Origin of the sequence: Acinetobacter sp. LMB-5 (assembly GCF_001541635.1) — a bacterium.
Lineage (GTDB): Bacteria > Pseudomonadota > Gammaproteobacteria > Pseudomonadales > Moraxellaceae > Acinetobacter > Acinetobacter pittii.
The window spans coordinates 288358-345730 of record NZ_LRDR01000004.1 but is presented as its reverse complement, the minus strand read 5'-3'; the positions used below and the strand labels follow the sequence as shown (position 1 = coordinate 345730).

General features: G+C 38.9%; 61 protein-coding genes and 2 pseudogenes (2 of these 63 running past the window's edge). 28 read left to right on the top strand and 35 right to left on the bottom strand.

The window, feature by feature from the left end; genetic code table 11:
• The 6 genes from AW165_RS06875 to AW165_RS06850 all read left to right on the top strand — a co-directional run.
• Positions 1-1779, top strand: partial view of an ATP-binding protein gene (locus AW165_RS06875; protein ID WP_060465328.1) — the 3' portion only. Its footprint begins 1029 nt before the window's first position; only the last 1779 of its 2808 coding nucleotides appear in the window; the start codon falls outside the window, past its left edge; the stop codon is at positions 1777-1779.
• Between the two features lie 93 nt (positions 1780-1872).
• Positions 1873-2661, top strand: a complete 789-nt coding sequence (locus AW165_RS06870) for a crotonase/enoyl-CoA hydratase family protein (RefSeq protein WP_060465327.1) — start codon at positions 1873-1875, stop codon at positions 2659-2661.
• Positions 2662-2673: 12 nt separating this feature from the next.
• Complete coding sequence (locus tag AW165_RS06865; protein ID WP_060465326.1) at positions 2674-3543, top strand: NAD(P)-dependent oxidoreductase; 870 nt, start codon at positions 2674-2676, stop codon at positions 3541-3543.
• Positions 3544-3556: 13 nt separating this feature from the next.
• On the top strand, positions 3557-4351 hold the full coding sequence (locus AW165_RS06860) for a hydroxypyruvate isomerase family protein (protein WP_017402740.1): 795 nt from the start codon (positions 3557-3559) through the stop codon (positions 4349-4351).
• Between the two features lie 81 nt (positions 4352-4432).
• Entirely contained in the window at positions 4433-4834 is a 402-nt protein-coding gene (gene rsfS, locus AW165_RS06855) for a ribosome silencing factor (protein ID WP_001047580.1), read from the top strand.
• Positions 4835-5040: 206 nt separating this feature from the next.
• Positions 5041-5862 (top strand): SDR family NAD(P)-dependent oxidoreductase, encoded by an 822-nt coding sequence (locus tag AW165_RS06850; RefSeq protein WP_060465325.1) that lies wholly within the window; start codon positions 5041-5043, stop codon positions 5860-5862.
• A gap of 55 nt (positions 5863-5917) precedes the next feature.
• Here AW165_RS06850 and AW165_RS06845 read toward each other — a convergent pair whose 3' ends face one another.
• The 3 genes from AW165_RS06845 to AW165_RS06835 are packed head-to-tail and all read right to left on the bottom strand — an operon-like array spanning position 5918 to position 8838.
• Positions 5918-7372 carry an NAD(P)(+) transhydrogenase (Re/Si-specific) subunit beta gene (locus AW165_RS06845; protein ID WP_057075682.1) on the bottom strand — a complete coding sequence of 485 codons (1455 nt, stop codon included), beginning with the start codon at positions 7370-7372 and terminating at the stop codon, positions 5918-5920.
• Positions 7373-7384: 12 nt separating this feature from the next.
• Positions 7385-7699 carry a proton-translocating transhydrogenase family protein gene (locus AW165_RS06840; RefSeq protein ID WP_000230434.1) on the bottom strand — a complete coding sequence of 105 codons (315 nt, stop codon included), beginning with the start codon at positions 7697-7699 and terminating at the stop codon, positions 7385-7387.
• A gap of 11 nt (positions 7700-7710) precedes the next feature.
• Positions 7711-8838 (bottom strand): Re/Si-specific NAD(P)(+) transhydrogenase subunit alpha, encoded by a 1128-nt coding sequence (locus AW165_RS06835; RefSeq protein ID WP_060465324.1) that lies wholly within the window; start codon positions 8836-8838, stop codon positions 7711-7713.
• A 238-nt stretch (positions 8839-9076) separates the two neighbouring features.
• On the opposite strand from AW165_RS06835, the gene AW165_RS06830 reads away from it, so the two are divergent.
• From AW165_RS06830 to AW165_RS06805, 6 genes are all read left to right on the top strand, one after another.
• Complete coding sequence (locus AW165_RS06830) at positions 9077-10003, top strand: DMT family transporter (protein ID WP_060465323.1); 927 nt, start codon at positions 9077-9079, stop codon at positions 10001-10003.
• 68 nt (positions 10004-10071) lie between these two features.
• Positions 10072-10482 carry a RidA family protein gene (locus AW165_RS06825; RefSeq protein WP_046812611.1) on the top strand — a complete coding sequence of 137 codons (411 nt, stop codon included), beginning with the start codon at positions 10072-10074 and terminating at the stop codon, positions 10480-10482.
• A gap of 15 nt (positions 10483-10497) precedes the next feature.
• Positions 10498-11688 carry an MFS transporter gene (locus AW165_RS06820; protein WP_017387602.1) on the top strand — a complete coding sequence of 397 codons (1191 nt, stop codon included), beginning with the start codon at positions 10498-10500 and terminating at the stop codon, positions 11686-11688.
• A gap of 142 nt (positions 11689-11830) precedes the next feature.
• A complete protein-coding gene (gene dusA, locus AW165_RS06815) occupies positions 11831-12835 on the top strand; it encodes a tRNA dihydrouridine(20/20a) synthase DusA (RefSeq protein WP_060465322.1) in 1005 nt (334 codons plus the stop codon).
• Positions 12836-13170: 335 nt separating this feature from the next.
• Positions 13171-13680: a hypothetical protein gene (locus AW165_RS06810; RefSeq protein WP_014208378.1), complete on the top strand. Its 510-nt coding sequence runs from the start codon at positions 13171-13173 to the stop codon at positions 13678-13680.
• 178 nt (positions 13681-13858) lie between these two features.
• Entirely contained in the window at positions 13859-14254 is a 396-nt protein-coding gene (locus AW165_RS06805; RefSeq protein ID WP_080591746.1) for a hypothetical protein, read from the top strand.
• Between the two features lie 10 nt (positions 14255-14264).
• On the opposite strand, the gene AW165_RS06800 is transcribed toward AW165_RS06805, so the two are convergent.
• Positions 14265-15164: a LysR family transcriptional regulator gene (locus AW165_RS06800; protein ID WP_081410562.1), complete on the bottom strand. Its 900-nt coding sequence runs from the start codon at positions 15162-15164 to the stop codon at positions 14265-14267.
• A gap of 96 nt (positions 15165-15260) precedes the next feature.
• Here AW165_RS06800 and AW165_RS19095 point away from each other — a divergent pair, with 96 nt between their 5' ends.
• Positions 15261-15383 carry a hypothetical protein gene (locus tag AW165_RS19095; protein WP_002117232.1) on the top strand — a complete coding sequence of 41 codons (123 nt, stop codon included), beginning with the start codon at positions 15261-15263 and terminating at the stop codon, positions 15381-15383.
• A gap of 64 nt (positions 15384-15447) precedes the next feature.
• Here AW165_RS19095 and AW165_RS06795 read toward each other — a convergent pair whose 3' ends face one another.
• From AW165_RS06795 to AW165_RS06765, 7 genes and pseudogenes are all read right to left on the bottom strand, one after another.
• Positions 15448-16209 (bottom strand): ThiF family adenylyltransferase, encoded by a 762-nt coding sequence (locus AW165_RS06795; RefSeq protein WP_014208375.1) that lies wholly within the window; start codon positions 16207-16209, stop codon positions 15448-15450.
• Positions 16210-16541: 332 nt separating this feature from the next.
• On the bottom strand, positions 16542-19298 hold the full coding sequence (gene acnA, locus AW165_RS06790) for an aconitate hydratase AcnA (RefSeq protein ID WP_039764300.1): 2757 nt from the start codon (positions 19296-19298) through the stop codon (positions 16542-16544).
• Between the two features lie 124 nt (positions 19299-19422).
• Complete coding sequence (locus tag AW165_RS06785) at positions 19423-20235, bottom strand: TatD family hydrolase (RefSeq protein WP_060465320.1); 813 nt, start codon at positions 20233-20235, stop codon at positions 19423-19425.
• Positions 20235-21176 (bottom strand): RsiV family protein, encoded by a 942-nt coding sequence (locus AW165_RS06780; RefSeq protein ID WP_081410561.1) that lies wholly within the window; start codon positions 21174-21176, stop codon positions 20235-20237. Before AW165_RS06780 ends, AW165_RS06785 begins: the two co-directional genes overlap by 1 nt.
• A gap of 90 nt (positions 21177-21266) precedes the next feature.
• Positions 21267-22109, bottom strand: a complete 843-nt coding sequence (locus AW165_RS06775) for a hypothetical protein (RefSeq protein WP_032035288.1) — start codon at positions 22107-22109, stop codon at positions 21267-21269.
• A 69-nt stretch (positions 22110-22178) separates the two neighbouring features.
• Positions 22179-23768: a peptide chain release factor 3 gene (locus AW165_RS06770; protein ID WP_060465318.1), complete on the bottom strand. Its 1590-nt coding sequence runs from the start codon at positions 23766-23768 to the stop codon at positions 22179-22181.
• A gap of 156 nt (positions 23769-23924) precedes the next feature.
• Positions 23925-24146: pseudogene (locus AW165_RS06765) on the bottom strand (hypothetical protein); the annotation flags it as partial.
• 311 nt (positions 24147-24457) lie between these two features.
• On the opposite strand from AW165_RS06765, the gene AW165_RS20080 reads away from it, so the two are divergent.
• Positions 24458-24667 carry a hypothetical protein gene (locus AW165_RS20080; RefSeq protein ID WP_228138734.1) on the top strand — a complete coding sequence of 70 codons (210 nt, stop codon included), beginning with the start codon at positions 24458-24460 and terminating at the stop codon, positions 24665-24667.
• Between the two features lie 63 nt (positions 24668-24730).
• On the opposite strand, the gene AW165_RS06755 is transcribed toward AW165_RS20080, so the two are convergent.
• Together AW165_RS06755 and AW165_RS06750 are read right to left on the bottom strand one after the other, a co-directional pair.
• Positions 24731-25078 (bottom strand): DUF2513 domain-containing protein, encoded by a 348-nt coding sequence (locus tag AW165_RS06755; RefSeq protein ID WP_060465315.1) that lies wholly within the window; start codon positions 25076-25078, stop codon positions 24731-24733.
• A gap of 439 nt (positions 25079-25517) precedes the next feature.
• Complete coding sequence (locus AW165_RS06750) at positions 25518-26015, bottom strand: winged helix-turn-helix transcriptional regulator (protein WP_171254240.1); 498 nt, start codon at positions 26013-26015, stop codon at positions 25518-25520.
• A gap of 228 nt (positions 26016-26243) precedes the next feature.
• Here AW165_RS06750 and AW165_RS06745 point away from each other — a divergent pair, with 228 nt between their 5' ends.
• The 6 genes from AW165_RS06745 (at position 26244) to AW165_RS06720 (ending at position 31094) form a co-directional block, all read left to right on the top strand.
• Positions 26244-27227 (top strand): MBL fold metallo-hydrolase, encoded by a 984-nt coding sequence (locus AW165_RS06745; protein WP_060465313.1) that lies wholly within the window; start codon positions 26244-26246, stop codon positions 27225-27227.
• 8 nt (positions 27228-27235) lie between these two features.
• Complete coding sequence (locus AW165_RS06740; protein WP_060465312.1) at positions 27236-28129, top strand: alpha/beta hydrolase; 894 nt, start codon at positions 27236-27238, stop codon at positions 28127-28129.
• A gap of 60 nt (positions 28130-28189) precedes the next feature.
• Entirely contained in the window at positions 28190-28600 is a 411-nt protein-coding gene (locus tag AW165_RS06735; protein ID WP_060465311.1) for a hypothetical protein, read from the top strand.
• A 269-nt stretch (positions 28601-28869) separates the two neighbouring features.
• On the top strand, positions 28870-29490 hold the full coding sequence (locus tag AW165_RS06730) for a flavin reductase family protein (protein ID WP_060465352.1): 621 nt from the start codon (positions 28870-28872) through the stop codon (positions 29488-29490).
• A 149-nt stretch (positions 29491-29639) separates the two neighbouring features.
• Positions 29640-30536: an alpha/beta hydrolase gene (locus AW165_RS06725; RefSeq protein WP_060465310.1), complete on the top strand. Its 897-nt coding sequence runs from the start codon at positions 29640-29642 to the stop codon at positions 30534-30536.
• A gap of 135 nt (positions 30537-30671) precedes the next feature.
• Positions 30672-31094 (top strand): tautomerase family protein, encoded by a 423-nt coding sequence (locus AW165_RS06720; protein ID WP_060465309.1) that lies wholly within the window; start codon positions 30672-30674, stop codon positions 31092-31094.
• A 566-nt stretch (positions 31095-31660) separates the two neighbouring features.
• Here the strand turns inward: AW165_RS06720 and AW165_RS06715 are convergent.
• The 11 genes from AW165_RS06715 to AW165_RS06670 all read right to left on the bottom strand — a co-directional run bounded on the left by AW165_RS06715 (position 31661) and on the right by AW165_RS06670 (position 38677).
• The gene (locus AW165_RS06715) at positions 31661-32557 is read right to left on the bottom strand and encodes a hypothetical protein (protein WP_060465308.1); all 897 of its coding nucleotides are present in this window, start codon (positions 32555-32557) and stop codon (positions 31661-31663) included.
• Positions 32558-32675: 118 nt separating this feature from the next.
• On the bottom strand, positions 32676-33740 hold the full coding sequence (locus AW165_RS06710; protein ID WP_060465307.1) for a YqaJ viral recombinase family protein: 1065 nt from the start codon (positions 33738-33740) through the stop codon (positions 32676-32678).
• Positions 33741-33815: 75 nt separating this feature from the next.
• The gene (locus tag AW165_RS06705; RefSeq protein ID WP_060465306.1) at positions 33816-34067 is read right to left on the bottom strand and encodes a hypothetical protein; all 252 of its coding nucleotides are present in this window, start codon (positions 34065-34067) and stop codon (positions 33816-33818) included.
• A 124-nt stretch (positions 34068-34191) separates the two neighbouring features.
• Entirely contained in the window at positions 34192-35241 is a 1050-nt protein-coding gene (locus tag AW165_RS06700; protein WP_060465305.1) for a DUF932 domain-containing protein, read from the bottom strand.
• A 53-nt stretch (positions 35242-35294) separates the two neighbouring features.
• Complete coding sequence (locus tag AW165_RS06695) at positions 35295-35588, bottom strand: hypothetical protein (RefSeq protein ID WP_031963084.1); 294 nt, start codon at positions 35586-35588, stop codon at positions 35295-35297.
• Between the two features lie 81 nt (positions 35589-35669).
• Positions 35670-36083 (bottom strand): hypothetical protein, encoded by a 414-nt coding sequence (locus AW165_RS06690; RefSeq protein WP_060465304.1) that lies wholly within the window; start codon positions 36081-36083, stop codon positions 35670-35672.
• Between the two features lie 26 nt (positions 36084-36109).
• Positions 36110-36727, bottom strand: coding sequence for a hypothetical protein (locus AW165_RS06685; protein WP_410250286.1), 618 nt, complete (start codon positions 36725-36727; stop codon positions 36110-36112).
• A gap of 92 nt (positions 36728-36819) precedes the next feature.
• Positions 36820-37068: a hypothetical protein gene (locus AW165_RS06680; RefSeq protein WP_060465302.1), complete on the bottom strand. Its 249-nt coding sequence runs from the start codon at positions 37066-37068 to the stop codon at positions 36820-36822.
• 3 nt (positions 37069-37071) lie between these two features.
• A complete protein-coding gene (locus tag AW165_RS06675; RefSeq protein ID WP_060465351.1) occupies positions 37072-38148 on the bottom strand; it encodes a J domain-containing protein in 1077 nt (358 codons plus the stop codon).
• A gap of 14 nt (positions 38149-38162) precedes the next feature.
• Complete coding sequence (locus AW165_RS19740) at positions 38163-38312, bottom strand: hypothetical protein (RefSeq protein ID WP_002017940.1); 150 nt, start codon at positions 38310-38312, stop codon at positions 38163-38165.
• Positions 38313-38416: 104 nt separating this feature from the next.
• Entirely contained in the window at positions 38417-38677 is a 261-nt protein-coding gene (locus AW165_RS06670) for a hypothetical protein (protein ID WP_060465301.1), read from the bottom strand.
• Between the two features lie 551 nt (positions 38678-39228).
• On the opposite strand from AW165_RS06670, the gene AW165_RS06665 reads away from it, so the two are divergent.
• From AW165_RS06665 to AW165_RS06655, 3 genes are all read left to right on the top strand, one after another.
• Positions 39229-39438, top strand: a complete 210-nt coding sequence (locus AW165_RS06665) for a hypothetical protein (RefSeq protein WP_060465300.1) — start codon at positions 39229-39231, stop codon at positions 39436-39438.
• Positions 39439-40325: 887 nt separating this feature from the next.
• On the top strand, positions 40326-41528 hold the full coding sequence (locus AW165_RS06660) for a YagK/YfjJ domain-containing protein (protein WP_228138733.1): 1203 nt from the start codon (positions 40326-40328) through the stop codon (positions 41526-41528).
• Positions 41529-41721: 193 nt separating this feature from the next.
• The gene (locus tag AW165_RS06655; protein ID WP_060465298.1) at positions 41722-42213 is read left to right on the top strand and encodes a YfbU family protein; all 492 of its coding nucleotides are present in this window, start codon (positions 41722-41724) and stop codon (positions 42211-42213) included.
• A 48-nt stretch (positions 42214-42261) separates the two neighbouring features.
• On the opposite strand, the gene AW165_RS06650 is transcribed toward AW165_RS06655, so the two are convergent.
• From AW165_RS06650 to AW165_RS06625, 6 genes are all read right to left on the bottom strand, one after another.
• A complete protein-coding gene (locus AW165_RS06650; RefSeq protein WP_060465297.1) occupies positions 42262-42834 on the bottom strand; it encodes a Panacea domain-containing protein in 573 nt (190 codons plus the stop codon).
• 96 nt (positions 42835-42930) lie between these two features.
• The gene (locus AW165_RS06645) at positions 42931-43563 is read right to left on the bottom strand and encodes a hypothetical protein (protein ID WP_060465296.1); all 633 of its coding nucleotides are present in this window, start codon (positions 43561-43563) and stop codon (positions 42931-42933) included.
• A complete protein-coding gene (locus tag AW165_RS06640; protein ID WP_060465295.1) occupies positions 43563-43892 on the bottom strand; it encodes an STAS-like domain-containing protein in 330 nt (109 codons plus the stop codon). Before AW165_RS06640 ends, AW165_RS06645 begins: the two co-directional genes overlap by 1 nt.
• A complete protein-coding gene (locus AW165_RS06635) occupies positions 43885-44931 on the bottom strand; it encodes a hypothetical protein (protein ID WP_060465294.1) in 1047 nt (348 codons plus the stop codon). The genes AW165_RS06640 and AW165_RS06635 overlap by 8 nt, the downstream gene beginning before the upstream one ends.
• A 276-nt stretch (positions 44932-45207) precedes the next feature.
• Positions 45208-45663, bottom strand: coding sequence for a hypothetical protein (locus tag AW165_RS06630; RefSeq protein WP_060465293.1), 456 nt, complete (start codon positions 45661-45663; stop codon positions 45208-45210).
• A 146-nt stretch (positions 45664-45809) separates the two neighbouring features.
• Positions 45810-46274 carry a hypothetical protein gene (locus AW165_RS06625; protein ID WP_060465292.1) on the bottom strand — a complete coding sequence of 155 codons (465 nt, stop codon included), beginning with the start codon at positions 46272-46274 and terminating at the stop codon, positions 45810-45812.
• A 385-nt stretch (positions 46275-46659) separates the two neighbouring features.
• Between AW165_RS06625 and AW165_RS06620 the strand changes: the two genes are divergently transcribed.
• From AW165_RS06620 to AW165_RS06605, 4 genes are all read left to right on the top strand, one after another.
• Positions 46660-47751 carry a hypothetical protein gene (locus AW165_RS06620; protein ID WP_060465291.1) on the top strand — a complete coding sequence of 364 codons (1092 nt, stop codon included), beginning with the start codon at positions 46660-46662 and terminating at the stop codon, positions 47749-47751.
• Between the two features lie 529 nt (positions 47752-48280).
• Positions 48281-49432: a hypothetical protein gene (locus tag AW165_RS06615; RefSeq protein ID WP_060465290.1), complete on the top strand. Its 1152-nt coding sequence runs from the start codon at positions 48281-48283 to the stop codon at positions 49430-49432.
• A gap of 1 nt (position 49433) precedes the next feature.
• Entirely contained in the window at positions 49434-50417 is a 984-nt protein-coding gene (locus tag AW165_RS20075) for a hypothetical protein (protein WP_060465289.1), read from the top strand.
• Positions 50418-50447: 30 nt separating this feature from the next.
• Entirely contained in the window at positions 50448-50666 is a 219-nt protein-coding gene (locus AW165_RS06605) for a hypothetical protein (RefSeq protein ID WP_060465288.1), read from the top strand.
• On the opposite strand, the gene AW165_RS06600 is transcribed toward AW165_RS06605, so the two are convergent.
• From AW165_RS06600 to AW165_RS06595, 3 genes and pseudogenes are all read right to left on the bottom strand, one after another.
• A complete protein-coding gene (locus AW165_RS06600) occupies positions 50659-51861 on the bottom strand; it encodes a tyrosine-type recombinase/integrase (protein ID WP_060465287.1) in 1203 nt (400 codons plus the stop codon). The genes AW165_RS06605 and AW165_RS06600 overlap by 8 nt on opposite strands.
• Positions 51862-52075: 214 nt before the next feature.
• A pseudogene (locus AW165_RS20280) lies at positions 52076-52150 on the bottom strand (hypothetical protein); the annotation flags it as partial.
• Between the two features lie 222 nt (positions 52151-52372).
• Positions 52373-53236: a hypothetical protein gene (locus AW165_RS06595; RefSeq protein WP_060465350.1), complete on the bottom strand. Its 864-nt coding sequence runs from the start codon at positions 53234-53236 to the stop codon at positions 52373-52375.
• Between the two features lie 328 nt (positions 53237-53564).
• On the opposite strand from AW165_RS06595, the gene AW165_RS06590 reads away from it, so the two are divergent.
• Positions 53565-54137, top strand: a complete 573-nt coding sequence (locus AW165_RS06590) for a TetR/AcrR family transcriptional regulator (RefSeq protein ID WP_060465286.1) — start codon at positions 53565-53567, stop codon at positions 54135-54137.
• 413 nt (positions 54138-54550) lie between these two features.
• Here the strand turns inward: AW165_RS06590 and AW165_RS06585 are convergent, their stop codons facing one another.
• Positions 54551-56605 carry an EAL domain-containing protein gene (locus AW165_RS06585; protein ID WP_060465285.1) on the bottom strand — a complete coding sequence of 685 codons (2055 nt, stop codon included), beginning with the start codon at positions 56603-56605 and terminating at the stop codon, positions 54551-54553.
• A 321-nt stretch (positions 56606-56926) separates the two neighbouring features.
• A protein-coding gene (gene ilvC / locus AW165_RS06580; RefSeq protein WP_004698717.1) for a ketol-acid reductoisomerase crosses the window boundary here: on the bottom strand, positions 56927-57373 show its final stretch. 570 nt of this gene lie beyond the right edge of the window; 447 of the gene's 1017 nt are visible here — the last part of the coding sequence; its start codon lies beyond the right edge, outside the window — the gene reads right to left on this strand; the stop codon is at positions 56927-56929.

Here is a 57373-nt window from a genome sequence, read left to right as displayed (position 1 = left end):
AATGATGTATTAGATTTCTCAAAAATTGATGCTGGTAAATTAGAGCTCGAAACAGCGCCGTTTGATTTAGAAGAAGCCGTCTTTGACGTCATGGATATGCTGTCTCCACTGGCTGCCCAAAAGCATATCGCTATGGCTTTTTACTATGCCGACAATATTCCACAACAAGTGATTGGTGATGCTTTACGCTTCAAACAAATTCTGACTAACTTGATTTCGAATGCGATTAAGTTCACTCCAGATGGCGAAATTATTGTTCGTGTTCGTATGGAACATGATGATATCGGACAATGCCTACTTCATTTTAGTGTTCAAGACAGTGGTATTGGTTTAAGCGGTACAGATCGTAAAAAATTATTTGAATCATTCTCGCAAGGTGATGCATCCGTTACACGTCAATTTGGCGGTACAGGTTTAGGTCTTGCGATCTCTAAACAGCTCGTTCATCTCATGCATGGCCAAATTGGCTTTGAGGACAATCAGGAACGTGCTCCAACAGAAAAAGGTTCAACCTTCTGGTTTACCGCACAATTTGTAGTAGATGAAGATTACGAGATTGAACACCCGCACTTTGAACATTTACAAGTGGTGTCTTATCTTGCCCACCCCGCTACAGCAAGTGTTTTACGTTATTACCTTGAGAACTATCATGTTCCTCACATCGAGACGCAATCGATTCTGGACTTGTTTAGCCGCTTAAAGCATCTTGATCAGAAAGATAATACATGGCTCATTGTTGACCATAGTGGTGATACTGAAGCGTTATTAAAAGAAATTCGTAGTCGTTATCAAGGTAATTTGGCAGTTTATGGCTATCAAATGACGCTTGAGCCAAACATGCTCACTGAATATCGTGCTCGTCCTCTCTATCAACCACTCAGCCGAAGCGGACTCATTCAATTATTAAATGATCAGCCTATTTTTGAAGAGGAACAACAAGACTTTAATGGTCAGGGTTTACACATTCTGGCAGTGGATGACCATTTACCTAACTTAATTGTTTTAGAAGCTCTACTGGGTGAACTTAACGTTAGAACAACTAAAGCAATCAGTGGTCAAGAAGCGCTTAATCTGATTCAAGAGCGAATCGATCAGAAACTCAAACCATTTGATTTAGTGTTTATGGATATTCAAATGCCTGTTATGTCAGGTATTGATACCACGCGTGCTATTCGTTCATTAGAGTCGACTTTAGATGGTGAAATGCAACTTCCAATTATTGCATTAACAGCCCATGCCCTTGCCGATGAAAAACAAAAACTTCTCAAAGTCGGCATGAATGACTACGTCACTAAGCCAATTCAAATGGAACAAATTATTCAGATTTTAACGCAATGGACTAAAAACAACTTTACAGCAAAAGCTCCAGATAAAGACCATCATGTCGTTGCAGAAGCATTAGACCCAGAAATTCTAAACTGGCAACAAAGCTTGCAGCTTGCAGCAAACAAAGAAGATCTTGCTCAAGATTTACTTAAAATGTTAGTTGATAGTTTCCCAACTGAGCTAGACGAAATGCAGCAGCTCATCGAGCTTGAAGACTTCCCTCAACTTGAGCATGTTTTACATCGTCTTTATGGTGCTACCCGCTATGTAGGTACTCCAAAACTGCAACAAGTGACAGGTGATTTTGAGCAATTTATTTCAACACTACGCAAAGAACGCCGTATAGCAGATGAAAGCTTTATTGAAGAAGTTATGAGACGCTTTGATGAGTTAGGACTTGTAGTGAAAGAAGTAGAAAGTGCTGCTCATCAAATCTTGGTGATTCCTGACTAGCATATCTACCAAATGGTATGACTGAGCTGTCATGTTTCCAAATTACAGCCATGTTATGCTCCGCTTATCGATAAAAAAATAAGCGGGAATTTCATGGCACTTTTACGTATTGAAAAGAATAATGGCATTGCAACAGTTTATCTAAACCGTCCTGATAAACGTAACGCCATGAGTTTTGCCCTTCTCAAAGAACTCGTTTCAACAGCAAAAGCCATTAAAAAAGATAGAGATATCCGCTGTGTGATTTTGACAGGTGAAGCACAAGTTTTTAGTGCCGGAATTGATTTATCTGATCTGAATAATCCAAAAAATTCTGCCTTTGCCATTTGGGAGCTAGTGAAACCCGGACAAAGCTTATTCCAAAAAGCATTTCTTATTTGGCAAAATTTACCTGTACCTGTAATTGCGGCACTTGAAGGATATTGTTTTGGTGCCGGAATGCAACTTGCCTTAGCAGCTGATATTCGAATTTCTCATCCAGACACAAAAATGTCGATTATGGAAAGCCGTTGGGGCTTGGTTCCGGATATGGGACTTACTCGTTCATTGAAAGGCTTAATTGGCGTTGATCTTGCAAAAGAACTTACCTTAACGGCTCGTGTTTTTGATGCGAATTATGCAAAAGAAATTGGTCTTGTAACTCATTTAAGTGACTCTCCGCTAGAAAAAGCAAATGAAATTGCCACTGAAATGTTACAACGCTCACCCGATGCTCTCACTGCTGCAAAACGTGTACTTGATGCAATGGAACACCAACCTGAAAAGTCATTGCGTCTAGAAAAAATCTGGCAACTTAAATTATTACTTGGTAAAAATAGCAAACTTGCTCGTAAAAAAGACAAACATCCGGAAGTTAATTTTTTACCACGCCAATATAAATAAAGAGCTTAGATTATGAATTTTGATCGCAACACCTCTATTGCTTTTTTAGGTATAGGGCTTATGGGGAGCCGCATGGCAACCCGCCTTATTCAAGCTGGCTTTCAAGTTGCGGTTTGGAATCGAACCCCTTCTGCATGTGAAGAACTGATTGATATCGGCGCACAGCCTCTAGATCTTATAAATATTGGCGAATATCCTGTTATTTTAATCTGTCTAGCAGATGACAAAGCCGTAGAGGCAGTATTTGAACAAATTCAGCCGAACTTAAAAGCTAAACAGGTAATTGTTGATTTCTCGAGCTTATCTGTTGCTGCAACAAAAACGCTTGCTCAAACTGCTGCCACACATGACGTTATTTGGATTGATTCACCTGTATCAGGTGGAACAGCTGGAGCAGAACAAGGCACGCTTGTTATTTTTGCAGGTGGTGATGCTCAAACCATTACAGAATTAACGCCTGTTTATAATGTTTTATCTCAACGTGTAACACGGATGGGAGATACAGGAACTGGCCAAGCCACCAAAATCTGCAATCAACTCATTGTTGCAGCCAACAGTGCTCTTATTGCAGAAGCTGTTGCTCTTGCAGATCGAGCAGGTGTAGATACCACTTTGCTCGCTCCAGCTTTAGCGGGTGGATTTGCAGATTCAAAACCTTTTCAAATTCTCACCCCACGTATGGCAACTCATACCTTTGAACCTGTTCAGTGGAAAGTTCAAACATTATCAAAGGATCTTAACAACGCAGTAACATTGGCTAACAATGTTAATTTAGATATCCCAGTTGCACAAAAAGCTCTATTACAGCTACAAACTCACCAAAAAAATGGCTTTGCCGAGAAAGATTTAGCTACTATGATTCAATTAATAGAGCAAAAATAAACGGAGTTTGAGTATGGGTCGTCTTGCAGTCAATTTATCCATGATTTTTACAGAAGTTCCTTTAATTGAACGCTTTGCTCTGGCCCATGCTCAGGGCTTTGAATATGTCGAAATTCAATTTCCTTATGAATTGTCTATTGCAGATATTCAAACTCAACTCGAACACTACAACCTCAGCCTTTGTTTAATTAATGTGCCTGCAGGTGATCTTATGCAAGGCGGAAACGGTTTAGCAGGCATTCCCGGCCAAGAAACAGCTTTCCATGAGGCATTAGAATTGGCTATTAGCTATGCCACAGCTTTAAACGTTCCTCGTGTTAATATTTTGGCGGGTAAGCAACCACTAGATGCTGACTTACTTCCTTGTTTAAAAACACTAGCAGCCAATTTAAAACTTGCCTGCAACTTACTCAGTGAACATGATATAGAACCCGTTTTTGAAATGATTAATGGCACGGATATGCCTCGCTTTTTGGTGCAGAACATTGCGCAGGGCCAAGAAATGCTAGAAGCAGTCAATCACCCTGCCCTCAAAATGCAATATGACTGCTATCACATGGCCATGATGGGTGAAGATGTACTTGAGGGTTTGCAAGAGAATATTAACTTAATTGGACATATTCAATTTGCAGACTGTCCAGGCCGCCATGAGCCTGATACAGCTCAAATTCCTTATGAACAAATTTTTTCTTGGTTAAAGCAAAGTTCATATCAGAACTATATTGCAGCGGAATATAAACCTGAAAATGGTTCAAATCAGTCGTTTACATGGAAGAAAAAATACTTTTCTGATGATGTAAATATATAAACTGTTACGACTTCTGTTTGAAATTTAGTGCGAAAACCACTATATTAGATAGTGAGTAATTGTCAGGAAAATATACCCTATATGAATTTAGAACCATCGCCCAGCGTGTCTAATTCTCACGATTTCGCAATGAACACCTCAAATAAAGACGTACAAGCTTGTCTCAAAGTCGTCCACGACGCTTTAGTTGATGTAAAAGCAAAAGATATTCTCCAGTTAGATGTTAGCTCAATTAGCAATGTCGCTGATGCTATTGTAATTGCAAGTGGTACTTCTACTCGCCATGTCAAAGCACTTGCTGACAATGTTGCAGAAGAAGCTCGAAAAGCCGGTTTCCGCCCGATTGGCGTTGAAGGTGAACGAGATGCAGAATGGATCTTAATTGATCTCGGCTTTGTTGTAGTACACGTAATGCTACCAACAGCTCGTAAATTCTATGATTTAGAAAGCTTATGGCGTACCGCTCCAGAGTCGGTTGCTTAAAATTTTGCTTTTAAAAAAAGCGGCTCTTTTGAGCCGCTTTTTTTATTTATCCACATCTATTTTAATCACTTTCAAATACCATACCCTATCCCCAAAACACCAATCATCACATATATCTAAATTTGACATGACAAATTGTCAAATTTGCAGCACTATACAAATTCTTGAAGTCCCCACCAATAAATAGCATAACCGGAGTACAGAAAGTGAAGATATTAATTACTGGTGCCAATACAGGCATAGGTTTCGCCACAGCAGAACAACTCGTTAAACAAGGGCAACATGTGATTTTGGCATGTCGAAATCCTCAAAAAGCGCAAGAGGCACAAAACAAACTACGCTCACTTAACCAAGGACAAGTCGATGTCGTTTCTCTCGACTTAAATAGTCTTGAATTAATTAGAAAAGCTGCCGATGAAATTGCAGATAAATATAGCAATCTTGACGTACTCATTAATAACGCTGGTTTATTTGCCAAAACCAAACATTTGACCAGTGAAGGCTTTGAGCAACAATTTGGGGTTAATTATTTAGGCCATTTTTTATTAACTCAAAAACTACTCCCAGTTTTACAACAATCTCCTAAAGCGCGCATTATCCATCTTGCATCTATTGCCCACTGGGTGGGCTCAATTAAACCCAACAAGTTTCGTGCAGAAGGTTTTTACAATCCCCTGTTCTATTATGGGCAATCGAAGCTTGCAAATTTATTATTTAGTAATGCATTAGCAGAACAGCTAGCTGGAAGTTCAATTACCAATAATGCATTACATCCCGGCGGTGTTGCTTCTGATATTTATCGAGACCTACCAAAACCTGTCTATGCGGCGATGAAATTAGGACTAGTACCAACTTCAGTTCCAGCAAACCTCATTACAGAAATGGCAACTTCTGAAGCATGGCAACACCGTAATGGCGAATATGTCAGTGCACATATGCCAGACTGGAAATCATCACATGCTAAAAATCAGCAACTGGCACGTGACTTATATCAACAATCTATGGTTCTTGTAGAAAAATTTCTTTAAAAAATCAGCCCAAATAAAAAACCACCCGAAGGTGGTTTTTTTATTTCAAAGCAAATTAGTGGCCTGTACCGTTAATTGCTTTCGTCATATCTTCAACAACTTTCTTGGCATCACCAAAGATCATCATTGTTTTTTCATTATAGAACAAGTCGTTGTCTAGACCAGCATAACCAGTTGCCATAGAACGCTTAATCACCATGATTGTACGCGCTTTATGAGCTTCAAGAATCGGCATACCATAAATTGGTGAGCTTGGGTCATCTTTTGCAGCTGGGTTTACAACGTCGTTTGCACCAATTACAAGTACTACGTCAGTTGCAGGGAAGTCTGAGTTGATCTCATCCATTTCCAAAATATCTTCATATGCTACGTCTGCTTCAGCAAGTAGTACGTTCATATGACCAGGCATACGACCTGCAACCGGATGGATTGCAAAGCGAACTGTTACACCTTGCTCTTTCAAAAGTTCACACAACTCTTTTACCGCATTTTGAGCACGACCTTGCGCCATACCATAACCCGGTACAATCACAACGCTATCCGCATTTGACATTAAGAAGCCAGCATCATCAGCAGAACCTGAACGGTAGTTACGTTGAACTTGTTCACCTTTATCTGCGGATGCAACTGCTGCGCCACCCATTGCTCCACCGAACAATACATTGATGATCGAACGGTTCATTGCTTTACACATGATGTACGACAGAATCGCACCAGATGAACCTACAAGCGAACCCGCAACGATCAACATGTTGTTTTCAAGAGTAAAACCAATACCTGCCGCCGCCCAACCAGAGAATGAGTTAAGAAGCGATACCACTACAGGCATATCACCACCACCCACTGGTGCAATCCAAACCCAACCAAATGCAAGTGCAAGTGCTGTCATTGCCCAGAAAGCAGTCATGTTGCCAGTTGTGAAGAAGTAGAAACCGCAAGCCAACATCGCAATAAAGATAAGTGCTTGAACAGGTTTAACCCATGCACCAGAAATTGTTTTAGCCCATTTTTTCGCAGCCAATTTACCATACGCAAACACAGATGCAGTAAAGGTAATCGCACCAACGAAACAACCAACAAACAATTCAAATAAGTGAACCTTGCTCATGTGTGCATGTTGCACGCCAGCTGCTGTTAAAGCCGCTTCATTTTGAGCGAATAGTTCAGTAAGTTGGTTGTTATGTAAAATTGCAGCAATCGCAATTAAAACAGCAGCCAAACCCACTAATGAGTGCATAAGCGCAACTGTTTCTGGCATTTGCGTCATTGGCACTGTACGTGCACGCGCAATACCCACGATTGCACCTAACACCATTGCCCCAACGATCATCCAAATAACTGGGTTATTCGCAACAAAGAAGGTGGTTACAACTGCAATCGCCATTGCGATCATACCGTAACGGTTACCTTGAATTGCTGTTTTAGGACCAGATAAGCCACGAAGCGTCAAGATAAAGAGGATTGCGCCAACAAGGTACAACCAGTTTGCATTTGCTTGAATAAATTCCATGTCAAAGCCCTCTTATTTCTTTTGCTTAGGCTTGAACATTTCCAGCATGCGTGCAGTTACTGCAAAGCCACCGAAAATATTAATGCTTGCCAAAAATACTGCAATCGCACCGAGTACGCTCACCACATTCACACTTTGAAATGCAACGTTAGCATCTACACCTAAAACTGGCAGACCTACAGTTTGCAACATCGCACCTACCACAATAATAGATGACAACGCATTGGTTACCGCCATAAGTGGTGTATGCAAAGCTGGCGTAACACCCCAAACCACGTAATAACCTACGAAGATGGCAAGGACGAAAATTGTAATAGTTTCAACCATGAGAAATCTCCTTAACCACGCTTAAGCAGTACTTGACCGCCATGAGTGACCAATAGGGCTTTTTGGATTTCGTCTTCCTGATTAATCGCAAAGTTTTTCTCTTTGTCGAATAAGGTCTCTACGAAATTAAAAACGTTACGCGCATACAATGCAGAAGCTTCTGTTGCTACAGTTGCCGGAATATTTGGAACACCCAAAATTTTCACGCCATTTTCTGTAAACACAGTCTCACCAACTTTAGAGCCTTCAACGTTACCACCAGTTTCAACAGCCATATCTAAAATGACAGAGCCCGGTTTCATCTTGGCAACAGTTTCAGCTTTAATCAGACGCGGCGCATCACGACCTGGTAACAATGCAGTAGTAATCACGATATCAGCATTAGAAACAGCTTTATCTACAATCGCAGCTTGGTCTTTGATGTATTGCTCACCCGGCATCCATCCATAACCATTTTTAGCGGCATCTGCTGCACGTTGTTGCTCTTCTTCAGACATTGGTACGTCTAACCACTTACCACCCAAAGACTCAACTTGATCTTTTGCTGTAGGACGCAAGTCAGTCGCTTCAACAATTGCACCTAAACGTTTTGCAGTTGCAATCGCTTGAAGACCAGCAACCCCAACACCCATGATCACAACACGCGCAGGCTTTACAGTACCCGCAGCAGTCATAAGCATTGGGAACATGCGTTGATATTCAGCAGCAGCAAGTAAAACTGACTTATAACCAGCTAAGTTTGCTTGAGAAGACAACACATCCATGTTTTGTGCACGAGAAAGCGTACGAGGAAGCAGTTCTAAAGCAAAAGCAGACACTTGTTGATTCGCAAACTGATCTAGCTCGGTGTTACGATAAGGATCAAACATTGCTACAACAGCGGTATTTGCTGCAAGTTTCTGAATTTCCGTGCCCTGTGGTGCGCGAACTTTCAAAATAATTTGACTACCCGTATAGGCATCATCCGTAATGGTTGCACCGACCTGTTCATAAGCACTGTCAATGTACGCAGCCTTTACACCAGCACCACGTTCAATCACAATGCTATGACCAGCGCTAATCAACTTCTTTACTGTCTCTGGCGTAGCAGCTACACGATTTTCACCGACGACAGTTTCGGTTGGGATTCCGATCTGCATGAGCGTTCCTCAAGCTAATTTCTCATTGTCAAAAACATTGCAAGCTGCAATGTTTCCCCCATGTGTATTCTTTGTACAGAATTTGGATTCTAATTGAACTTTTTTAAAATACCACCCACTATTTATTTAATAAATACCCATATTTTGAACTGATGATTCACGATATTTGTTTAGAGGTGTAATATGGGAAGGTTTTTCTTTTTTTGCAGACAATAGTCTCTCTTATACAGTCCTGTATATGAAAATTTCTTTATCTTCGTTTCAAATCGGGTCTTTTTTTGCTCTTTGCTCTGCGTTTCTATTCAGTACAAAAGCAATCTTTATTAAACAGACTTATGCCCTTTCTCCATTAGTAGACGGTACGGTCCTGATGGCTTTACGTATGTTAAGCGCTTTACCGTTCTTTCTATTAATTTGCTGGTTTAACAGGCATCATAATCAGGGCATAAAAAAGAAGGATTGGCTAATTTTAATTTTTGCCGGTCTATTAGGCTACTACTTTGCAAGTTGGCTCGATTTCATGGGCCTTATGTTTATTAGTGCCTCTTTAGAACGAATTATTCTATTTTTATATCCCACGCTTACAGTCATCGTATCAAGCTTACTCTACAAACAAAAATTAGATGTAAAAAGTTTATTTGCCATTTTTCTTAGTTATGGTGGAACCGTGCTGGTTATGCTTCAGGAGCACAACAACGCACCAATTCAGGGCAACTTCTGGTTAGGGACAAGTTTCGTATTTGCAAGTGCCGTGGCTTTCGCTGGCTATTTGTTGCTGACGCCACCTCTCATTAAGAAATTTGGCTCTTGGAATTTCACAGGGTTAGCCTTAACTGTGGCTTGTATCGGTACATTAACTCATTACGCACTAAGCACACCTCAACCTATTCAACTTCTATTACAACTCCCCTCTAGTGTAATTTGGTATGGCATTGGCTTAGGCTTTTTAGTTACCGTTTTACCCACCGTTATGCTCATGCAAAGCATTGAACGATTAGGTGCCTCTCAATCTGCAATGATTGCTTCGATCGGACCAGTTTTAACGATTTTGCTTGCCGTTGCTTTTTTAAATGAACATCTCAATATGTGGCAATGGATCGGCTGCCTTCTTAATATTGTCGGTGTCATGATGATTACACTCAGAAAGAAAAGACTAAAACATTAAATTCTCTTGACCTCAACTTAAGTTGAGGTTGGATACTCATCTAAATTTTAATAAACGGTTGAGCTCCAATGAGTCAAGAAACTTTTAAAATCATAAATCCATCAACTTTATATAACCCAACGCCAAACGCTTATAGTCATGTTGCTGTAGTGGAGAGCTTTAAGAATATTATTCATTTAGCAGGTCAAGGAGGCGAAAATTCCCAAGGTGAATTAAGCCCAAGTTTTGAAGAACAAGCGAACCAAGTTTTTGATAATATTCAACATGCTTTAAAAGCAGCAAATGCAGAGCTTAGCAATATTGCTGTATTGAGAGTTTTAGTTGTTGACCACTCGGTCGAAAAACATCAAATTTTGATTAAAATTATGCAAAATTTATGGAAAAATCATCCTTTTCCTGCCTGTACACTTATTCCTGTGCCGCGCCTTGCACTAGAACACATGCTTATTGAAGTTGAAGCAACGGCATACACCCAATAAAACTGAGAGAACGTCATGTCTACCCCTGAAGATATCAGTCAAAATAAACCTTTGCTTTGGTTGATGGCAGCAGCATGCGGTTTATGTGCAGGTGTGAATTATTATTGTCAGCCTCTCATTCACTCTATTCAGCAAGAGTTTGCCGTAACTCAAGCACAAGCCGCTTTAACAGTGACATTTGCTCAGGTGTCTTATGCCCTCGGTTTACTCTTTATTGTCCCATTGGGTGATATTGTCAATAAAGCCAAAGCTATTCCGTTTTTGATGGTACTTTGCGCAGTTGGTCTATTTACATCTGCTTTTGCCGTAAACTTACCCATGTTGTGGATTGGTACAATTTTAGCGGGATTGTTTTCTGTTGCTGCCCAAGTCCTCATCCCACTTGCCACAATGACCGTAAAACCCGAAAAAACTGGCGAGATCATTGGTTTTTTAATGAGTGGCTTATTGGTCGGGATTTTACTCTCTACCAGTCTAGCTGGCTTATTTTCCAACCTTTTCCACTGGAAAGTAGTCTATGTCGTTAGCGGCGTATTAATGCTTCTGTTGGCATTTACCTTAAAAAGCCGTCTGCCTTATGTCTTGCGTATGAAAATGAACTATGGACAAATATTTGTTTCCATGGCTCAACTCTTAAAAGAGGAAAAGCGACTATTATTAAGAGCGCTTACAGGTGCTTTCGCCTTTGCCGCAGTAAGTATTTTGTATTCCACCATCGCCTTACTTTTGACTTCAGCACATCATTTGCCCGATCTATTTATCGGACTAGTCCCACTAGTCGGTATCTTTGGGGCATTATCAACACGCTATATTGGTAAATATGCCGACCAAGGCTACACAAGGTTACTTACGTGGATGGGTTGTGGACTGTTTTTGGTGAGCTGGCTTTGTTTCTATTTCGGACAAACCCTCCTTTCTAGTTATGTTATTGGCTTTGCTTTAATTCAATTAGCACTCGCGCTCGTTCATACCAGCAACCAGAGCATTATTTTCCGTTTACGTCCAGATGCTAAATCTCGTATTAATGCCATCTATATGACAACTTATTTTATTGGAGGAGCTGGTGGCTCTGCCTTAGGGATTTTTGCTTGGAATCATGGCGGGTGGACTATGACATGTGTTGCAGGTGTAGCTCTTGTTCTGCTTTGTATTTTATTTAGTGTCATTGATGCTTTCTTACAAAAAAAGCAGCTCGCTCACTCATAAAGTAAATTGTTATAAATCATCTTTCTATATTCAACATAAGGGTGGTTATAAATTACTCGGTTAAATGCCACTGTCGATTCAGGGCTAAACCCCGTATAATGCTGCCCTTTCATTAATTTAGCGACTTTTGGGTCTATTGGCTATGCAATCACTTCAATCGTTACAACCTCGTATTTCTGTCGCACCTATGATGGACTGGACTACAAAGGACTACCGATTCTTTGCACGCTTGTTTAACCCAAACGTTGTGCTATACACCGAAATGGTGACTACAGGCGCGATTTTATTTGGCGATGCAAAACGTCATTTAGACTATAACGCTCAAGAACACCCAATCGTATTACAACTTGGCGGTTCAAACCCACAAGAGCTTGCCACTTGCTCAAAAATGGCTGAAGACTGGGGTTATGACGAAGTCAACCTGAATGTAGGCTGCCCAAGTGACCGCGTACAGAACAATAAAATCGGTGCATGTTTAATGGCAGAGCCAGACTTGGTTGCTGAATGCATTCACAGCATGCAAAAAGCAGTAAAGATTCCTGTAACAGTCAAACACCGTATTGGTATCGATGACATGCAGTCTTACGAAGAAATGCTAAATTTCGTAGATACTGTCGCTGCAACAGGTTGTACATATTTCGTTGTGCATGCCCGTATTGCTATTTTGAAAGGTTTGTCTCCAAAAGAAAACCGAGAAGTCCCTCCTTTACGATACGAAGATGTATACCGCTTAAAGCAAGAACGCCCCCATCTAACCATTGAAATTAACGGCGGAATTAAAACTTTTGCCGAAACTCAAGTTCATTTACAACATGTTGATGGTGTCATGATTGGCCGTGAAGCCTATCACAACCCTTACCTACTCGCCGAATTGGGACAGCTTTGGAATTTAGAAGCGCCAGATCGTTTCGATATTATGGAACAAATGCTACCTTATATTGAGCAACGCATGGCTGAAGGTGCTCCTCTTTCAATCATTACACGTCATATTTTAGGTTTATTCCAAAACTTACCGGGTGCTCGTAAATGGCGTCAGGCGCTAAGTGGCGGAAACGCAAAAACTTTAGCTGATGTTGAAAATGCAATTCAGAACATGCGAGCAGCTATGATTCGTACTGAAGAGTATGTAAAAGAGCAGCAGGTTTAAGTTGACAACGACTTCTTAAATTGTAAGAAAATGTGGCATTTTAAATCAGAGACTTAGATTTTGAGTATATTCGCAAATGTTGAAGCAAAATATTCAAATTTAAGTTCTGATTTATTGTTTATTTATAATAATATCAATAATTTAAATTTCACTATTTTTAACCACCTCTTTTGCTAAGTAGCTTTCCGCACCAAGGCAGCCACCTCTGGAAAAAAGATACGTTATTACATAACATAAACAAAACTTTTAAGATATGCCTATTAGTATCTCTGAACGCCACAGGTAGGTGGTGATTTTTTTAATATGGATATGGGTAGCACGGTAGAGATTTCACGATGATTATTTATGACGGACAAGTAGCTGATAATTACATGTATCAGGATTCAAATCAGGCAGCCATTGTTGTATCGCACAGCGCACCAAGCCTCCCTTATCCTTTCACCATGAAACCCAATAATCATCAAACTCAAACTTCAACCAACCCACCGATCGATGTAGAAAAGTTTGTAGAAAAATTAGAAAGCGTTACTTCTAGACGCAGTAAAGCTAGATGCGCACGTAGTATCCGTCTTGCACTCGAATCTGCTGGTGCTAATGTTGAAAACCACCCAATCGCAGCTTCAGATTGGGGCGATACCCTCAAAAAGATTGGCTATAAACAAATTGATCCAGCCTTCGACGAACCTCAAGAAGGTGACATTTACATCATTCACAGAACCCGCAACCACGTTTATGGACACATCGCAGGATATACTGGAAGTGAATGGGTCTCTGACTTCAAACAAAATAGCTATGACGTCTACAAAGATGACAGCGTAACTTATACTTACTATAGATTAGGGTAATCTACCTAAGAACTAGATGTTCAATTGCTTTAATTGTTTCAAACAACTGATCAAACGAGTGTTTTAAACCCAGCTTGGCTTCTTTTTTGCTTTATTTTCATATTGTAATTATCAAAAATAATGATGGAACTTTATGAAAAGAATACTGCTGAGCTTTTACTTACTGACATCGTTTAACATGACTTATGCTGCCTCTGATACAAACATTATAGAGGTTTTTAAAAAAGTACCCGAAAAACGGATTTACCAACCTCAATATTTATTAAAAGGGACGACTCCTCAAGCTCGAATCCATGTGATACGAAAACAATATTTAAATGGAATATTAGACTGCCCTTCTGTGATTTATCACGACAAGAAGAAAATTCTATCTTTGCACTCATTTGAAGAAGCAACATTTTTTCTAGAGCCAGATCGTTACTATATTCGCTATGAGATTAACAATAGTGGTTGTATCAATTTGGAATTTTACCAACTTAAGCGCCCCAAAATGGACATCCTATCTCAGGAACGTCAATTAGAAGGTGATACGGAATATACATTTTCTATTAGTGAACATATTGGGCCACAATAATTATTTCAGCTCACCCTTCCAGCAGATGGTAGATCTGCTCAACATAAGGTTGAATCAGATCACTCTGGTTAGTTCTGTAAGCTAAAACCACTTCAGATAAAAGATTCTTATTTTCTAGAGGAATCAACTTTACATTTTGGGGTAATATTTGCTCAAACTCTTGGGGAACAATGCTAATACCCAAGTTTGCAGCAACTAACTGTAATTGGTTTAGCTTACGTGATTGGATCGTCGCTGCTTTAGGCCAGAAGCCAGCCCCTATACACAAGTTTGAGACTAAATAACTCAACCCCCCACGCTTAGGATGTGGAGTCGAAACAAAATATTCATCTTTTAAATCTTTTATCTGGATACTTTGTGTTTCTTTAAATTTATGGTGATCAATATAAACAGCTGCAAATAATGGCTGCTCATATAGTTTCAAGGTCGTTATTTCTTCAAGGCTATGCAGAACTGGCGGTCTAATCAAACCAATATCAATTTCCCCATTCAGTAAAGCCAAAATCTGATGCTCAGATGACAAGGTATTTATCTCAAAATTGATTTGTTGCGTTAAGCTAATTTCTTTTAATATCTGAACCTTTTTATTATCCATAACAATACTGCTCGAGTGAGCAATTTTAATCTGGCGATTTTTTCCTTCTGCAATATTCTTAGAAACTCCAATGATCTCATTTAAATAATGCATATTATCTTTTATTTTTTTATAGAAGACTTCTCCTGCCGCCGTGAGTTTTACTTTCTTATCAGTACGATCAAATAACTGAAAATCAATTTCTTCCTCTAATAGCTTCATTTGCCGACTTAAAGCAGACTGAGCAATAAATAGTTTCTCTGAAGCAGCGGTAAAGCTCCCTTCTTCAACAATTTTTATAAAATATTGGAATTGTTTTAATGTGAGCATAACCATCTCAAAATTAGATTATTAGGTCTATTTTCTATATTAGATTAGATAGATAGCCTTCGCTAGAATTTTATCAAGACCATTCAATTGATTGAATTATTCATGAAGTATTTAAAAGGGTTTGTCATTTTCACCGTTGTTGTTCTAATTTTATGGTGCTTTAAATTTTATGATCAACAGTTACCCACACAACCCCAGCAAGACAACATAGAGCTGTATGATTAAATAGTTTCTCTCAAAAATAAAAAGGCATGCACTCACATAAGCACATGCCTTTTCAATATTTAAATTAGGCTTTCTTTAAATCAAGCTTTTTCAAAACTTCAGCCACAGCAATCATAGCAAAGCTTGAAGTCACCACTACCGCTGAACCATAGCCACCACAACGTAATCCCGCCGATGGGCAAACATCTGCACTAGAAAATGGATTATCGATTGAGTAAATACAGGTAATACCAAATTTCTCTTTTGGCTTTTTACAGATGCCGCGAGCACGAAGTTGACTACGTAGCTTCGCTAACATTGGGTCTTGTTCTGTTTTTGATAGATCGGCCACGCGGATTTTAAGTGGATCGAGCTTACCGCCTGCTCCACCCGACACAATTAAAGGAATTTTATTAAAACGACAATGAAGCATCAAAGCCAATTTTGCTTTAACGTCATCGATGCAGTCCAAAACAATATCCGGTACAGGGTTTAAAAGCTCTGTGACATTTTCAGGCGTTAAGAAGTCATCAATAATATTTACTTTAATACGTGGGTTAATTTGGCGACAACGCTCCGCCATAATCTCAACTTTTTCACAGCCCAGAGTTGAGGTCATTGCAGGTAGCTGACGGTTTACATTTGACGCTGCAACCACGTCCATATCGACTAATGTAATCTCACCAATACCTGTGCGCGCTAAAGCTTCTACCGCCCAACTGCCGACGCCACCAATACCAATCACCATCACATGACTTTTTTCATAGTGCTGGAACGATGAATCACCATAAACTTTGGCTACACCTGCAAAACGGCGGTCATATTCATCTTGTTGGAGATCGGTCATTGCTACTCTTTGGGGATATAAAACACGGAGAGTATTTTACTGCTTTTCAGAAGAAAGTGTATTTTAGATCAAAGAAAACTTGAGACTGTAATATTTAAACTCACGACAAGTCTTATGATTATTAATCAAATTATACGGCTTAAGATTTAAACTATTGATTACTAGTGTGGCAGGCGGCATGGATGCCGCTCAGTTGGGCTGCGGTATAAGGACATACCGTCAGCCCGACAAAGGATTTTTGTTACTTTTTATCCTTAAAAAGTAAGGATATGGCTATATACCCAACATTAGCTCATTCATATTCATTACAAGGCTGTACAAGCTTAGCCAATTTATGAAGCAATCAAATTCCGAAGTACATAATGCAAAATACCACCTGCCTTAAAGTACTCAACCTCATTTAACGTATCAATTCGACATAACACATTAAAGTGGCTCGCTACTCCATTTGGTCCTTTGACATCAACTTCAAGAATTTGATGAGGCTGAACGCCATCAGACAAACCTCGAATTGATATCACCTCATGACCAGTTAAGTTGAGAGATTGTCGAGTTTGTCCATCAATAAACTGTAATGGCAACACTCCCATACCTACCAAGTTTGAACGGTGAATACGCTCAAAACTTTCAGCAATGACAGCTTTTACACCTAACAAGTTCGTTCCTTTGGCAGCCCAGTCACGTGAAGAACCCGTTCCGTATTCTTTACCAGCAATAATCACAAGCGGTGTATGTTCTTGTTGGTAACGCATCGCCGCATCATAAATAGCGAGCTTTTCACCACTTGGCACATGAATGGTATTACCACCCTCTTCACCACCAAGCATTTCGTTCTTAATACGAATGTTGGCAAAGGTGCCTCGCATCATAACCTCATGATTACCACGTCGAGAACCATAGGAGTTAAAGTCTTTTGGCTCAACACCTTGCTCTTGTAAGTATCGACCTGCTGGGCTGTCTTTTTTGATATTACCAGCCGGTGAAATATGGTCAGTCGTTACCGAGTCACCAAGCACTGCCAAAATACGTGCCTGTTCAATATTTTTAATCGGTTTGGGTGGCTCACCAATTCCTTCAAAGAATGGCGGATGACGGATATAAGTCGAATCATCCGCCCATTCATAAGTTTTACTTTTTGGAATCTGAATGGATTGCCAGCTTTCATCACCATCAAACACCGCAGCATATTCTTTATGGAACATCTCTGTATTAACTTTCTGTAAGACAGCATCAATCTCTGCCTGACTTGGCCAGATATCTTTTAAATAGACAGGTTGTCCATCTTTACCTTGCCCAATAGGTTGCGTAGTCAAATCGGTACGAATATTACCAACTAAACCATATGCCACTACCAAAGGTGGCGAAGCAAGCCAGTTTGTTTTAACCAATGGATGTACGCGTCCTTCAAAGTTACGGTTACCAGAAAGTACTGATGCAACATTCAAGTCATGGCATTGAATTGCATCTTCCACTGGTTCAGGTAGTGGACCTGAGTTACCGATACAAGTCGTACAACCATATCCCACCAAGTTATAGCCCAACTCATCTAAATATGGCGTAAGCCCAGCAGCCAGCAAATAGTCAGTCACAACTTTAGAACCTGGTGCAAGAGAGCTTTTCACCCATGGTTTACGCTGCAAGCCTTTTTCAATCGCTTTTTTAGCAAGTAAACCTGCAGCCAGCATTACACTTGGGTTAGAAGTATTGGTACATGAGGTAATTGCCGAAATAACAACATCACCATGATTTAATGGATAAGTTTTTCCTTCAATCACGCAAGAAGGACTTTCATGTTGGATATTTGCTTTTTTTGCCTCGACAGCAGTACCGCCACCACCTTCATTTTCTAAACGCTCTTTAGCTTCTTTGGCTGGTTTTAAAGTTAACTCCATAAGCGCATTAAAGGTTTTCGGCACCTCTGATAAAAGCACGCGATCTTGTGGACGTTTTGGACCTGCCAAACTTGCCTGAACTGTACTCATATCAAGACTTAAAGTATCGGTGAAAACAGGTTCATCACCCGCATTACGCCATAAACCTTGCGCTTTGCTATACGCTTCGACTAGTTCAATACGATCACTTTGACGGCCAGTTAATTTCAAATAACCCAAAGTCACTTCATCAATCGGGAAGAAACCACAAGTCGCACCATACTCTGGTGCCATGTTGGCAATGGTCGCTCGGTCAGCCAGTGGTAAATCGGCTAAACCATCACCATAGAACTCTACAAATTTACCCACAACTCCTTTTTGGCGAAGCATTTGAGTAATGGTCAGCACCAAGTCAGTTGCCGTAATTCCTTCCGGTAGTTTTCCTGTCAATTTAAAACCAATGACTTCAGGAATAAGCATAGAAATGGGTTGACCTAACATAGCAGCTTCGGCCTCAATCCCCCCTACACCCCAACCTAAAACACCTAAACCATTAATCATGGTGGTATGTGAGTCTGTACCAACTAAGGTGTCAGGGAAAGCAAAGGTTTGTCCATTATCTTCACCTAGCCACACCGCTTGAGCCAAATATTCTAAATTGACCTGATGACAAATTCCCGTACCCGGTGGCACTACACTAAAGTTATTAAATGCAGACTGCCCCCAACGTAAAAATTGATATCGCTCACCATTACGTTGCATCTCGATTTGTACGTTTTCTTCAAACGCCTGATCATCGGCAAAATAATCAACCATGACAGAGTGGTCAATGACTAAGTCTACAGGAGATAATGGATTAATTTTTTCAGGGTCACCACCCGCTTGCGCCATCGCTGCTCGCATTGCAGCTAAATCGACGACCGCTGGTACACCCGTAAAATCTTGCATTAAAACCCGTGCAGGTCGATATTGAATTTCTTGATCCGAGGTACGGGTTTTTAGCCATTCTGCTAAAGCATGGATGTGTTCAGTTTTAACGCTGTGCTGATCTTCAAACCGTAATAAGTTTTCCAATAATACTTTTAAAGATTTCGGCAGTTTGGCAATATCCCCTAGCGTTTTCTCTGCTTGGGCTAAGCTAAAAATCTGATAATTGCTGGAACCTACTGTTAGCGTCTGTAAAGCATTAAAACTATTGATATTGCTATACTTAGCCATTGGGTTATCCTCCCACGTCTGGCAATGTTATTTTTCACGTTTTTACATGTTGTTTTCTTACTTTAAGCTTCTTTTTTAATCGCTGTGTTTTGTTTTAGTTACTATTTCTAATCTTTGATTTTTATTACGATAATTTCAATGCAGTAAGAGAGTTTTTCCACAGCAACTCAGCCAAATCCGGCTCTGGCATATTTAAATTTTCAGCCAAACTTTGTAGAACGTAAGGCAAATTAACAGGAGTATTACGAGTCCGCTGTTCTGTTGAGGTTTGACAGCAAAGCGGTGTCATATCTGGACAATCTGTTTCAATCACCAAGTGCTCTGCACCTATAGCCTGCACAACCGTATGAAGTTTTTTTGCATTTGGATTGGTAATCTGCCCCGTCACACCAATTTTAAAACCAAGCTTAATAAGACCCTTTGCCTCTTCTACTCCACCACTAAAGGCATGAGCAATTCCGCCAAATTTAAATTTTTGAGCTTTTAATATAGCAAGCACATCACCGTGCGCTTTTCGAATGTGGAGTAACACTGGTTTTTGGTATTGGGTTGCAAGCTCTAACTGAGCTGCAAAATATTGTTTTTGCTTTGCATATACATCTGGCTGCTTATGTTCTTTCAAGAAAGTATCTAAGCCAATTTCACCTACAGCCACGCAGTTTTCTTGCTGCAAGATTTGTTCAAGATGGCTCAAATGCTCTGGTTGATGCTCCTCAATATAAAACGGGTGTAAGCCTGGTGCTAAATAAGAAATAGGCACATTTTCCCAACTTTTTAACTGATGATGAGTCTGCACCAACTCATCAAAACGTGACTGTAGAAAGCCAATTAAAACCAAAGCATCTACACCCACTTTTTTAGCCTCGAGTGCTAGTTGCTGCCGATCTTCATCAAAATCGGCAACATCGAAATGGGTATGGGTATCGAACAAATGCATTAGCCAGCACTTTTTGCAACTGGTGCCGAAGCTGGTTTAGCTTTAGGCTGTGGCAAATATTCTTCTTTCAACACATCTTGCAATTGGTCATAAGGAATGACTAATCGAGGGAGTCCAACCACGTATGGGCCAATTTCATACTCACCGTATTGAAGGATTAAACCTTGCTCACCCAACAAGAAGTTATTAGATAATTTAAATGGCCATGCTTGTTCATAGTCAGCAACATTATCAGCCAATTTAGATTCCGTCACCCATGTCTTAAAGGCTTCATGGGCTAACTTCTCTAAAGCTGCTTTTTGCTGAGGACGTAATAAATCTTCAAGCTTAATTTGCTTTTGCTCTTTTAAATCAAAATTATAATAATGCTGTGCAGCAGAGCCATGAGCCCCACCTAAATAGCTACTACTATTAAGCACTACAGTTACAACTTTACCTTGAGCCTGCAAAATCTTAGGTTTAACTAAAAGATTAATCTGATGATTACTACTTAAAGCTTTTAACTCATTATCTAGATCAATAAATGAATTTGCGTAGCGCTGCACCTGTACATCAAAGCTATTTTTTTGCTCTCCACCCGCTACTGCCGAAGCTTCTGCTTTTTGTTCCGTTTGCTTACTATTAGCATCAGGTTCAGCAATTTCTAAAATTTGATTTAATGTAGTTAAGATTTGTTGATCTATAATTTTGTCAATAAAAGGAAAATTACTTTGTAAGCGCTCTACCGTAAATTCTGGACAAGTTTTACCATCACAATCAGGTAAAACCACCTTACTAGGAATTGTTTCACCCTTCAAAGTCAACTCTACTGGCTTTTGTTCCTGAACAGTTGATTTCTGCTGCTCTTGAGAATCCTTAGGATCAGCTTTAGGTTGGCATGCTGCCAAAAATATAGCAGAAGCAAGCAAAGTTAATCGCAGTGAAGCTTTAGAAGATAACATCATATTTTGCCTTTTATTCTAAGGAGATTACGCTATGCCTTTCTAAGAAATTAGCGCATATAAATTGAGGTTGCAAATTCTGCTACCATCTTAAAACATTTGTTCATAAACCTCGGGTTGTAATATTTTTTTGGTCTGTTCTTTAGATAAATAAATATCGAGCTGTGGAGCTTCTTTAGTAATCTGGTTTGCCTGATAATGTAAGCCAACCCCCTCACCATCAAAGAACCAATCTGCCTGTCCCCAATATAAAGTTTTTGGTGCTTCTTTCTTTATGTCAGCAGTCTGCTTTTTTAACCAGTCTTGATAAGCCACCTGCACCATTTGATGCACAGTAGTTTGTTGATCTTTTTTCAAAACATCTAACAAAGTTAAGCTCTTATGCAGTTTGCGGTCGGCCACAAAAAAGTAATAACGGTCTTTAATCGTGAGCTCTTCCTGCTTGGTATCAAGTCCTAATTGCAATAAAACATATTGGTTACGCTGCGATGCAATACGTGTATGAAGATGCAATTCATAAGCCCGATTCTTTGAATATTTATCTTGCCATTCATCAGACTTTTTAACATAAGCATTAATGGCTTGCTGCAAACTTAAGTCTTTTTTCAAATCAATTTGGTCTTGGATCACTTTAGCCTGACTTTTGGCAATCCATTCATTTAGCCATGCATCTTGAGTCTTTATCGTTTGAATATCGACATCAATACAATTTTTCTTCTCACAAAATGGCAAAGCATAATCAGCTTTTACTTGTTGTAAGTTTAGAAATGGGAGTACTTCAGCTTTCTCTATATTTTGATTTTGGGTAGAAGCCGATTTCATTTGAGAAGATGATGAAGGTTGAGAGCTTTTCCAGACAAAGAGGCAAATAGCCAAAAGTAATATGATTACCGCAACTAAAAGTGCAATAACTGTCTTTCTATTCAAATTCATTTCATCATCCTTTCTTATTTTTCAAAACAAAACAGCTTCTGTTCGAAGCTGTTTGTCACATTAAAATGATCAGTGTTCACGTGTGTTACGGAACTGAATATCAGGCCAACGCTCTTGCATAATCTGCAAATTCACTCGGCTTGGTGCAAGATAGGTTAAGTGTCCGCCACCATCGATAGAAAGCTGATCATGTGCTTTTTTCTTAAATTCATTGAGAATCTTGTCATCATCACAATGAATCCAACGAACCGTATTAACACTTACAGGCTCATACACGCAGTCAACTTTATATTCTTCTTTCAGACGGTAAGCAACCACATCAAACTGAAGCACACCAACTGCGCCCACAATCAAGTCATTGCTAATTTGTGGCATAAATACCTGAGTTGCGCCTTCTTCAGACAACTCTTTCAAACCTTTTTGCAATTGTTTTGACTTTAATGGATCTTTCAAACGCACACGACGGAACATCTCTGGTGCAAAGTGAGGAATACCTGTGAAATGTAGATTTTCACCACTTGTGAAAGTATCACCAATTTGAATTGTGCCGTGGTTATGCAAACCAATAATATCACCTGGCCACGCTTCTTCTAAGTGCTCACGCTCACCCGCAAGAAATGTCAATGCATCACTAATACGAACATCTTTACCAATACGTACATGATTCATCTTCAAACCTTTCTCGTATTTACCTGAGCAAATACGCATAAAGGCAATACGGTCACGGTGTTTCGGATCCATGTTGGCTTGAATTTTAAAGACGAAACCAGAAAAACCTTCTTCTTTCGCGTCGACAACACGCTCTTGTGTTGGATGTGCTTTAGGTTCTGGTGCCCAATTCATAAATGCGTCTAACACGTGGTCAACACCAAAGTTACCTAATGCTGTACCAAATAGAACTGGAGTTTGTTTACCTTGTAAAAATAATTCGCGGTCTAAAGGTTCATTCGCCATTTGTACAAGCTCGAGTGACTCTTCAAAAGACGCCCAAGCCAACTCACCTACTTTTTCACGGATATCTGCATGGTCGTAGCCATCGCGTACTTCAATATCTGTAATAGTTGAGCCAAAGCCTGCTTTGTAGACATACAACTTATTCTCAAGAATGTTGTATACACCTGCAAAATCACGTCCCATCCCTAATGGCCATGTAATTGGTACACAACGAATATTGAGGACATTCTCAATTTCATCCAGCAACTCAAGTGGTTCACGAATCTCACGGTCCATCTTGTTTACAAATGAAATGATCGGAGTGTCACGCATACGACAAACTTCCATCAATTTGATGGTACGTTCTTCGACACCTTTTGCACCATCAATCACCATTAATGCAGAGTCAACTGCAGTTAGGGTACGATAAGTATCTTCAGAGAAGTCTTCATGTCCCGGTGTATCAAGTAAGTTAATAGTGTGACCTTTATAAGGGAACTGCATAACAGAAGTGGTAATGGAAATTCCACGCTCTTTTTCCATTTCCATCCAGTCAGATGTAGCTGCGCGGTCAGATTTACGGCTTTTTACCATCCCTGCAACCTGAATTGCTTTACCCCATAACAGTAATTTCTCTGTCATGGTGGTTTTACCGGCATCGGGGTGGGAAATGATGGCGAAAGTCCTACGAACCTTTACCTGCTTAGCTAATTCGTCTTTAAACATGAATTTTATCTACAATTTGTACACCAATTTGTACACACTTCAAAAGGTGACAGCAAATGGCGAAAAAGAAAATTTAAATTGGCGCAATTGTAGCAGATTTATAAAGTGTTTCATCGACTTTGTGGACAACTCTAAAGTTGTCCACATACTTCAAGATTAGAAGCCACTATTTGGGCGTTTGCGTTCACGACTTCTAAAATTTTTCACATATGGTCCATCAATCATTTCTTCTGATTCTAACGACAATGCACAATTAGCCAAGGTAGCAATTGAACTATCTGTTAATTTGAAATCATTAGGTAAAAAACCATATTCTTTCTGACGATTACATTCTATGGCCTCAAATAAAGCTCTAAAATAATCTGCCAAGGAAGCTCTCCCCACTTGTTGAGGAAGAGGAAAAAAGGCTATCAATATCGGTTAAGTGCTGTAACGCTTCAAAAAGAGCTCAACCTCAATGAAAAGGATTTATAAAAACCAAGATACATCAAGCGCAAGATAGACTGTGAGTTTGCGGCAAGACTTTATAAAAACTGTGGGAAATTATTAGAGTTTGATTCAGAAAAAATCAACTAAAACCAATTAAGCACATTGATCCCAAAAAGGCTAAACGATTAGAAACAATTGGAGCAGGCCTTTTCTTTGCTTCAGGTTTATTCTCATACGGACTTATGCTTTACGTGCTCTATATGGTTAAGGTATTACTTCACAACTTAACAGATATTTTGACTTGGGCTGGTATCAATTATTTTTTGATGTTTGCTATCATTTTTGCAGGCATGAAAATACTAAAGTTCTTTATGAAACAATCAAATGCTTTAAAGCTCCTTGAACTTTCTGAAAGAAATTTAGATGTACCGCTTAATCAAAATCAAATGAGAAAAACAGAAGAAAAATAGTGACCTAACGAAATGCAAGCAACCTAATGGTTGCTTGCATTTTTGAACTATCATTTTAATTCTCTATTCACCCAATACAAATGATATGGCTTTGCTTCCCAATGCTTTAACCACATCAAAAGTAAGTTCAAGTCCTTTTTCTAAGGCCGTCGTTTTTATTTTTTCCCAGACAGGTTTACTTCTAATTACATCTAATAATTCATGCCCCTGCCAAGACAAATCATCCACGAAAACATCATCTATTCCATCAAGACTTTGTAGAACTTTTCCAGTTATGAAACCAGCTTCAATTAAAAGACTTGTATTACCTAAAATAAGAGTATCATCTTCTGTTTTTTCAAGATATTCATCAAATCTATCTTCTTCAGTAGCAATTAAAATTGCTCGAATAACTTCCCAATCTCTTTTCATACTAACCTCTAAATTACTCAATACATTTAACTTATCATTTTTATTAACCAAATTATGTTTAACTATATACTAAGGACGACATGATGCGTCGTAATAAAAAAGTATGAAAAAAGCCACATTGGGAGAAATGTGGCTAAAGATCGACTTGAATTAATTTTAAGACGCAGCGTAAAGAATAAGCTTAGGCTAAATCGATAAACCCCAATAAAACTGCATAGATGCTTGTATTAAGACGCCAGAGCAAAAACAGTTCAGCGCCAAGCGGTTGTTGAAATCAGGTTGAACCGCGAGTTTAGCTCACCCATCGCTTGTTGCGGCCTTGATTCTGGCAAAAGTCAGCAAGCAAGGAACGCTTGTCAGCCAAATTCGCCATGACAGATTTGCTCTATTTTTCGTCAAGTTGCAAAGAACCTTTTCTAACTTGCCTTCGTTTAACCGATCAGGTTCTAAGCAGAATAGCTATTGCCTTCTGGTTATCAGTCCAAGACTCATCAGATGTTGAGCACTTTGGACGTGGTATACCGAGATGAAGATAACGTAGTTCATCCATAAAGGCATTCCAAAGTGACAGACCACCCTTTTCTAAAATCTCACCACGCAAAGACGCCTCTTTGCTCGGATTTGTATGTCGAAGCCCCCAAGCGGCCATATGTGCTAACAGAGGAACTAACTGTATGGCCTCTTCGGTTAAGCTATAGATAAATTTTTGCTGATGATTCGGATCTGGACAGCGTGTCAGAAGGTTAGAGGACGTTAAATGCTTCAAACGGCTTGCAAGGATGTTCGAGGCAATTCCCTCTTTGTTTTGCTCCAGCAGTGCTCCATAGCTTCGCCTATTTTCGAACATGACGTCGCGGATAACAATTAAGCTCCAGCGGTCACCGATTTGTTCAAGTGTCAGATTGATCGGACAACCCGATCGTCTTGTCTGTAACACAGGTATTTTCCCTTTATTTCATTTTTCCACTTGCATTATGCAAGTTATAGAAGTAATCTTCAACCACTTGCAAAGCACAAGTGGTTATATTTTTTGCTAGCTCAAAGAAAATTGTCCATACGTGCAATTAGAAAGGTGGCAACAACAATATGCCTGGATGAGTTGGCGTCCCGCTAAAGATCATGACGTATATATAAATGCCCCATTACATAATAGTTAGGAAATGCTATGAAATTATCGAACCTTACTTCACGTACTGTGCTAGCTGTATCATTAACACTTACTAGTACCGTTGCTGTTGTAACACCCGTTCAAGCCGCTGCACCAATGCAACACAAACAGGTTCCGGGCTTCTATCGCACTATGATTGGCGATTATGAACTCACTGCTTTGTATGACGGTGGCGCTAGTATTGACTCAAACCTCCTGCATGGTGACCCGAAGCTTATTCAGTCCCTTCTAGCACGCTCCTTCCAAAATGACCCCAAGAATGTTTCTGCCACTGTTCAAGGCTATCTCGTAAATACTGGTTCTAAGCTAGTTCTCATTGATACTGGCGCTGGAGGACACTGGGGTCCCGCTGCATTAGGCAAACTCGTGCAGAACTTGAAGGCATCCGGTTATAAACCAGAGCAGGTTGATCTAGTGCTGTTAACTCATCTTCACGGTGATCATGTTGGTGGTATCTACAAAGATGGGAAACGCGTCTTTCCGAATGCCACTGTGATGATGAACAAAGCCGATGCCGACTTCTGGCTATCAAAGGAAATTATGGCTAAGGCTCCCGAAGATGCAAAAGTTTTCTTCAAAATCGCACAGGATGGTGCTGCACCTTACATCGCAGCAGGTAAATGGAAGCCTTATACCAGCATGGACCAAATCATCCCTGGTATTACACCATATGCTATTCCTGGCCACACGCCTGGTCACACAGGATACATGATTTCTTCTAAAGGTCAGTCATTGCTGGTCTGGGGCGATGTAGCTCATGTTGGTGCAGTCCAAATGCCTCATCCAGAAATCAGCATTGTCTTTGACTCAGACAGCGCATCGGCTGTCAAAACACGTGAAGACCTTCTTGTGAAACTCGCTGCGGATAAAACGATGATTGCCGCAGCCCACATGCCGTTCCCTGGCCTAGGCCGTATTCGCAAGGCCGACACTGGTACTGGCTACGACTGGGTGCCAGCAACTTTTCTTGATTTGAAGTGAGCAGAACTATGACCTACGATTCATCTTCCATCCGCAAACTCCGCGAAGCGATGTTCGCCTTCGAACTTGAGCATCCCGTTAGCAACATCGAGACGCTCCGTTTAAGTATGGAGTCAATCCCTGAAGCAAACCCGCCAGCAGCGGACCTAATAGCAGAGCCAATTGAGCTCGGTGGTGTAGCTGCGGTGGCAATTACGGCTCCTGGCGCATCTAAAGAACGTATTATCTACCATCTCCATGGTGGAGGCTGGGTGGCTGGTTCTCCTGCCTCGCATCTGGGAATGCTCGGGGAGCTTTCTCGGGCATCAAAGTCTCAGGTCATCGTTCTGGACCATTCAAAAGCCCCCGAACACCCATTCCCTGCATCCTATGACGAGTCGATCCGTGGCTACGAGGCTATACGTGCGCTTGGGAAGCCGTTCGCTATTTCTGGAGATTCCAGTGGCGGCGGCATGGTTGTCAATATTCTTGCCTACGCTTCCTCGAAGGGTCATAAAGACGCACGAGCAGTTCTACTCATTAGCCCATGGGCAGACTTAACGCTGACGCTACCATCGTTAACGCAGTTGGCTGATCGCGACCCAATGGTAAATATAGGTGCGATGCGGGAAATGGTCGAAGCTTACGCAGGAAACCATGATTTGAAGGATCCGATCATCTCGCCAATGTTCGCAGACATGCACGGCTTTCCTCCATTGCTCATCCATGTAGGAAGCGATGAAGTACTTCTTGATGACGCGCTTGAAATTGACCGCAAAGTACGTGCGGCTGGTGGCGAGTCACACCTTGAGGTTTGGGCGGAAATGCCACATGTTTGGCATATTCAAACAGCATCTTTGCCTCAGGCGCATGACGCATTGCAGAGAGCTGGTGAATTTCTCATAGAGCATCTTGAAAAATAAAAACCGCAGACATGTTCTGGGGAATATTGAAATGACTACTGACCAACTTAGGAGATTCTAATGACTACTAACATCAACTCGCTGGGAACAGCATGGATGCAAATCGTCAAGAAGAAAGGAACGAACGATTTCGCCAATTCATTCACTGCTGATGTGACCCTTCAGACTTCGGCCCTCAGCAAGGCCGTGGTTGGCCCAACACTTATTGGAGCATTCTTTACAGCAACGAGCACAATGTATGAAAACTTCGTGTTCACTGCAGAGACGGTTGACGGTGCTAAGACATATCTTGAATGGGATGCTATCCACGGTGGCAAGCCGATCACTGGCATCACCATCCTCACCCAGAATGAGACTGGCCTCATCAACAATATCAAACTCTTTCAAAGTCCTTTCTCCGTAGTTCGTGAATTCTCATCGGGCCTCAAGGAGCAGCTTGAAGGAACACTCGGTCAAGACTTCTTTAGTTAAGGAAGGAAAAAATACTTTTATTGGCTGATTTAAAGAAGTAAGAAAAATAAATCTGCCCTGTTCTTGAAAACAGGGCAGCAAAATTGACTTGAAACGGATGTCTTGTTCGTTTATCTGGCGTAGGACTTACGTAGCTCCGATCTGAAAACCATTCCCTGAACAGGTTCGGGATATGAATACAATAACCTTCGGCTCTGGTGTTGCGAACGTACACCAAGCTGAAGGCAATGGAAACCGCGTTCCTTATACCTGTTCAAAAAGAGGAAATTATGACTGACTGGCATTCTTATGACCCAGCGCAAGGGCATTCTCTGCGTCACAATCCGCTTAACGCCATCGTCGCTCCGAGACCAATCGGCTGGATCAGTACAATCTCTAACAATGGAGTGCGCAATCTTGCGCCCTACAGCTTCTTTAATCTATTCAACTACAAGCCACCCATCATTGGCTTTTGTTCACTTGGTGAGAAGGACTCACTCGCCAACGTGCGTGAAACTGGTGAGTTTGTATGGAATCTGGCGACTCGAGAGCTCGCCCAAGCAATGAACACCTCCTCTGCTATGGTGCCTATTCAAGTCGATGAGTTTGAGTTGGCTAATCTGGAGGCATTGCCCTCTGACAAAGTTCGGCCATCACGAGTAGCTGCTAGCCCGGTGCAGTTCGAGTGTGTAGTCACTCAGATCATACAGCTTAAAACACAAGGCGGCATGAGACTGCCAGCTTGGCTAGTATTAGGTGAAGCAGTAGTAATTCATATTGACCACCAACTAATCGAAGACGGAGTGTACCAGACTACCAAGGCTCACTCGATCCTGCGAGGAGGCGGCCCCGCTGACTACTTCGAAATCGGTGAGGAGCAACTCTTCTCGCTTGAACGACCAGGTAATTAACTTGGCATAAAGTACATATAGAGATTCATCATCTACCACCTAATGGTATCTGGAAGCTTTTCGTGGAAATCCATTCCCATCTGCTAGGCAAACTTGATTCCAGTTATTTTTATCGTGCCATCCGATATCTTTCTGTAAGGAGAAAAACCATGTTTCAACGTACCGATATAGCGTTTGAAGCCGATGGTGGCGTCACGCTGCGAGGTTGGCTCTACGTGCCCACTGGTGGTACTGGCCCCTATCCTGCCATCACCATGGCGCATGGCTATGCAGGTGTAAAGGAACACGGCCTAGAGCCATTCGCTGAAAAATTCGCCACTAACGGCTTTGTAGTTCTTTTACACGATCACCGCAACTTCGGTTCAAGTGACGGTACCCCACGCCAAGATATCGACCCATGGTGCCAAATAGCTGATTGGCGGCGCGCGATCAGTTTCCTTGAAAGTCAGGAAATCGTAGATGCGAAACGCATCGGTTTGTGGGGCACAAGCTATGCTGGTGGGCATGCGCTAGTGCTGGGTGCAACAGACCGTCGCTTACGTGCAATTGTTTCACAGGTACCAACGATCAGTGGGTTTGAGCAAGGACTACGCCGTATCCCACCCGACGCCATTGCTGCTATAGAAGATGCGTTTACTGCGGATGAACGGGCGCAAGCTCGTGGAGCACCGCCTAAAAGGCAAGTGATCGTCAGCACAGACCCAGCGATACCTGCTTCGTACCGTACCAAGGAAGCCATCGAATTCTACCTACAAGCTGTGCCCCACGGCATCTGGGAAAACAGCATCACTGTGCGTTCGACCCGCGCCGCGCGCATGTATGAACCAGGTACGTGGATTGCTCGCGTGTCTCCCACACCGCTACTGATGATCGTCGCGCTACAGGATACGATTACATTGGCAGATATCGAGTTGGCAGCCTACGAGCGGGCTCTTGAACCAAAACGTCTCGTAACTATCTCTGGTAGCCACTTCGATCCGTACATCTCCAGATTCGATGAATCCAGTACCGCCGCACTGGATTGGTTCAAGGAACATCTTGTGTAATGCATATAGTTCCTGTGCTCAGACAAATCGAATAAACATTCATCATACCATTGCTTAAGATTTGGTTAGCCAAGACGAGCAACTACTAATTTTATCGCCAAATTTAACCTGACCAATACATCAGAGGAAATATCAATGCCAATCTTTCATGTTTACATACCGACTCAAAAGTTTTCAAGCGAAGAGAAGCTGGCTCTTGCAGATGCTTTAAATCTCGCACTTCATGAAGCTCTAAATACACCTATGGAAGATCGTTTCGTAATCATCAGTGAGCATAAGGATGATGAACTCTTCATTCATCCGACTTTTCCCAATTTGAAGAGATCTGACAAGCGGATGATCATAACAGTAACATCAGGTACAAGTAGGACAATAGAGCAGAAACGTAAGCTCGCAGAATTGGTCACCCGATACGCAGTTGAAAAGGTTGGCATCAGCCAAGATGATATCACCCTGATAATGTATGCCATTCCTTTGGAAAACATGAGCTTTGGTGGTGGCAAGCTGGTCTCTGACATTGATCTTTCTATGCCTTGGGTAAATAAGGGAGAAAGCTAGATTACAACTTCTAAAAAGATCTTTTTAAATCGTTTGCTACTCACAAATCACCTATTAATCTGATTCAGCCAAGATGCTTGCATTTGCAAGTATTTTGGTATGCTTTGTGAGATAACACTTTCTAGCTGTATAAGGTGTACTTACCAACAGAATCAATACTCTTAATAACGTGAATTTTGTTTCCATCATTTTCTCGTTGCTAACCGTTTCTCATCAAACGCAATATTTTTTTAAACCCCTTTATGAATTGAGGTTATACAACCTGAGCAAATAGATGTATTTATAAGTTAGCCCCTCCAACTTATATCGACATTACAAGATAATACATCGAATCAAATACTTAATTAAATAATGAAATACACCATAGTACAGAATTTCGATTATCCAACCATGTTGTTATAGACGACTCATATATTATTAATATCTCTATCAAATTTATATGTACCCTTAATCCCCCTGCAGACATGTAACAAATCAATTATTATTGATAACAACAAAAGATGACGTAACAAACCCAATAATCAAAAAGAAAAAATTATACGAAAGTTAGAGAGCCCAAAGGCTCCCTAATTTACAGCTATGACACTCTGTGCCAATCCCTTTTGTAATGTTCTAACATCTGCATGAGCAACCTCAGTTTGAGGCTGCTTTAATTGTTCATCACTATTATAAAACTCATCAACCACGTCCAATTCCTCCTCGCCATCTACCTCAAACTTGGCATTAGCATAGCCTTGTCGTGCGACCTGATCTAATACTTCCTGATAGAATCCAGACTGTTTACTCTGCTTATCTATTTCCTTCGCTGTGATAATCGCATCTTGTAAGCTTGTTCCATCCCTTAAAGTTAAGTCCACGTAATAGATTGGAGTTCGATAACTTTGAGTAGTACTTTTGCCCCGTAAGGTCAATTGTAATGCTAAGCATGAAAGTAGCTTACCTGATGCTGCATGATAATAGGCCAGTCGTGCCGCCAATGTTCGAATACTATTAAAACCTGTGGTTCTAAAAATAAATGTACCGAACTCATCTGCGTCATCTAAATTGACGTAAAGTCTGCCATAAGGTTTGCATAAACCACCTTGCGCCAATGAACATAAACTTGGTGAAGGACATGGATGTTGTTCAATGCCCTTTTTCCCTGATCGCTGACACGTCTCACCATTCCCAATACAAATGGGACGCCCAGTCTGCCGATCAAATAAGGTGTATTCTGCTCGCAGATTTAGTTCAGGATCATTGAAAATCATCCTGACTGGGATACTACGAAGTTTATTATTACTGGCTTTTGCCCGTAAGGTTTCATCCATTGGATGGTTCACCCAACCTTCCTTACTTTGAATTTGACTAGTAATGGTGAACTGGTCATCTTTTTCAGGCACACGTTTGCCATTCTTTTCTACGATTTTACCAATACTGATACGCCCCAATATCGGGGGTGTAATTGCTAAACCTTTAATCATGTTTGACCTCTATTATATTTGTTAAATAAAAATCCCATGCTGTTTAATGGCATGGGATCATGGGCGGTATAGGTTGAATAAGCGGTATGATGTAATCCGATTTCGACCTTGAGCTAAGTTAATGACCATTTGGATAAATCTGAAAGCGTCGTGTCCCTACTTTAGTTTGTGGGAATTGCTGTAAATACTCAGGGTGCTGCTTAAGTAAGGCTTTACTGTCTAGGCTGATTGAATCCTGTGCCTTCTTCCATGTGATCGTCCCTCCCATCAAGACCACTCGTTCAGCATCCTTCATCAGAATTTGTAAGCGGTGTTTGAGTTCATCAAACAGTTGTTGATGGGTTTCAATCTTGCGCTTTTCTTCCAGTAGATCATTAAACAATTGATTGGCAATCTCATTGTCAGTGAAGTCTTCTGTCAGTAACGGAGTCTGCTCAGGATACAGCACTTGTAAGGCTTTGCCTGCTGATTCGGATGCATCCACTGCCGGAGGAATATCCATTTCCACGCATTTCCAGAAATGACGTTCCGCCTGCACAATGTGTTCAATCACACTCTCACTACGGGTCACTTTATAGATTCGGGTTTCATGTCCACAGATCAGTACACAGACATGCGCTGCCTGTTTACCTGTGACAGCAAGTTGGTGTTGTACCTGACAAAGCACATAAAGCGGGACTCCATCCCGCCAGAGTCTAGCCCCATATTCACCCACTGATTTACATTCCAGTACCTGTACTTCATCACTCCCGACAATGGCATAGTCTAAGTTGGCAAGCATGAACGTCTTATCCTCATCAGGATGTTGCAACACGGCATTGACCCGACGGACTTTATGGTTGGTATGCATGCTGTAATATTCAGCCACTAGCGGTTCTAGTCGTTTGCCCCAGTACAATGGTGCATAGCCTGTGCTTTCATCTTCAATGCTCTGCTGCATTCGACCTGTTTTTATCATCCACAGTTCCAGCATCGACATGTGTGGATTCACCCCACAAGCTGTTGCTGCATCACTACTTCCAATCCCTTGTTTTCGTATTTGTAACCATTGTTGACGACTCATCTGTTTAGTTTCAGCCAATCGTTTGGCTTTGTTACTCCGTATGTTACGACTTGAACAGTTTTTTGCTCGAACAGGTGGATCTATAAAAGCTTGCTGTTGGCTCGTCATGGCTTGTCCCATAACTTGCTCCTGTATTTAAAGACATAAAAAAACCACATCCGAAGATGTGGTTTTTGTTGTGATCTAAATTAGTCTCTAGATATATTGATTAAGAGAATGAGGAGGGATATATCTTAAATCCTGCTCTAATACGTGAGTTTTTAAGCCTTGAATATGAATTCTGTAATCAGAAGAATTAACCGATACGTTTGTCATAAAACGCTCATGCCCAAAGTCTTTAGCAAATTTCACCCATAAAAAATCAAAAAGGTTTTTATTGTTAATTCTTAATAAAAACCCATCTTGCAATTGTTCAATCATAAGACCATCTGAATATTGCCCACCCATTCTCTGCGCTCTCTCTAGTTACAATAGACTAAATGATTCTTTATGAAGACTTTTCATAAATTTTCAACTCAAATATTCCTTTATTTAGTCTCAAAGTCTGAAATAATTAAATAGCTTAGTAAGTTCAAGACACCATTCTCAATGCCTGTTCCAGTCCGCGTTGTTTAATGTTGGCTCCAGCACCAAACCATGCTGAATCCAATCGATGATCCTGACCCATTGCACGGCGTTCGTGATCCACAAACTCAGTAATACTACAAAGCAGCCCATACGCCGTATCTTTAGCTGAGGCTAACTCTGCACCACGACCATGCCCGTTAAACATGGTCATGACCTTAGACATGGCACGTCCATTTGGTTCGGCTTTATTGTCAGCTTTGGATGAATGGGTTGGTTGAGGTCTTGCCACATTACGATAGAACTGAATGATACTTTCATCCTGTTCGGCAATACTTAGATTCGTATTATTAAACACGGCATCAAAGTAAGCTGCTGCTTCCTGTTGGGTGACTTTACGCTGGCTGAGTTGCTTCATCTCATACATGTGTTCATCCCATGCACGCACTGAAATACCAAGTTGATGTTTGATCTTTTCTGCATCGAACTTGGTACTGTGTGGAACTTTCACCACACCTGCACTACTATTCTGCCCCCGTAAGGCAATCGCCAGAGTGTTATTACATACCACGCGAATTGAGGTAAATTGCGCCGTGGTTGCCAGTGTGCCATCACATGCGGTCGCCAACAAAATATAGCCGTTACTCACATCCTTACCTTTTAGTGCTGCCGATTGTCCTGTTCTTGCCAATGCCCAGAACTTACGTCCACCTTTGAGTACACCCGCCGTTTCCAGTTCAAAACCCGATTGCTCAGTCAGGTCTCGGTAAAATTCTAATATCTCCATCGGTTGCACCTCCTGATAACGCTGACTCACCACCGATAACGGTGCATGAGTATCTGAACGATAAAGCACTCGCTGTTCCTCATAAGGCAGAATAATACTTTGTCCTCGTTCATTCTTTGCCATATAACTGACATTAGATGATTCAATCTGCCAGTCCATACCTGCCTGCTGTGCCCAGATTTCAATTGGCTGATTTTGAGGAAGTTGATTACCCAGACCATGCCAAGGGGCTTGACCAACAAATGCCATGGTTTCAATTTGATGTGCCATGATTAATTTCCTTTAAGTGATTTAAATAATTTAGATGCTGTAAACGATGAGAATTACGCGAAGCCTGATTGCTGGATTTCAAAATGCTCCAGACATTGCTCACACTGGTAAAACAGCGTCACCATGTTGTCTTGATGCTGGACGTAGAGCAGAAACATGCCCCCGATCACCAAGCCAACAAAGCCACCTACTAAAGGATGAACAGGACTGCGTTTGGACAACTGCATACAGGCTGCTGCCAGAGACATCGGTGAAAATGATGAAAGCTTTGCAAATACACCTGAAGATGGTTCAGTCTGGCGTAGTAACGTGATATGTAATGAGTGACAGTAAGGACACTGGTGCATATACCTCTTCCTTAAATAAATGGCATAAAAAAAGAGCCTGCGAAGTCGCAGGCTCTTGATGTCTCGGTTAGATTTTCTTATTTAATGAGCACGCTGTTTATTTTTACAGTCAGCAACTGCTTGTGGAATAGAACGCAAACTCGGGTGGCAAGGATCACTTCGCCCAGGAATATAAATGCCTCCAAACTTTCGAGGTTTTACCCCAATAAATCGGACAAAAGTTCGATGACTACTATATGGAATCCTTGCCTCACTCATTGCATTATGGACAGTCGCATTACTCAGTGCCAAAACCTGTTCACACTCATTGAACATAGACGCTTTAAATGTTCTTTGGACTCCACTTTTTAGAACACCACGATACGTACAATTCACTTGCCCTGAATAGCCTTGTTGTTGAATTAAATAGGCGGGTACTTCATGTGACTGTAAATCCAATGCATAAGTTGAAATGCTTATGGCTGCAACCCCCATACCCAGAAATAGTTTTTTCATTTGATCATCCTCTATTTCTTAATGGTTTAGTTGCAGGCAAGATCAACGCTTTCAATTTCTTTCTTGGTTTTGATGTCATATACAGTCTGGGTTAATAAACATTCACCTGTATTGGTATAAGCACTATCGAAGAAAGCCATCACTTTTTTATTGTCTTCACCGTATTCCATAACTTGCCAGCCTGACCAGTCATGGGGAATTGAAGTCACCTTATTCGGATCAGTCGTTGCAAACCAGTTTTCAAGGTTCTTCTCAGAAGTCGCTTCAACTATATTTTCCCATTCTTTCGGCAATTTATTCATTTCAAATAGTCCGCAAGTGACTTTGGCAGAACCTAGACACTTACCACTATTCATATCTGAGCTATAAAGTCCGCTTCCAAGGTATTCACCTTTAGGATTCCCAACTGATTTTTGAGTAGAATCTGCTTCTTTTTCCTGAATGTCTAATACCGATTCACTGGTCGCCTGAATAACGGGTTCGGAGGCTGCAACAGGTTCAGAAACAGATGCCGTAACTGCTTCTTCTGATTTAGGTTTAAGTAACTTGTCATAGCCGACCCATCCTGCAAGTACCACAACAAGTGCAGATAAAACGCCAATAATAAAAGTCTGGGTATGAGTATTCTTAGGTTGTGTTGTCATCATGCTTCCCCCTTTCGGTTTCATGAAATGGCTTTATGAATGAGAGCAATTCGTCAGCTCTCTCATTGAGGTAATATGTATTTAAAATTTCTTTATTTATGTTTTTCCCAATTGAGGTCAGCCCGATCAAAAGTCGGGACTTGATCTCTGTCAGTAATGCTTGTCACTGCTGTACCATCATGATTCATTGCAGGACGGCGGATATCTTCAAGCATCTGTTCAGTTTGTTGGTCCTGAGCACGGTCATAGGCATAAAACAAGGCAAAGGACAGAATAAAAATCACTACATAAGCTGCATACCATTTCCAGCGCCGTTTCAACCGTTGTGTATTGATCTTCACTGGCTACACTCCAAGATAGGCTTTTAATACAGCTCTGGCCTGATTGAATTGCTGGGCTTGTTGCTCAATGAGTTGTCGTACTGATTCGGGTAGGCTTTGGTATTTATCCGGATGGAAATCTGCCATCTTTTGTCGGTAAGCGGCTTGCAGGGTTTGCTCACTCAATAGTTCAGGTTGAATCTCAAGAAGTTGGCATGCCTGTCGTTGCTCATTATTCAAATCAGGTGTTCTTTTATTATTTTGTTCTTCCGCTAAACATTGATAGATAATTTTGACGAGGTCTGGAAAGACTGCTCTAGAGACATTGGTTACACGGCATAAATGAGTCATGAACAAATCAGCCTGATCCTGCTCAATTTGACCAAGTGCCATGGCATAGACCAGTTGCTCAATCATCTCCCTACGAAAGTTATAGGCAAGTCTATCCTTCATATCTGCCAGCCGATGCAACAAGTCGTCATAATCAAAACATATCTGTTCACTCAGTAGTTTCTCGACATACTGATGCACTGCCTGATCATTCAACTTGGTAAAATGATCGGATACAACTTCTTTCGATCGGGCATTCCACTGCCCCGTATTAAAGGTAATAAAATAAGCAAACAGATCAATCACGATCTGCATATCGGCATCAATTTTTACAAGTTTCTGATCAGCACCTTGTCTTCTACCATGTAGCCCCTGACAGCATTCCTTTAGGAAGGCAACTAGGGTTCTCACAACACCTTTATCCAGTTGAGTAAAGTTCAGTTCGTCCTGACCGTTGATCAAAATCGAACTGGTGAGTATTCCAATATCAGCCTCTACCTGCTGTATATGTTCAAACAGATAGGCTTGTTCGTCCTCAAAGCTGGCTTTGTAAAATATCCCCTTTGCCGTGAGGCACATCCCGACCTTGGCACTGCCAAACACAGTGTCATCAATTAACATCAATACATCGTTAGGATTTACGCCATGAGGAAGATAGGTCATGGCACCTTGTAGCTTCTTATTAGGAATGACTGGCGCAAAATAGATATTGTCGCAACTTCGTAATAAGGGTATCCACTGACTTTGCTGGATTCGATCCGATATGTTCATCATCATTGCCCCTTCTAGAAGAACCAGCGTATAAATATAAAAGGCCAGACCAGAGCACGACCAAGTAGATAAGCACCAGAGTAATGTCCCGGATATTCCCAAATGCAATACAGCCAGTAGCCAATCACAATCGTAAAATAGAAGGTAAAAAATGGATGTTTCATGATCAATATTCCTAAATTGAGTTGCATACTCCCTTCCCGTTGCCCTAACAGGCAACAGGAAATGAGTGATTCAATGATTTGCTTAAAGTTTTAAATATCTGGTGTTAGAGTTCATCCACACATTGTTGACCTGACTGATACATCACACGGTCTAGATCATTTGGGAGATAACTCATACTTTCAATCTGGCGCATAACCTTGCGACCATAGTGTTCTTCGACCTTGTTGTAGACACAGGAACAGTAGCTACGACTGCCCCCCATGTTGTAACAGCCCTGCTTGACACCCTTTTCAAACTGGGAAGAACAGCCATTTAGAATTAGAACACTGACACCCACCACACCCATCAGAATTTTATTTTTCATCGTTATATCCAGTGACAAGGTCATGGAGCTTAGGCTTTTTTAGGCAATACAAAGCCCTGCCACGGTGTATCTCACATGACATATTTTATTAAGTTAAATTTTTAGACGAAAAAAACTAATGCTTGAAGAACTACAAGTTCATCAAACCCTATTAAAAACTAATCGGGAGGTGTAAAAAGAATATGCATAGCCAACTCCTTTATCTGGGGAGTTCTGCCAAAGCATTAGAGAATTATGGTGGCAGAACGAGAAAGGGTTAGCAGACCGGATTGGATTGACACCGGCACACTCGAAAGTGTCCCTCTCCCGTCCTACCGCAACGGGAGGAGACGAGATGTACCCTCAGAATTATTCCTCAGAAGGAATAACTCTGATGCAACCCAATAAAACGGTCTGCTAAAACCGACTGGCAATGTAGGCCAGCAGGCAAAGGATAATGTGCAATATTTAAGGTGTCAATCATCTATCGACTAAGTCATAAAGTGATTGTTATTGTTTTTCATTAGATTAGCCCATTAAACTAACCATTAAGTAAATTTAAGGACAATGCAGTGCTTCGGTTAAAGTGTCTTGGTGGTCCACTATACGGACAGGAATATTCTCATGCACATGATGAGTTTATTTTTAGAGACAAACAGACAGGAAGAAAGACGCGTTATCGTAAACAAACATTAGACTTTACACCGCCTCAAGAGTTCTTTATCGCAGAGTCAATTTCTAAAACCGTAGCCTACAATCTTGCATTGCAATTGATGAAATAACTTCACAAAGCGCATTCAAAAATGTTTAATTTGGAATTCAATGAGAGGGATTTAACACACCAATTTTATCTTTTCTAAATGCATATAATTCTGATAATTTTGTGCCTTAAAACAATAATCTATCCTTAAGAGCGTACAACTTTTCAATGCCTGTTTTAGGTTCATGAACTACTAAAATAACTATCGACATACATGTAGCTTGCAATGAGATGCGTATGTCTTCAGGATATAAAATACCGATTTAATTCTTCATTGCTTTAGCTTCATAAGAAGACTAATTCAGTTATTTTTTACGACCTTGGCACATCATACGAGATAAAAATTACCGAGTCCAGTTCCTGAGAAAAAGTACATTTTAGTCTGCTTAAGTCCGTATATCGGACTCATCCAAATATGCTCGTATTTCCGAGAAGGTTGGAACTGCCGTATAGAAGTAGAAAAAATATGAGCGTAGTTTAGGTTTTAAATTATTTATATATTAAATATACAAATATCTATAGAGACTAAATCTAAATATATTTAATTAACTAATCTGTGTAACCAGCTCTCTAGTTATTCAGTAGATACATACAATCTAGCATTCCAGATGAAATATATATCCAAGATATATTTCATCTATGATTAATACACATACCTAGAGATAGGTTCTCACTCCAGTGTCTCTACGATCAACAGGCAATCCGATATGTCCCATGACTGGTGTTACTGATGCCCTAATCAGTCAATGCACTTTAGTCCATGCATGAAGACGACTAACAGCTCTCCCAATTAATTCTTGAATGCTCCTTGAGGGCACTGCTCAAAACAGTGTCCCAAGTAGAGCTTTGTCTAGTTTACCCAAATACACCATCCAATTTTCCATTAGGTATATATCTATGAACCACCGTATGACTAAACCGAACTTAGCTTCCACTGCTGGGCAATGGTCTTTAGACGACCTAGAGGCACTCCAGCTACTCAATCAGATTCAGGAAGATTATTCTTGTTATGAGGTGAATAACGATGAAGGTGACGTAGTTGAGTTTCGATTGCCTTCTAATCCTGAGACCCAATGTTTTATTGACCGCTTACAGTTAGGGATTCATTGTCGTAAACAGCGTCCTTTAGCTTCCTTGAGAAAGATCAAGGGCATTCAGGGCAATAAGAAACTCTCCGTGCAATACGCTAAAGACCTTCCGATTCAATTAATCTCAGCATTGCCTTCAATCTTTTCCATGCCTCTGTCTGGCACCTATACTGTGAGCGTTGAGTTAGAAACCATCCATTCCGTTATTCAAGACTTATCGGATATGGAGAGATTCCTTCTAGGCTCATTTACTTCAAATGGCGCCTATACTAACGAGCAAGCTCAAGCTTACGTTGCTGCTTTGAATCGATTTCAGAACCTACTGAATGAGAGAATGAGCAGCACTAAAGTCCGTAAACGATTGCATAACCGGAAAAACAGTCGGCTAAAGACCAAAGAGAAAATGATTGAGTTTGTACATGCCCTATTGCATGTACATTCTAAAATACTGGTTGTTCGAATAGACCTCGGCATTATGCGAGATCCAGAGAGTTTAATAAACAATCATATCTCACCTGACCAATGGCAATCTGAGCAAGATAGTCAGTTCATTATAGACGCGCTTGAAAGGCTCAATGAGAATGCCAGAATGAATCGCATGAAGCATGCGCTAGGTTATATCCATCGTATTGAATACGGTCCTCAAAAAGGCTTCCACGTACACGCTTATTACTTCTTTGATGGGCAGGACCATTGGGCTGATATTACTTGGGGACAATACATTGCCAAGCAATGGCAACATGTGACCAATAACCAAGGCTCGGTATTTATCTGTAATATGAAGAAAGAAGATTACCGTTATTGTGCTTTAGGAATGTTGGATTATTCTGACGTAGAGATGTTAAAGAACCTCGAACAGAGTTTTGATTATCTATGCAAGAATGACCAGTATTTTCAATTTATGACACAGAAACGCATCCGTGGATTCCGTATCAGTCACCCTCCTGAAATACCTGAGGTCAAAATGGGCTGCCCTCGGAAGTATGATCAGTCGCATCTAAGACTCTCTTCACCCCTCTCTTAGTTGCATGTTGAGACTGCATTAGCCCTAGCTCTATTGTAATCTAGGCCTTAGTCTCTAGTGAGACCTAAGGCTTTTCAATAGAGTTTCCATACTTACGCTCTTCAGTTTAAACAATAATATATTTCATATCTTGAAATAAGAAAAAATAAAACAATATATTTATTTCTAATACTTTTAAAAGAGCAACAAATACATGCAACTTGAACTAACAGACAAAGAACGTTTAATTCTTGCTAACCAATATGAAATTTTGGGTCTTCTTAAAAAAGAGGATTACTACTTAAATTTGGCAGAACAATTAAGAGATGGGCACAAATGGCTCTATCGACAAAGTTTTAATTCCCTTTACGAAAACCTTCCAGATGAAGATGCTGAATTAGTAATTAATATTCTTCAAGTTTATGAGGCACTAAAAGATAGTTACAATGCCTTAAGTGATAAATCAGGTATTACGATTCAAGATGTAAGTTTTGCAGGTTTTGATGGCAATAATGAGCCAGAACTTATCGGATTTGTAGATGCATTAAACAAAGCTCATCGCTTCTCTTCAACAATTGATGCTGGAGTACTTGATTCACATATGCCCCAAGCCCAAACCTACCAGAATATGATTCAGAAATGGCATGAGTTAGATAAATCTAATAGATTAACTAAAGAACAAATTTTATATATTTTAAGCCAATAAAAGACTCATTGAGTAAAGCCCTAACTGGGCTTTGCTCATTATGAATACTTAATTGTTTAATTTATTTAATTCTATTTGTTTTTCTAGCTTTGTAATAATTTGATTTGAAACATCATCTGAAAAATTCAATGCTTTAAATAGATCTTTATATTCAATGGGGTACATTGAAGAACCTGGATCTCGCCACTCAGAACAATGATCATGAGTATAGTCAACTAATTCCCATTGGGTTTTATTGCCAAATAAATCAAAAATCTCTGTTAATACGGCGAGATCATTACCACTAAGTTCATTCAATTGATCAATTGAATGAATCTCACTGTCTGCTCTGATCGATATATTGTGGTTTTTACGATCCGCAATATAGTTATTCCAATAACTTTTTTTGTCACTACCGGAATTAATCCTATCTAAAGTTAAAGATAAGACAGGACCATTTTTCATGGAAACAAGGCTATCGCCTATAATAGGCACATAAAATTTTTCAAAGGACTTACGTTCAGATAAATACAATAACTTCATCAACTTCAAAATATTGATTGTATGATGAGGCGACTTTAGCAAAAAGAACATTGTTGCTTCCGTCAACTTTTTTTCATTGAATAGAAAAATATTATCCATCACTAACAAGCTCAATTTTTTTAATGTATCACTAATTGTAGAAAATCTATATCTAAGCGTCTATGGATTTTTGGTATTTAAATGATTCATAAAGAGCTAGAAAATTTTTCTAGTATTCTTTTCAAGATGTTCAAGAATTCTACGACTCACATCTACAACATCATCAATCGTTTTTTGCTTAAGTGGAATTGTGTACTCATCTAAGATTTTTAGTTTCTTATTCTCAATAAAATCTTTTTCAAGACTAAGAACCGTGTCATTTAGTATCAACTCCTGATACTCCATTTCCAATTCATCTGTTATAGCTTTAATCTGTTTGAATAAATATCTCTTCAAAGTTATGAAACATATATAATTTAAAGGGCCTCCGTAAGGAAATCCATCTATATATTCATGCATATAAATAATATGAGCATTAATTTTACTTTTTAGACTTAGTAATTCTGAAGTCGTTTTTGAATCAATTTCATCCTCAGCTCCAATAACTGAAAGCTTAAATAAGAACTCAATTAAATAGTCATTAATTTTGACTAGCTCATCACTAACCGCCTTAAATGCACGTTGTTGTGTCTGACTATGTACACGTTGAACAAAAACATAAATAGGAACAACATAAAGAGCTTTCTCTAGAAGAAAGAGATATGGTAGTGACAATACAATATTAAAAAAGCCAATGGGTTCATTGGCTAAATTATAAAATTTGCAGAGGATGAAATGTGCTAAAAACATTAAGCCTCGTTGATATATGTTTCTATACGATCTTTGATAATTGGACGTCGAGGACTTCGAATAATAAGAACCTCTCGTAAAAATTCTTTTGTAAACTCTCTATTTCGAACAAGTCCACCAAATGCTTCTTCTAAGAAAGAAGAACCAGCCATTGTTACGCCAGTAAAATCTACTATTAAGTGTCTTCCTGGAGTGTTTTTTACTTCCAGAAGTTTTGGTTTTAGTTGATTTTCGCGAAAACTTTCACCGGTATACTCTCCATCTGCAGAAAAACGACCTGCTGGGCGAGGATAAAAATCTGTAGCGATGTTTATAATCATGTCATTCATGTCCATCTCCTACGTCATTCGAGTTAACACTCTGTGTGGTTGGAGGAGAATTTAAGGGCAATTTCCAGAATATAATTGTACCATCAATTTTGTCTTTATAATTGCACATTTTTTTTAAATCCAGACCATTACTCATCCAGATACCTTTTCTACTATATACAATTAAATTAGAATTTTTGACTGTTTTACAAACTTCTAACATATCACCAAAGCCTTTACCACGATGTTTCTCTTTTGTACTTGTTCTTCGAAACTCGCTAGCAACATCAATAAGTTGAGCATCATCCATACCTAAGAAATTAGTAAAATCAAATAGATTACTTAATCTATTTTTCATGTGATCATCGACTTTATCAGGTACTGTAGCTGGAATACTCTTACCAAGATCAGTTATGACCAAAGATAGGTATTCATCTGTAACTTTTAATGAAACTTTCCATCCTAGATGGCGTTGATTTTTTTCATATGCATGATTTAACACATTACTTACAGCTTCAGAAATGGCATCATTAACGATAAGGAATGTTTCATCATCTAAGTTTTCTTCAAGTATTCTTTCGATACGATTATAATCTTCACCAAACGTAAGGTCTGTACCTGTAAAGGTATGCCAATTCATCATTTCATGAGTAGAGTGGCAAGCTTTTAATCCTAATATCTCGTTTAACCCTAATCTTGTTATCATTGCCCTAACTACATTACTTTTATTAGAAGCTCTAGCATTAATTTTGACTTTTTTATATTTTTCGAGGTTATGTGCGAAAAATATTGTAGCTGGCGCATACAACGTTTCAACCTTGTTAAAGTCGAGATACAGTACATCATTAGCACCAGGATTCTGATTGCTTTTTATTAAACTTATAGTTTTGAGAATTACTTTACGACAACGATCATTTTGGAAGGTAAAAGCCACTGGAAGCACTATACTTTTATTTTCTTTGAAGTCATCTTTACGGTTCGATTGTCTACCTTTACAGATCAATTCTCTACGTACAGATATCTCTTGTTTTAAAAACCATTTTTTACTAAGTTTTTTCATATCTTCTCAAAAAATAAAAATTAATTCAGTGTTCCATAAGTCTTTTCATATTATCTAAACTGTAAAAAAAAGACTATACACATCTGTCTAGATTATTAATAAAACAAGATTCCTGCTTATCATTACATCTATCTCTACGATAATCTTCTAATTGGTCCGATATCACACTAAAGTATTTCCACACACTTAATCTCCATACATAAAAGAAACCTCCTATATATGATTTGTATAGGAGGATAATTTGAAGATTGTAGGGTAAATATTTACTCCCTATTTTTATTTTCCACCGATAACGATTTTCATCGGTTTGAAGTCATCTACTTTTAATTTCTGAGCCTTAACGATATCTTCAGATTTTGTACCATCGTTATGTTTAACAATTGCTTTACTGATATTTAGGTTTTCTCCAAAAGCATCACAAGCCTTCTCCCCTTCAATGAAAAATCTACCGTAAGTTTTACCACCGACAAAATTAAATTCATCCGCAGTAACTTGATCACGATCAATAAGCTTTCCATTTTTATCTTTGATGGTCACTGTAAAATCAATGCTTTCAATATTATCTAAAGCATCATAAGCAATGACATCAAAGGCAAGTGAACACATGCCTCTATTCACATAACTTGCATGTGTGTTTCGTACATAAATTTCTGCATCTTTAGGTATAGCATATGCACTGCTTATCATCATTAGACTAAGTACTGAAACACAAATATCTTTTTTTAAAATCATTCTATAACCTTCTCTAAACGTGATCTAAAAAATGAAAGAACAAATTTTATATATTTAAAGTTGATAAAAGCTTCAATGAGTAAAGCCCTATTTGGGTTTTACTCTAGGGTTAGGTTATCTAACTTGCCAGTATTTCTTTAGGAATGTCAGATAGATTTTGCATTTCTGAAAGCTAACCTGGCTTCCACATATGCAAATCTCGCAGCCCAACCAAAAGTTAAAATTATCATCCATACTTGGAATGCTTGATCAAATGAAAGGGGATTTTTCCTAAGTACAAACATCAAAAGCGAAATGATAAAAAGTACAGAAAAAACTATACATCCATAACCTAACGCCCCACCAAAAAGATATGTGCGAAACTTTTTGAGCTTTCTATTGGCTGCCCACGGCTCTATCCCTTCCTGAAGTTGTACGGTGTTACGCACTCCAGCCAAGAAACCTTTTACGATTTTTTCTAGCGAGAACCTCTTTTTTGTTAGTTTCTGAATAAGTTGATCATTGAAAATTGTCAGAACAAGAATCGCAGATAGACCAGCCAAGTAGTTCAAAATTGACATTAAACTAGGCGGAATTGTAATAATTAAAAAAATGTCTTTTATAAGATCCATTAGTTTTTCCTTACGTTAATAAAAAAGCTAATTTAGCAAAAAAATAAAAAATGCATTGAAATCTGTGAGGAAGTTAAAAAAATTAATAATTTTTTTTTGTTGATCAGACCAAATAAGAAAAAAATAACGTAATGGACTTAGTAAAGGTGTTTAGTTTTATCGAATAGTTCAGTTCCACTAATAACTTAACTACCCACGACCTCCTTAAAAACAACTCAAAATATCTACTTACCGACTATCAGAAAGATTCCAAGCCACGTAATGGATTCAAATTAAACACTATAAAATCCTTTTTCATCATAAAGTTAGTATTACTCTATTCATTATTCTCGCTTATATTACTTACTTAACTTTTCATCAAATTATGACTTTGAGCGTAAGAATAATGGACAACAACAACCCTGACTTTCAAGATGATCCTTACTCGATAGAAGCTTATCTTAATGCGTCAGAAGAAGAGATGGCTGATGATCCAATTCCGGACATCATTCAACAATTAGGAATCCATGAAAGATATGTTTTATATCACTATAAACACCAAAAATTAGTTTTTGCAGATAAAGCCTTACATCCAGATGATATTGCAATGGCCGTTCAAGATGAGGCTTACATGTATGAGTTTACTTTTGGGATGTCAGATGAAATTGAGGTCTTGACCCCCTATGATGACTATCTGTACCTCAGAGACGAGCTATTAAAAAACCCCTTTGAAATTGCTCAAAAACCAGAAGAATTACTTTTAGCGTATATGTTCTGCCTTTGTAAGGATACTCGCGAAGACCTCTGGCATGGTCATATTGAAAAATGCCAAAACAGCGTTGAATATATTGGACAGCTCTATATCAGAATACGAGACTTATTTAGTAGCCTGCATGAACTCTGGCTTAGAAACCCAGATGAACTGCCTGTTTCCCACCATGAAACTGCCTATTACTCCCCTGTATCAAATCAGATCAGATATAAAATTGACCCTGATTATGACAATGAGGCCTTATCTTCCATCGGGCGTAAAAAAACCACCCAGCTAACCGAATGGCATCAATATCAATTCAAACAACTTCTTAAAACTACCGCAGCAAAACAAAAGAAAAAATGGAAAACAGTAAGTGCAGCGATTAATGCTGTTATTGATGAGTTCGAGCAACGCTTAAGTAAACAAGCTGAACAGAATATCCAGACTTTTGAACGTGGCCGATATGATTTTGCTCAGTTCTACCAGCTTACCGCTGAACGATTACAAAGAGAGTTAGATAATAATGCGTGGCTCATTGATCATCCAATCAATCAGGAGCGCCGTGAACTTGCTGAACAAAAAATGAAATATTTAAAACTGCTCATCAAGGAGCAGAACAAGCTCATTAAATCAAAAGATGAGAAGCGAAGTCTCACTAAGGACTCTTACAGTACAAAAACTTTGACTAGCTGGATTAATGATGATCCTGAGCTTAAAAATGAAATTATTCTCGCTAAGAAGTAATTGATCCCATTTTACTCCCCCATTCAGCCTCCATCTACCATCTGGGTAGATGGGAGTTGATGCTTTATCTATGTTTTTTTAGTTGCACTCATTCATGTGCTCAAAATTAAACCACAGCACCAAAGTGCCCCCAAAAATACTATAACTGCATGTTTCTTATATTTTTAATCTAAAATAAACAACCTATTTCTCGATTTTTTTTGGAAATTGCCCCCCTTTTTTTGAAAAACCCCCTCAAAAACATATAAAACATTTTATTTCAAATACTTAATAAAAATATCGTTCAAAAAAACATCCTACCCCAATTTCGCGACTTCCAATCAAGACCTCTCTACGATGGCTAAATCTTAGGATTTACGGGAGTCCACATACTGATTTTTTAATAGTGGGGAAGACATGCCAGATTCCCCTCTACTTTTTAAACACAACGAGATGAGTTTCAGCATAGACACTGTACTCATTTCAGGAATGCACATAGTAGAAATTAACGGCTAAACAAGTATTTGCTTAGTCCAGCGGTAGAAGAGATATGCAGGAGTTTAAAGCTAATAAATTGAGGACATTGATCTGTGAAAATCAGGTCACCCTTGTATCACCTAATGTTCATCAGCCACTGTTTTTATACAGTGACTTTCGGTTAGATCGGATGCTGGATATACCTCGCTTTGTTCTGGAATGTAATAAGACCCAATTGCCAGCAGCAACGGTCAAGCAGACAGATCAAGGAAGGGAATATTTTGAATGTGAGGACTGGTTCAGGCCATTTATCAAGACGTTTGATGACCTGATAAGCACCAATCCTTACTTCTTAAAGCCTTTCGATCTATGTGAAGAAACTAAATGTTTCTTTAGAACATTAGATGCAATGAGTAGTCCTCCAAGCCTATACGGCTTGTTTGAAAGAAATTTGAGAGGCAGAAACCCAAGTAATTTGAATCAACGAATCGAATTACTTAATGAATTTATTGAATTGTTACGTAAGGAGCTAAACAGCCCAACCGTTAAAGATGTTATTCGGAAAAGAGAGGAGCAGCACAAAGAGAACTTTACGTCATGTAAGTTGCTAGTGAGCAAGTCACTCCTGAAGTACGGTCTGCTATGGGCTATACCTGTAGATTTTGCTTATACACCAGATCAGCAAGATTTACAGCACAACAATCCAACCGACCTAGAACAGGAGTTTCATGGGTCTCATCGACTTGAGCTACTTAAACAACAGATAGCTCAACTCCTTGAGAACCGACGGCGTAATAAAACCCTGAAACAAATTGTAGGGTATCTCTTTAGCTTTGGACATAGCCTTAAAAAAGGCTTCTTTGTCAAAGTAATCTTTTTTCTGGATGGTAATTCTCATGGTCAGGCTAAGGATTACGTCAAGTACCTATCTCAATACTGGAGCAGGCTGACGAATCAACAAGGCTGTACGTATTTCTGTGACGGCGACTTAAGCCAATCCCCTACTGTGGGGATTAGCCTGATCAAAGAAACGGATAAAGAACAACGGGAGAATCTCATGTTGGGGATTCAATATCGCTGTCAGTTAGAACAGTTTTTTAGATTGAAATATTTAGCTGCGAACTCTTATAGAAGACTACAGATGAGCCAACCTCCTGTAATCAATAAGGGCAAGCTTAAAACAAATGGTTTAAATCAGAATTTGAATGTGAAGAAGGGCAAATAGAATGTTAACCCAAAGTCAACGTATACAAAGTCAGGCAATTGCTGCTATGGCACAACTGCCTCATAGCCCAACTACATGCATCAACAGCATCGTACACAGTTGCCAAGAAATATTGAAAACTAAATCTGTTTACTCCCCACAAGTCGATGAAGATGGTGTGAAAAGGATGTATTTAAATCAATATGGGCATAAGCTTGTTTCAACTATGCCAATCATCAAAGACTGCCCTTTTATAAATGGACGAATAGCTCATGCAAAAGCACATCCGTTCTTAGAAGCAATCTATCCCTTTTTAAGCCAGACAGGACTCATCTGCATCCAACCCAATCAGGAGCTTAATCAGAGTTTTATTCTGGAAAAGATTCAACTGTTTCTGAATTATCTGTTAACACGCCAATATGCACAGCTAATTCAAGACTGGAATGAACTATTGCTTGAGGCTAAAGCACAATTTGATGCCTATATCAAAGGCATCAAAAAATCAGTGTCTGGCTATGATGTCCATGAGTTGGTATGTATCTACCCGATCAATCAAGACATGTACCCAAATGCTGCTTTAGCCACTCAGTCTGATTTTGCGGAATCAATGAATAAAGAAATCACCCGACTCATCTGTCAGAGTGAGGAAAATAAGGTGTGTGGCGTATTAGTCAAACGAGAGCTGACTATTCATCACCAACTCATACACCGTTATTTAATCTTTACAGAATGTCAGTACATTGATGACCCATCTAGTTTTACCAATCTGGGATTTATGGAAGAGGTTAAACACTTGATAGAACCGAACAGCCAGAATCGTGTTGGATTAACACCCAATCACCTCAATGGATTTTTATTAAGCAACCGATTTCTTAAGAAATCCTCTGATTTCAAGGAACAGATGAAACGATTGAAAGCATATGTAGTCGGCACAGATCAATTCATCAGAGTCGGTGGAACTCAACCTACTTTTGATGTTTTGTTTTCTAAAGCTCAAAAAGATTAACTATTGGACAACCCGAGAACTGAAAATACTATGGCTTATTTAACCTCAAAAGAAGTGCGAGAGCGTTTAAAAGGTTGTTCAGCAGCAACCCTTTGGCGCTATCAACAGCCGAAACAAAAGTTATTCGTGAAACCCATGCCCGCACCTGCAAAAAAGGGGGCGGGTTCGATGAATTTATGGGATGAAGATACTTTTAACGAATGGGAAGAAAAGTACTTCAAAAACAATATAGATAGTCTGGCTACATAGCCAGACTTTTCAATTTATCCCACCACAATTGATATGCTTTAGTTTGAGGTTCAAGATAGTCATAAAGATCATATGTCCCCTGTTCTCCCGGCATAGCATGACCTACCATTAGCTCAGCAACATCACGAGATGTAAAAGCACTAAAATTGGTACGAGCCGTACGACGCAAATCATGTATAGACCAATGTGGCATATTAATATCATACTTTCTACGGGCATACTGCATAATGTTATATGGCAAACTTCCCGGACTCTTAAGACTCATCATCTCAGTCGTCCCGTCATTAACAAACATAAATTTTGAATCGTTCAAAGACATTGCTTGTTCAATCAATGGCACTATTTCTGGAATAATAGGCCTTATCAAAGGAAGCCCTGTATTTTTTCCAGTCTTATGTAATTCTGGTGGAACAGACCAGATCATTTTGTTCAAATCAAAGAATGTCTTCTCTGATGTTCTTAATTCACCATTACGGCAACCAAAAAATAGACACAATTTTATAAAAAGTGCATTTTTCAAAGTCATTCTGGACTCATCACAAATACACCACGTCAGCGTAATTTCCTCATCTGTTAAAATTCGTGTTCCTCGACGCTTTTTAATACCTAAATCATTTTTCCCAGAAATATGACGAATAGGATTATTTTCTATAAGTTTTCGTTTGATACCCCACTCTAAACACTGCTTCGTATTTACCAAAATACGTTCAGTAATAGATTCAGATTTCTCCAAGTGAGCTTCTAATAGCTCTAACCAAGCATGTAAAGTAATAGAATCCACAGGTAAAGCACCAAACACAGGAAATACATAAAGTTCAAATGTTCTATGAATTTCTTCAGCCTGCTTTTTTTCTCTTAAGCAGTATTTCTCATGCCACGTTTCGTACAGTTCTTTAAATGTAACAGCTTCAGCAATTTTTACTTTCTCTACTTTTTTGTGAATCCGCGGATCATACCCCTGCTCCAATACAGCCTTCATTTTCAATAATTCAGCTCGGGCATCTTTTAAGCTCAATAACGGATAACTACCAAAATCTAAACGTGCTTGCTTTCCGTTATAACGGAATCGCATTTGAAATGTAATTTTACCTTTAGGAGAAACTCGAACACTCAATCCATCTTGATCAGATTCAACAAGTGTATCTTCACGTTCTTTTCCTAAATTCTTCTTAAGCCATGTATCCGTAAGCGCCATAAGCAGACCTGTGTACAAATTTCTCTTAATTCAATTCTAAATCTAAATTTTATACACAACAATGTACACAAATTAGATGAATTAGCTTGAATAATGATGAAATGGGTTGAATGACTATATTCAATAATTATGATTCAAAATCAAATAAAAATATATATTTGCAATTATTATTCTAGGAAAATGAATGAAGATGAAAGGGGATGAATTGGACTCAAGCATTCGGGTGGGAAATGATGGCAAATGTGCGGCGTTGAGCAACCTGTGCCGCTAACTCATCTTTAAAACTCATGAAATACACCTACTGCGGAGATTGCAGTGCCAAAGACCTAAAGTCGATCAAAATAAAAATTGGCGTAATTGTAGCAGATTTATAGAACTGTTTAATGATTGTTGATAAGCCATGAGTTACTCATAAGCTTTTTTGAGTATGTAGTTTAACTTCTTAGAAATTTTACAATTAAAAAAGCCCACCTTTTTATAGATGGGGCTTGATTAAGACTTAATAGAATCTTTACGCCAATTTCTTTTCTTCAATGAATTGAACATCTGCAATTTGTGCATCCCAGAACTCATTCCATAAAGCACAGTAATCAATACATAGTTTGGTTAAGCTTTCATAATCATCTTTTGTAATTGCTTGTGCTAATGCAAACCACAAGTCATCTTCATGATCGTCATCAGCAGCCTCAGATGTTTCATCCGTAGATACACCATGTACATGGTAGTAACCCCCACCTTCAACATCAATATTTACGAATTTGGTTGCTTGACGTAATGGAGGACTAAAAAGAATGACTTCTTCTTCTGCAACAGCCAATAATGCCACGACATTAATATAACTATCATAAGAAGATTCTAAAAATGATCTAACCTGATCTGAAATTTTTGATGGTTTAAAGTTACGACGATCAAGCTCTGTTAAACCATAATCATTAAGTAAATCTTCATATAATGGATAGTGAGCATATTCAGGATTCGCTAGATAATAATTATCTTTACCTAAACCAGGACGGAAACCAAACTCATCAAGTATATTTAAACTTAATAATACCCGTGGATACATCTTCGCACCAGAGTGGAGTTTAGGTTCCAATTGTTTTGTTAAAAATTGAGCCTTTAATAAAGCATCAGTAAAAATTTGTACAATCGCATGACGATATTCTAAATGAATATGAATTAAACTCGCCTTATCGAGATACCCATTATTTAATACCTCAATTGCAGGATGTTTAGAAACGGGTAATTCCGCAATTTTACTTCTTAACTGTTCGAGAAATTTTAAATTTTCTTCCCATTGTTTTGTAGGAATACTATTTCTCATCCCTTGCAATGCTTTTTCTCTTGGATTATTAAAGTCTTCAAATTTTTTTGACATAATCATTCTCAGTAAAAAGTTTGTTCTTATAGTTAAGTTATAGGCCTTATTTTTATTTAAATTTTGCATTCAATTGCTAAAATAAATTACACAAACCAAAACTTAACAATTTTATATTATGTTTGTTAACTCAACAAATCAACGAATTAATTAATAATTTTAAAAAAAAGTAAAATATTGCCAATTAGAAATATTTGTTTTTATTTTTAACTACAAATCAAGATATTGAATAAATATAATTTTTTAAATATGATTAGAGAAAATTTCTTTAAGCTTTCATACTTTACAATAGCAAAGTTAATCAAAAATATTTGTGACAGGAAAACCGATGTCAAAAAGAGAAAATATTATAACAACAGCCACCTCCCTCTTTAATCAGAAAAGCTATACCTCTATTGGAGTTGACTGTATTATTGCTGAATCAGGCGTTGCAAAAATGACTTTTTATAAGTACTTTTCTTCTAAAGAAAATTTAATTGAAGAATGTCTTCGCCAAAGAAACCTAGAAGTCCAAGCCTCTTTATTTCAAATAGTTAGCAATATTGATGAGCCATTAATTAAACTTAAAAGTATTTTTAACTGGTATATTGACTGGATCAATACAGATGATTTCAATGGTTGTTTATTTAAAAAAGCAACCATTGAGGTCATGCAATTGTATCCCTCTCTTAAAGATCAAGTGAATAAATATCGAGAGTGGATTTACAAATTGGTTTTCACAATATTTCTAGAATTAGAAATCAAAGACACTCATACACTTACTAGTCTTTTTCTTAACATTATTGATGGCATTATTATTGATGGCACAATAAATAAATCACAAATTAACTCCAAAAAAACATGGTCTTATATTAAAAAGATTATTAAATTCGAAGCAGTTCAAGAGTTCGAAACTGCATAACCTATAAATCAGCTAGAACTCTACATTTTAACAAAAATAAACAATATTTTAATTCGGTGGAGCATAAATCAAACTCCACCACGATTTCTACCTCTTAAAATATTTAAAAATTTAAATAACTATATTTTATAAAAAATAAAAATTTATTATACAAACTTAATAATAAATTATATTAATCAATTATAAACATTGAAATTTATATCCCAAACAATAAACTTATTAGTATTACTTTATACTTGCAGTATATATTCATAAATTATTATATGTAAAATACTCAACTAACTGAGAAGCTAATACTATTCACTACTACAAATATATAGGTGTGTTTTAGCAGATAAATTTATTTTAATTAATTGTTCTTTAAAGATAAAATTAAAAGGAAATTTTAGGTTTAAAAATCGATATAGAAAAGATTAAGCGAAGTGAGCGCCTTGAGATTCAATCAGTTGATCGACATGAACAGGCATTCCTAATAAATAACCCTGAAATTGCTGACAGCCTAAACGGGTTAAAATCTCAACTTGCTGTTGAGTTTCCACCCCTTCCGCTGTTACGGTTAAACCTAACTTTTTAGCTAAATGTATTATACTTTCTAGAATCACTTCTTCTTTTGAGCCTGGTTTTAAGTCAACAATAAAACCACGATCAATTTTCAATTCATCTACAGGTAAATCTTTTAAATATAAAAAGCTTGAATGGCCTGTTCCAAAATCATCAATTGCGACTCGAATGCCCATATCACGTAGTCGCTCACAAGCTCGAATACTTAAATCAATATGTCGCATTGCAGTTGATTCAGTAATCTCAACAATTAAGTGATGAGGTTGAATTTGATATTTTTTCAATAATGCTTCGAGTGTATTAAATAATTTTTTATTTTCGAACTGTAGTGCAGATAGGTTTACTGCGACTGGATAAAATGGGGTGTTACTGCGTTCCCACTCTTGAATTTGCAGGCAAGCTTGCTCAAGTGCCCAATATCCCATTGGAATGATTAAACCCGTTTTTTCTGCACCTTCTATGAACATATGCGGAGTGAGTATTCCTAAAGCTGGATGATTCCAACGGATTAATGCTTCAACGCCACAGACTTCAAGATTCGTATTAAATTTTGGTTGGTAATATAGGATGAACTGCTTTTCTTCTACGGCCTTATAAAGATCATTGATCAGTTTTGACTGACTTCTCGTTTCTTGTTGGTGGGTTGAATAACTAAAGATGGTGTAAGTATTTCGGCCTTGTTCTTTAGACATGAGCATCGCAGCATCAGCGTTCATGAGTAAGTCCTGAACATTTTGTCCGTGCTCAGGAAATAGTGCCACCCCTAAACTTGCAGAGATATTAATTTCTTTACCAGAAATCTGATAACTCTCTTGAATCAGCTGTAAAACTTTCTCAGCCAAAATAACTGCTTCATCGGCATTTGTATTTTCGGCAATAAGTAAAAACTCATCACCGCCAATTCTAAGCAGTTTGCACTTCTCATTGAGTTGCCAATGTAAGCGGTTCGCCATCTGAATAAGTAATTGATCCCCCACATGATGTCCAAATGCATCATTCACCGATTTAAATCGATCTAAATCAATGTATAAGAAAGCAATTTTCTGGTCTTTGTATCGATGATCTGAAAGTAATACTTCAGCATAATCCACCAAATAAAGGCGGTTAGGTAATTTGGTTAAATTGTCTTGTATAGATAGGTTAGCTAATTCTTTATTTGCTTTGCGCAGCTCTAAATTCTGTTGAGTAAGGCGTTGCTCTAACATTGCAACAATAAAACTTGCTACGAGTACCAAACAGGTGACTAGAATAATTGTGAATAATAATAAGTCATGCTCAGCCTGATATTGGCTAACAAATTTATCAGTAATATTCGTCGCAATAAGCGCTGTGTAATGCATCCCCATAATACTTAAGGTCATCATAACCGAAAATGCGATTTTTAAAGTTAAGCGATATCGTTCGGTGTCTTTTAATTTATAGGCGAGTAAAAACGCTAGCCCTGAACCACTCATCGCAATTAATACAGAAAATAAGAGTAAAAACGAAGTGTAATCTTTTTTATAAACATTAATATTCCAGCCCAACATGCTAATGTAATATGAAGCTGAAATTCCGATTCCCATAATAATCGAGCTCAAAATGAGTCTAAATAAAGGGAGCGTAAAACGCGAAGTCAACCACATCGCAATGCAAGACAACAATGCACTAATGGCATAAGAAATTGCAATTAAAGGAATATTAGAGTGGGCTGTATCAAACAGATGATAAGCTTGTATACCAACAATATGGACGATGCTAATTGCTAAGGCGAGCAACAATCCATTAATAAATAAAATTAAGGACTCAAATTTCTTATAGACTTGCTTGAATATTAGCTGCTCCATGGAAATTACAATATAACAAATGAAGCCAGCTGCAATAAAAGAGCCGACGATCAATGTGCTATCGTAATCAACATGACCCATATTGGACTTCCATGATTATTCAATACTTTTTTTTATTTTGTTCAACTCATTGCCCAAAATACAATTAAACATGTTAAAGAAATTTTTATAAATTTGACTTATTCAGTCAGTTATAAACAATAACATTATCTATCTTTTGGTCAAGTATTTTTTACTTTATAAATCAATAAAGTAAATAAAAATTAAGCAGCCAATTATATGAAAAATATAGAATTTATTTAATCTAGTCAAGTTGACCTAATCGTAATTTTCACATTCAAATAGTATAAATAAAGAACCCTGCTTAAAGCAGGGTTCTTTTAAAACGTTAGATAAAGAAAATTAGTTCTTTTCTTTGTCTACGATTTTGTTTGCTTGAATCCATGGCATCATTGCACGCAACTTATTACCAGTTACTTCAATACCATGTGCAGCATTTTGACGACGACGAGCAGTCATAGATGGGTAGTTTAACGCACCTTCTTGAATGAACATCTTAGCGTATTCACCAGATTGAATACGTTTCAATGCATTACGCATTGCTTCACGAGATTGTTCGTTGATTACTTCAACACCAGTTACATATTCGCCGTACTCAGCATTGTTAGATACTGAGTAGTTCATGTCAGCGATACCGCCTTCGAACATTAAGTCAACGATCAATTTAAGTTCGTGTAAACATTCGAAGTAAGCCATTTCTGGTGCATAACCAGCTTCAACTAAAGTTTCGAAGCCCATTTTCACTAATTCAACCGCACCACCACAAAGAACTGCTTGCTCACCGAATAA

Excerpts from the sequence above, each read along its gene's own strand:
- AW165_RS06670 (WP_060465301.1), bottom strand. The coding sequence starts at position 38,677 with ATGAAAAATAAAATTCTGATGGGTGTGGTGGGTGTCAGTGTTCTAATT.
- AW165_RS06865 (WP_060465326.1), top strand. The coding sequence starts at position 2,674 with ATGAATTTTGATCGCAACACCTCTATTGCTTTTTTAGGTATAGGGCTT.
- AW165_RS06595 (WP_060465350.1), bottom strand. The coding sequence starts at position 53,236 with ATGTCAAAAAAATTTGAAGACTTTAATAATCCAAGAGAAAAAGCATTG.
- AW165_RS06795 (WP_014208375.1), bottom strand. The coding sequence starts at position 16,209 with ATGACCGATCTCCAACAAGATGAATATGACCGCCGTTTTGCAGGTGTA.
- AW165_RS06845 (WP_057075682.1), bottom strand. The coding sequence starts at position 7,372 with ATGGAATTTATTCAAGCAAATGCAAACTGGTTGTACCTTGTTGGCGCA.
- AW165_RS06590 (WP_060465286.1), top strand. The coding sequence starts at position 53,565 with ATGTCAAAAAGAGAAAATATTATAACAACAGCCACCTCCCTCTTTAAT.
- AW165_RS06710 (WP_060465307.1), bottom strand. The coding sequence starts at position 33,740 with ATGGGACAAGCCATGACGAGCCAACAGCAAGCTTTTATAGATCCACCT.
- AW165_RS06870 (WP_060465327.1), top strand. The coding sequence starts at position 1,873 with ATGGCACTTTTACGTATTGAAAAGAATAATGGCATTGCAACAGTTTAT.
- AW165_RS06725 (WP_060465310.1), top strand. The coding sequence starts at position 29,640 with ATGTTTCAACGTACCGATATAGCGTTTGAAGCCGATGGTGGCGTCACG.
- AW165_RS19095 (WP_002117232.1), top strand. The coding sequence starts at position 15,261 with ATGAAGTATTTAAAAGGGTTTGTCATTTTCACCGTTGTTGTTCTAATT.
- AW165_RS06585 (WP_060465285.1), bottom strand. The coding sequence starts at position 56,605 with ATGGGTCATGTTGATTACGATAGCACATTGATCGTCGGCTCTTTTATT.
- AW165_RS06755 (WP_060465315.1), bottom strand. The coding sequence starts at position 25,078 with ATGAAAAGAGATTGGGAAGTTATTCGAGCAATTTTAATTGCTACTGAA.
- AW165_RS06705 (WP_060465306.1), bottom strand. The coding sequence starts at position 34,067 with ATGGGTGGGCAATATTCAGATGGTCTTATGATTGAACAATTGCAAGAT.
- AW165_RS06770 (WP_060465318.1), bottom strand. The coding sequence starts at position 23,768 with ATGTTTAAAGACGAATTAGCTAAGCAGGTAAAGGTTCGTAGGACTTTC.
- AW165_RS06640 (WP_060465295.1), bottom strand. The coding sequence starts at position 43,892 with ATGAATGACATGATTATAAACATCGCTACAGATTTTTATCCTCGCCCA.
- AW165_RS19740 (WP_002017940.1), bottom strand. The coding sequence starts at position 38,312 with ATGAAACATCCATTTTTTACCTTCTATTTTACGATTGTGATTGGCTAC.
- dusA (WP_060465322.1), top strand. The coding sequence starts at position 11,831 with ATGCAATCACTTCAATCGTTACAACCTCGTATTTCTGTCGCACCTATG.
- AW165_RS06630 (WP_060465293.1), bottom strand. The coding sequence starts at position 45,663 with ATGATTTTAAAAAAAGATATTTGTGTTTCAGTACTTAGTCTAATGATG.
- AW165_RS06600 (WP_060465287.1), bottom strand. The coding sequence starts at position 51,861 with ATGGCGCTTACGGATACATGGCTTAAGAAGAATTTAGGAAAAGAACGT.
- AW165_RS06635 (WP_060465294.1), bottom strand. The coding sequence starts at position 44,931 with ATGAAAAAACTTAGTAAAAAATGGTTTTTAAAACAAGAGATATCTGTA.
- AW165_RS06715 (WP_060465308.1), bottom strand. The coding sequence starts at position 32,557 with ATGATTAAAGGTTTAGCAATTACACCCCCGATATTGGGGCGTATCAGT.
- AW165_RS06820 (WP_017387602.1), top strand. The coding sequence starts at position 10,498 with ATGTCTACCCCTGAAGATATCAGTCAAAATAAACCTTTGCTTTGGTTG.
- AW165_RS06805 (WP_080591746.1), top strand. The coding sequence starts at position 13,859 with ATGACTTATGCTGCCTCTGATACAAACATTATAGAGGTTTTTAAAAAA.
- AW165_RS06690 (WP_060465304.1), bottom strand. The coding sequence starts at position 36,083 with ATGAAAAAACTATTTCTGGGTATGGGGGTTGCAGCCATAAGCATTTCA.
- AW165_RS06660 (WP_228138733.1), top strand. The coding sequence starts at position 40,326 with ATGACTAAACCGAACTTAGCTTCCACTGCTGGGCAATGGTCTTTAGAC.
- rsfS (WP_001047580.1), top strand. The coding sequence starts at position 4,433 with ATGAATTTAGAACCATCGCCCAGCGTGTCTAATTCTCACGATTTCGCA.
- AW165_RS06720 (WP_060465309.1), top strand. The coding sequence starts at position 30,672 with ATGCCAATCTTTCATGTTTACATACCGACTCAAAAGTTTTCAAGCGAA.
- AW165_RS06700 (WP_060465305.1), bottom strand. The coding sequence starts at position 35,241 with ATGGCACATCAAATTGAAACCATGGCATTTGTTGGTCAAGCCCCTTGG.
- AW165_RS06860 (WP_017402740.1), top strand. The coding sequence starts at position 3,557 with ATGGGTCGTCTTGCAGTCAATTTATCCATGATTTTTACAGAAGTTCCT.
- AW165_RS06740 (WP_060465312.1), top strand. The coding sequence starts at position 27,236 with ATGACCTACGATTCATCTTCCATCCGCAAACTCCGCGAAGCGATGTTC.
- AW165_RS06655 (WP_060465298.1), top strand. The coding sequence starts at position 41,722 with ATGCAACTTGAACTAACAGACAAAGAACGTTTAATTCTTGCTAACCAA.
- AW165_RS06645 (WP_060465296.1), bottom strand. The coding sequence starts at position 43,563 with ATGTTTTTAGCACATTTCATCCTCTGCAAATTTTATAATTTAGCCAAT.
- AW165_RS06615 (WP_060465290.1), top strand. The coding sequence starts at position 48,281 with ATGCAGGAGTTTAAAGCTAATAAATTGAGGACATTGATCTGTGAAAAT.
- AW165_RS06835 (WP_060465324.1), bottom strand. The coding sequence starts at position 8,838 with ATGCAGATCGGAATCCCAACCGAAACTGTCGTCGGTGAAAATCGTGTA.
- AW165_RS06695 (WP_031963084.1), bottom strand. The coding sequence starts at position 35,588 with ATGCACCAGTGTCCTTACTGTCACTCATTACATATCACGTTACTACGC.
- AW165_RS06685 (WP_410250286.1), bottom strand. The coding sequence starts at position 36,727 with ATGACAACACAACCTAAGAATACTCATACCCAGACTTTTATTATTGGC.
- AW165_RS06785 (WP_060465320.1), bottom strand. The coding sequence starts at position 20,235 with ATGCATTTGTTCGATACCCATACCCATTTCGATGTTGCCGATTTTGAT.
- AW165_RS06830 (WP_060465323.1), top strand. The coding sequence starts at position 9,077 with ATGAAAATTTCTTTATCTTCGTTTCAAATCGGGTCTTTTTTTGCTCTT.
- AW165_RS20075 (WP_060465289.1), top strand. The coding sequence starts at position 49,434 with ATGTTAACCCAAAGTCAACGTATACAAAGTCAGGCAATTGCTGCTATG.
- AW165_RS06825 (WP_046812611.1), top strand. The coding sequence starts at position 10,072 with ATGAGTCAAGAAACTTTTAAAATCATAAATCCATCAACTTTATATAAC.
- AW165_RS06620 (WP_060465291.1), top strand. The coding sequence starts at position 46,660 with ATGGACAACAACAACCCTGACTTTCAAGATGATCCTTACTCGATAGAA.
- AW165_RS06780 (WP_081410561.1), bottom strand. The coding sequence starts at position 21,176 with ATGTTATCTTCTAAAGCTTCACTGCGATTAACTTTGCTTGCTTCTGCT.
- AW165_RS06800 (WP_081410562.1), bottom strand. The coding sequence starts at position 15,164 with ATGGTTATGCTCACATTAAAACAATTCCAATATTTTATAAAAATTGTT.
- AW165_RS06730 (WP_060465352.1), top strand. The coding sequence starts at position 28,870 with ATGACTGACTGGCATTCTTATGACCCAGCGCAAGGGCATTCTCTGCGT.
- acnA (WP_039764300.1), bottom strand. The coding sequence starts at position 19,298 with ATGGCTAAGTATAGCAATATCAATAGTTTTAATGCTTTACAGACGCTA.
- AW165_RS06775 (WP_032035288.1), bottom strand. The coding sequence starts at position 22,109 with ATGAATTTGAATAGAAAGACAGTTATTGCACTTTTAGTTGCGGTAATC.
- AW165_RS06675 (WP_060465351.1), bottom strand. The coding sequence starts at position 38,148 with ATGAACATATCGGATCGAATCCAGCAAAGTCAGTGGATACCCTTATTA.
- AW165_RS20080 (WP_228138734.1), top strand. The coding sequence starts at position 24,458 with ATGGTTAAGGTATTACTTCACAACTTAACAGATATTTTGACTTGGGCT.
- AW165_RS06625 (WP_060465292.1), bottom strand. The coding sequence starts at position 46,274 with ATGGATCTTATAAAAGACATTTTTTTAATTATTACAATTCCGCCTAGT.
- AW165_RS06810 (WP_014208378.1), top strand. The coding sequence starts at position 13,171 with ATGATTATTTATGACGGACAAGTAGCTGATAATTACATGTATCAGGAT.
- AW165_RS06840 (WP_000230434.1), bottom strand. The coding sequence starts at position 7,699 with ATGGTTGAAACTATTACAATTTTCGTCCTTGCCATCTTCGTAGGTTAT.
- AW165_RS06735 (WP_060465311.1), top strand. The coding sequence starts at position 28,190 with ATGACTACTAACATCAACTCGCTGGGAACAGCATGGATGCAAATCGTC.
- AW165_RS06650 (WP_060465297.1), bottom strand. The coding sequence starts at position 42,834 with ATGGATAATATTTTTCTATTCAATGAAAAAAAGTTGACGGAAGCAACA.
- AW165_RS06745 (WP_060465313.1), top strand. The coding sequence starts at position 26,244 with ATGAAATTATCGAACCTTACTTCACGTACTGTGCTAGCTGTATCATTA.
- AW165_RS06605 (WP_060465288.1), top strand. The coding sequence starts at position 50,448 with ATGGCTTATTTAACCTCAAAAGAAGTGCGAGAGCGTTTAAAAGGTTGT.